This is a genomic window from Streptomyces sp. NPDC092045 (assembly GCF_044756005.1).
Taxonomy (GTDB): Bacteria; Actinomycetota; Actinomycetes; order Streptomycetales; family Streptomycetaceae; genus Streptomyces.
The window spans coordinates 658855-716525 of sequence record NZ_JBIVSC010000002.1 but is presented as its reverse complement, the minus strand read 5'-3'; the positions used below and the strand labels follow the sequence as shown (position 1 = coordinate 716525).

45 protein-coding genes (1 of these 45 running past the window's edge) are annotated in these 57671 nt (G+C 74.2%); 16 read left to right on the top strand and 29 right to left on the bottom strand.

Translation table 11 applies throughout. The features are described from left to right. The 15 genes from ACIQKA_RS09975 to ACIQKA_RS09905 form a co-directional block, all read right to left on the bottom strand. Positions 1-207 carry the 5' portion of a globin gene (locus ACIQKA_RS09975; protein ID WP_383149670.1) on the bottom strand. The gene continues 198 nt to the left of window position 1, outside the view, so the window shows 207 of its 405 coding nt (coding positions 1-207); its start codon is at positions 205-207; its stop codon lies off the left edge, out of view. Positions 208-281: 74 nt separating this feature from the next. Continuing rightward, positions 282-1625 carry an FHA domain-containing protein gene (locus ACIQKA_RS09970; RefSeq protein ID WP_402540581.1) on the bottom strand — a complete coding sequence of 448 codons (1344 nt, stop codon included), beginning with the start codon at positions 1623-1625 and terminating at the stop codon, positions 282-284. Positions 1626-1666: 41 nt separating this feature from the next. Next, a complete protein-coding gene (locus ACIQKA_RS09965; RefSeq protein WP_383149674.1) occupies positions 1667-2983 on the bottom strand; it encodes a VWA domain-containing protein in 1317 nt (438 codons plus the stop codon). Between the two features lie 55 nt (positions 2984-3038). Next, positions 3039-4382 (bottom strand): PP2C family serine/threonine-protein phosphatase, encoded by a 1344-nt coding sequence (locus tag ACIQKA_RS09960; RefSeq protein WP_402540579.1) that lies wholly within the window; start codon positions 4380-4382, stop codon positions 3039-3041. A gap of 2 nt (positions 4383-4384) precedes the next feature. Next, entirely contained in the window at positions 4385-6919 is a 2535-nt protein-coding gene (locus tag ACIQKA_RS09955; RefSeq protein ID WP_402540621.1) for a tetratricopeptide repeat protein, read from the bottom strand. Positions 6920-6978: 59 nt separating this feature from the next. Then, positions 6979-8274: a hypothetical protein gene (locus ACIQKA_RS09950; RefSeq protein WP_383440535.1), complete on the bottom strand. Its 1296-nt coding sequence runs from the start codon at positions 8272-8274 to the stop codon at positions 6979-6981. A 59-nt stretch (positions 8275-8333) separates the two neighbouring features. Further along, the gene (locus ACIQKA_RS09945; RefSeq protein ID WP_390105586.1) at positions 8334-9386 is read right to left on the bottom strand and encodes a glutamate ABC transporter substrate-binding protein; all 1053 of its coding nucleotides are present in this window, start codon (positions 9384-9386) and stop codon (positions 8334-8336) included. 11 nt (positions 9387-9397) lie between these two features. Further along, complete coding sequence (locus tag ACIQKA_RS09940) at positions 9398-10870, bottom strand: hypothetical protein (RefSeq protein ID WP_402540577.1); 1473 nt, start codon at positions 10868-10870, stop codon at positions 9398-9400. 396 nt (positions 10871-11266) lie between these two features. Next, entirely contained in the window at positions 11267-12277 is a 1011-nt protein-coding gene (locus ACIQKA_RS09935) for an N-acetylglucosamine kinase (protein ID WP_383149683.1), read from the bottom strand. Beyond that, entirely contained in the window at positions 12268-13533 is a 1266-nt protein-coding gene (locus ACIQKA_RS09930; RefSeq protein ID WP_383149684.1) for a 6-phospho-beta-glucosidase, read from the bottom strand. Before ACIQKA_RS09930 ends, ACIQKA_RS09935 begins: the two co-directional genes overlap by 10 nt. A gap of 7 nt (positions 13534-13540) precedes the next feature. After that, positions 13541-14413, bottom strand: coding sequence for a carbohydrate ABC transporter permease (locus ACIQKA_RS09925; protein ID WP_402540576.1), 873 nt, complete (start codon positions 14411-14413; stop codon positions 13541-13543). Positions 14414-14416: 3 nt separating this feature from the next. Continuing rightward, a complete protein-coding gene (locus tag ACIQKA_RS09920) occupies positions 14417-15415 on the bottom strand; it encodes a carbohydrate ABC transporter permease (protein WP_383149687.1) in 999 nt (332 codons plus the stop codon). Between the two features lie 16 nt (positions 15416-15431). Continuing rightward, entirely contained in the window at positions 15432-16778 is a 1347-nt protein-coding gene (locus ACIQKA_RS09915) for an ABC transporter substrate-binding protein (protein WP_383149689.1), read from the bottom strand. A 37-nt stretch (positions 16779-16815) separates the two neighbouring features. Beyond that, the gene (locus tag ACIQKA_RS09910) at positions 16816-18030 is read right to left on the bottom strand and encodes an ROK family transcriptional regulator (protein ID WP_383149690.1); all 1215 of its coding nucleotides are present in this window, start codon (positions 18028-18030) and stop codon (positions 16816-16818) included. 191 nt (positions 18031-18221) lie between these two features. Next, entirely contained in the window at positions 18222-19298 is a 1077-nt protein-coding gene (locus ACIQKA_RS09905) for a mechanosensitive ion channel family protein (RefSeq protein WP_383428810.1), read from the bottom strand. A gap of 244 nt (positions 19299-19542) precedes the next feature. Here ACIQKA_RS09905 and ACIQKA_RS09900 point away from each other — a divergent pair, with 244 nt between their 5' ends. After that, positions 19543-20106 carry an HNH endonuclease gene (locus ACIQKA_RS09900; protein WP_383149694.1) on the top strand — a complete coding sequence of 188 codons (564 nt, stop codon included), beginning with the start codon at positions 19543-19545 and terminating at the stop codon, positions 20104-20106. A 104-nt stretch (positions 20107-20210) separates the two neighbouring features. Here the strand turns inward: ACIQKA_RS09900 and ACIQKA_RS09895 are convergent, their stop codons facing one another. Next, positions 20211-23390, bottom strand: coding sequence for a beta-N-acetylglucosaminidase domain-containing protein (locus ACIQKA_RS09895; protein ID WP_402540575.1), 3180 nt, complete (start codon positions 23388-23390; stop codon positions 20211-20213). A gap of 234 nt (positions 23391-23624) precedes the next feature. Here ACIQKA_RS09895 and ACIQKA_RS09890 point away from each other — a divergent pair, with 234 nt between their 5' ends. Genes ACIQKA_RS09890 through ACIQKA_RS09880 form a run of 3 tightly spaced genes read left to right on the top strand, consistent with a single transcriptional unit; the run spans position 23625 to position 26273 of the window. After that, a complete protein-coding gene (locus ACIQKA_RS09890) occupies positions 23625-23822 on the top strand; it encodes a hypothetical protein (protein ID WP_383149698.1) in 198 nt (65 codons plus the stop codon). 1 nt (position 23823) lies between these two features. Beyond that, positions 23824-26025, top strand: a complete 2202-nt coding sequence (gene malQ / locus ACIQKA_RS09885) for a 4-alpha-glucanotransferase (protein ID WP_402540573.1) — start codon at positions 23824-23826, stop codon at positions 26023-26025. A gap of 20 nt (positions 26026-26045) precedes the next feature. Continuing rightward, the gene (locus ACIQKA_RS09880) at positions 26046-26273 is read left to right on the top strand and encodes a hypothetical protein (protein ID WP_383149701.1); all 228 of its coding nucleotides are present in this window, start codon (positions 26046-26048) and stop codon (positions 26271-26273) included. A 143-nt stretch (positions 26274-26416) separates the two neighbouring features. Here the strand turns inward: ACIQKA_RS09880 and ACIQKA_RS09875 are convergent, their stop codons facing one another. After that, positions 26417-26953 carry a MarR family winged helix-turn-helix transcriptional regulator gene (locus tag ACIQKA_RS09875; protein ID WP_383149703.1) on the bottom strand — a complete coding sequence of 179 codons (537 nt, stop codon included), beginning with the start codon at positions 26951-26953 and terminating at the stop codon, positions 26417-26419. A gap of 152 nt (positions 26954-27105) precedes the next feature. On the opposite strand from ACIQKA_RS09875, the gene ACIQKA_RS09870 reads away from it, so the two are divergent. From ACIQKA_RS09870 to alc, 3 genes are all read left to right on the top strand, one after another. Next, positions 27106-28212: an EamA family transporter gene (locus tag ACIQKA_RS09870; RefSeq protein WP_402540571.1), complete on the top strand. Its 1107-nt coding sequence runs from the start codon at positions 27106-27108 to the stop codon at positions 28210-28212. Positions 28213-28221: 9 nt separating this feature from the next. Next, positions 28222-29148 (top strand): LysR family transcriptional regulator, encoded by a 927-nt coding sequence (locus tag ACIQKA_RS09865; RefSeq protein ID WP_402540570.1) that lies wholly within the window; start codon positions 28222-28224, stop codon positions 29146-29148. Between the two features lie 188 nt (positions 29149-29336). Further along, entirely contained in the window at positions 29337-30461 is a 1125-nt protein-coding gene (gene alc / locus ACIQKA_RS09860) for an allantoicase (protein ID WP_383149708.1), read from the top strand. A 173-nt stretch (positions 30462-30634) separates the two neighbouring features. On the opposite strand, the gene pepN (ACIQKA_RS09855) is transcribed toward alc, so the two are convergent. From pepN (ACIQKA_RS09855) to ACIQKA_RS09835, 5 genes are all read right to left on the bottom strand, one after another. Further along, positions 30635-33211, bottom strand: coding sequence for an aminopeptidase N (gene pepN, locus ACIQKA_RS09855; RefSeq protein WP_383149710.1), 2577 nt, complete (start codon positions 33209-33211; stop codon positions 30635-30637). Positions 33212-33264: 53 nt separating this feature from the next. Next, positions 33265-34575: a TerD family protein gene (locus ACIQKA_RS09850; protein WP_391092757.1), complete on the bottom strand. Its 1311-nt coding sequence runs from the start codon at positions 34573-34575 to the stop codon at positions 33265-33267. Between the two features lie 85 nt (positions 34576-34660). Then, on the bottom strand, positions 34661-35677 hold the full coding sequence (locus ACIQKA_RS09845; RefSeq protein WP_383149714.1) for an aspartate-semialdehyde dehydrogenase: 1017 nt from the start codon (positions 35675-35677) through the stop codon (positions 34661-34663). A 195-nt stretch (positions 35678-35872) separates the two neighbouring features. Continuing rightward, on the bottom strand, positions 35873-39193 hold the full coding sequence (locus ACIQKA_RS09840) for a S8 family serine peptidase (protein WP_391092759.1): 3321 nt from the start codon (positions 39191-39193) through the stop codon (positions 35873-35875). A 174-nt stretch (positions 39194-39367) separates the two neighbouring features. After that, positions 39368-39910: a CGNR zinc finger domain-containing protein gene (locus ACIQKA_RS09835; RefSeq protein WP_390105604.1), complete on the bottom strand. Its 543-nt coding sequence runs from the start codon at positions 39908-39910 to the stop codon at positions 39368-39370. Positions 39911-40048: 138 nt separating this feature from the next. Between ACIQKA_RS09835 and ACIQKA_RS09830 the strand changes: the two genes are divergently transcribed. The 5 genes from ACIQKA_RS09830 (at position 40049) to ACIQKA_RS09810 (ending at position 43941) form a co-directional block, all read left to right on the top strand. Continuing rightward, complete coding sequence (locus ACIQKA_RS09830; RefSeq protein WP_391092761.1) at positions 40049-40504, top strand: VOC family protein; 456 nt, start codon at positions 40049-40051, stop codon at positions 40502-40504. A gap of 32 nt (positions 40505-40536) precedes the next feature. Further along, a complete protein-coding gene (locus ACIQKA_RS09825; RefSeq protein WP_402540569.1) occupies positions 40537-41418 on the top strand; it encodes a pyridoxamine 5'-phosphate oxidase family protein in 882 nt (293 codons plus the stop codon). Between the two features lie 208 nt (positions 41419-41626). Continuing rightward, positions 41627-42187, top strand: coding sequence for an HPP family protein (locus ACIQKA_RS09820; RefSeq protein ID WP_383440556.1), 561 nt, complete (start codon positions 41627-41629; stop codon positions 42185-42187). Positions 42188-42196: 9 nt separating this feature from the next. Next, positions 42197-42682 carry an NUDIX hydrolase gene (locus ACIQKA_RS09815; RefSeq protein ID WP_402540568.1) on the top strand — a complete coding sequence of 162 codons (486 nt, stop codon included), beginning with the start codon at positions 42197-42199 and terminating at the stop codon, positions 42680-42682. A gap of 104 nt (positions 42683-42786) precedes the next feature. After that, positions 42787-43941 carry a serine hydrolase domain-containing protein gene (locus ACIQKA_RS09810; RefSeq protein WP_383428796.1) on the top strand — a complete coding sequence of 385 codons (1155 nt, stop codon included), beginning with the start codon at positions 42787-42789 and terminating at the stop codon, positions 43939-43941. A gap of 1 nt (position 43942) precedes the next feature. Here the strand turns inward: ACIQKA_RS09810 and ACIQKA_RS09805 are convergent, their stop codons facing one another. Beyond that, the gene (locus tag ACIQKA_RS09805; protein ID WP_383428794.1) at positions 43943-44947 is read right to left on the bottom strand and encodes a hypothetical protein; all 1005 of its coding nucleotides are present in this window, start codon (positions 44945-44947) and stop codon (positions 43943-43945) included. Positions 44948-45120: 173 nt separating this feature from the next. Next, a complete protein-coding gene (gene pepN, locus ACIQKA_RS09800) occupies positions 45121-47670 on the bottom strand; it encodes an aminopeptidase N (protein ID WP_391092768.1) in 2550 nt (849 codons plus the stop codon). Between the two features lie 148 nt (positions 47671-47818). Here pepN (ACIQKA_RS09800) and ACIQKA_RS09795 point away from each other — a divergent pair, with 148 nt between their 5' ends. Continuing rightward, positions 47819-48454, top strand: coding sequence for a DsbA family protein (locus tag ACIQKA_RS09795; protein ID WP_383149733.1), 636 nt, complete (start codon positions 47819-47821; stop codon positions 48452-48454). A gap of 130 nt (positions 48455-48584) precedes the next feature. Here ACIQKA_RS09795 and ACIQKA_RS09790 read toward each other — a convergent pair whose 3' ends face one another. From ACIQKA_RS09790 to ACIQKA_RS09780, 3 genes are all read right to left on the bottom strand, one after another. Next, positions 48585-49229 (bottom strand): superoxide dismutase, encoded by a 645-nt coding sequence (locus tag ACIQKA_RS09790; protein ID WP_366374701.1) that lies wholly within the window; start codon positions 49227-49229, stop codon positions 48585-48587. A 169-nt stretch (positions 49230-49398) separates the two neighbouring features. Then, on the bottom strand, positions 49399-50811 hold the full coding sequence (locus tag ACIQKA_RS09785; RefSeq protein ID WP_383428788.1) for an amino acid permease: 1413 nt from the start codon (positions 50809-50811) through the stop codon (positions 49399-49401). A 270-nt stretch (positions 50812-51081) separates the two neighbouring features. Further along, positions 51082-52467, bottom strand: a complete 1386-nt coding sequence (locus ACIQKA_RS09780) for an amino acid permease (RefSeq protein WP_391092770.1) — start codon at positions 52465-52467, stop codon at positions 51082-51084. 261 nt (positions 52468-52728) lie between these two features. Here ACIQKA_RS09780 and ACIQKA_RS09775 point away from each other — a divergent pair, with 261 nt between their 5' ends. Beyond that, positions 52729-53319 carry a biotin transporter BioY gene (locus ACIQKA_RS09775; RefSeq protein WP_383149738.1) on the top strand — a complete coding sequence of 197 codons (591 nt, stop codon included), beginning with the start codon at positions 52729-52731 and terminating at the stop codon, positions 53317-53319. A 68-nt stretch (positions 53320-53387) separates the two neighbouring features. On the opposite strand, the gene ACIQKA_RS09770 is transcribed toward ACIQKA_RS09775, so the two are convergent. Beyond that, on the bottom strand, positions 53388-54824 hold the full coding sequence (locus tag ACIQKA_RS09770; protein WP_383149740.1) for an amino acid permease: 1437 nt from the start codon (positions 54822-54824) through the stop codon (positions 53388-53390). A gap of 196 nt (positions 54825-55020) precedes the next feature. Here ACIQKA_RS09770 and ACIQKA_RS09765 point away from each other — a divergent pair, with 196 nt between their 5' ends. Together ACIQKA_RS09765 and ACIQKA_RS09760 are read left to right on the top strand one after the other, a co-directional pair. Next, on the top strand, positions 55021-55515 hold the full coding sequence (locus ACIQKA_RS09765; protein WP_383149742.1) for a ribose-5-phosphate isomerase: 495 nt from the start codon (positions 55021-55023) through the stop codon (positions 55513-55515). Next, a complete protein-coding gene (locus ACIQKA_RS09760) occupies positions 55515-56324 on the top strand; it encodes an Fpg/Nei family DNA glycosylase (protein WP_383149744.1) in 810 nt (269 codons plus the stop codon). The genes ACIQKA_RS09765 and ACIQKA_RS09760 overlap by 1 nt, the downstream gene beginning before the upstream one ends. A gap of 91 nt (positions 56325-56415) precedes the next feature. On the opposite strand, the gene ACIQKA_RS09755 is transcribed toward ACIQKA_RS09760, so the two are convergent. Next, positions 56416-57645 (bottom strand): GNAT family N-acetyltransferase, encoded by a 1230-nt coding sequence (locus ACIQKA_RS09755; protein ID WP_402540565.1) that lies wholly within the window; start codon positions 57643-57645, stop codon positions 56416-56418. Positions 57646-57671: the final 26 nt, after the last annotated feature.

Below are 57671 nucleotides of genomic sequence, written 5' to 3'. Positions count from 1 at the left end.
GCGGGGCCCGCCCCAGTACTGGATCAGGAAGAGGGCGAAACGCTCCTCGGCGGGGCCGAGGTCCTCCTCGGGGTACATCGGGCGCAGCAGCGGGTCCTCCGCGACGCCCTCGTAGAAGCGGTGGACGAGACGGCGGAACGTCTCCTCGCCGCCGACCTGCTCGTAGAAGGTCTGCTCCTGTGCCGTTTCCCCGGGAATCTCGCTCACCGCTCCATCGTCTCAGATGCCCCGGCCGAGGACCGGAGGTCTAGGACCCCCGGCCCCCGGGCCCGGGCGGGATGTCAGCCCAGGCGGATCGTGATCGTGGTCCAGGCGCCGACGTGCACCCGGTCGCCGTCCTGGAGCTGCACGGGCACGTAGGGCTGGATCGGCTCCTCGCCGCCGTTGATCGTGGTGCCGTTGGTGGAGTTCTGGTCCACCACCGCCCACGAGCCGTCCGGCTGCTGCACCAGGACCGCGTGCTGGTGCGAGACGCCCGGGTCCTCCGGCGGCACCGACAGGTCGATGTCGGGGGACTCGCCGGTGGAGTGCCGGCGGCGGCCGATGGAGATCTGGTTGCCCTGGAGCGGCAGGTGCTTGTCCGGGGAGTACGCGGGCAGGTTCAGGCCCGTCGCCTCCGGGCCGCTGCGCTGCATCATCGCCATGAAGTACGCGCGGTCCGGACCGATGACCGCGCTCCAGCTCCGGTGCGCCTGCGGCTGCTGGAACTGCTGCGGCGGCCCCTGGTGCTGCTGCGGGGCCTGCTGCTGCGGGGGCCCCTGGTGCGCGGGGGGCTGCGGCGGGCCCTGGTGGTGCTGGGGCGGCGCGCCCTGGTGCTGCGGCGGCGCCTGGTGGGGCGGTGCCTGCTGCTGGTGCTGCTGCGGGGGCGCCTGCGGCGGCTGGTGCTGCGACGGCGGCGGCAGGAGCCAGTCGTCGTCCGCGCGCGGCTGCGGCGGCGCGGGCGGCGCCGGGGCCTGGGCGGGCGCCCGGAGGTACGGGGGCGGCTCCGGCTGCCGGTGCTGCGGGGGCGCCGGGGGCTGCTGCTGCGCCTGCGGGCGCTGCGGCGGGGCCTGGTGGTGGGTGGGCTCGGCGCCGAGCGGCTCCGCCGGCCGGTTCACCTGCGAGGGCCGCGAGCCCTGGTAGCCGAACGGGTCCTGCTGCTGCGGGGGCCCCGGCGGCGGGGTCCGGAAGCCCGGCGGCAGGTTCAGGCCGGGCGGCGGCCCGGGCTGGCGCGGCGGGATGTTGGAGGGGGCCACCGGCGTGTACGAGGTGGCCGTGTTCGTGAGGAAGTTCCAGCGGCACTCCTCGCAGAACGGCGCCATGTGCTCGCGCGGCGTCCGGCACTGCGGGCACAGCTCCGCCTGGGCCGTGGCGTTCGGGTCGCCGCCGGGGCCGAAGCCGCCGGGCGCGGCGGGCGGGGGACCCGCCGGGGGCCGGCCGGGACCGTGGTCACCGGGGCCGCCGGGGCCCGGACCGTGGTCGCCCGGACCGGGGCCGCCGGGGCCGGGGTATCCGTACGCGGGGGGCGGCGGCGGGGGAGGCGGCGGTACGGCACCCGTCGGCGCACCCGCCCCGGCCATGCGATGGCCGCAGACCTCGCACCAGTCGTCGGAGACCGACTGGTGTCCGTTCGGGCAGGTCGGCATGTCGGTGCTTCCCCCTCTCGTCGTCCGGCCCGGTGGCCGGGCTACCTCTTGACGCGAACGGTCTTCGTGGAGCGGGTCTCGAGTGTCATCTCGTCCGCTTCGGCGACCTTCGCCTTCAAACGCACAGTACCCGCCACCGCGTCGACCACGTCGACCACCTTCGAAAGCAGTTTCGCCGTATCCGCGTTGCCGGAGGCCGCCGCGAGCTGCACGGCACGGCCCAGTTTGGCCGTCGCACCGTCGTGATCGCCCGATTTGCGGGCATCCAGCCCCTGCTGGATGGCGTCCGCCAGCTCGGCCTGTCCCGTGTAGTGCGCCACCTGCGGGTTGATCGACGTGGACATGGCCAGGTCGTCCGTCCACACCGCCCGTACCAGTCCTTGAGACAGCGGGCGCGCGTCGCCGCCCGCCGGGTCCGGGGCGATCAGGGAGACCCGGGCCGCCAGCATCTCCTGGCCGACCGCGGCCCGCGGCACCCGCACGCTCACGTGGTAGTCGCGGGACTCGTCGCCCCACGAGCCCGTCGGGTAGTCCCCGGCGCGCGGCCCCGCCTCCGTGCGCCGCCCGGTGAGGTCCTCGACCGTCGGCGCCACCTGCTTCACGAACGCGATCTCCACCCCGACCGGGGTCCACAGGCGCAGCGCGACGTCCGCCACGCCCTTGCCCATCGCCTGCTCCATCATCGCCGTGAAGTCGGCCGCGAGACCGGCCGGGTCGGCGACGATGTCGGCGGTGCCGAGGAGCGCCGAGGCGATCCCGGTGACCTCCTTGACCTCCCAGTCGGTGCCGACCCCGCGCGCGTCGCAGGTGAACCGGCCCGCGCAGGCGTCCAGCGCGGCCCGCAGCTCCTCCGGGGACTCGTGCTCGTTGCGCCCGTCGGTGAGCAGGATGCCGTGCCGGATGGCGAGGTCGGCGGAGGAGAGCAGCCGGTCCGCGAGCCGCAGCCAGGTGCCGATCGCGGTGCCGCCGCTCGCGGCGAGCCGGCGCAGCGCCTCCTTGGCCTCGGCCCGGGTGCGGGCGTCGGCGACGGCGAGCCGTCCGTTCCCCGGGTAGACCTCCTTGGCCACGTGCGTGCCGGCGACGACGGCGAAGGAGGTGCCGTCGCGCAGGGTGTCGACGGCGGCGGCGGTCGCCTCCCGCGCCCCGCGCATCTTGGTGGCCGGGTAGTCCATCGAACCGGAGCAGTCGACCATGATCACGACTCCGGCCGAGCCGTGGGCGCCCGCGCCGACGGTGCCGCCGCCGGTCGAGGTGACCGTGACGATCGCGCTGACGTCCCTGCCGCCCTCCGGCAGGAACTCGTTCTGGTACACGTCCACCGAGAACTGGGGCACGGTCGACTTGGAGAAGTTCGCCATCTGTTCGGCTCCTCGGACAACGGCGGTGGGCTGGAAGGACGGGACCGGCGGCCGGTCAGGCGGGTCCCGCCCCCTGGGGAGGGGCGGCGAACGGGACGAGCGCGACCGTGATGTTGTCGTGGCCCCCGCCGTCCAGGGCGTGCCCGACCAGGACCCGGGCGCTGTGCAGCGGGCGGTCCGCCGCGTCGGCCGGGACGACCCGGGCCATGTCCTCGGGGCCCTCCGCGTAGTTCCACAGGCCGTCCGTGCAGACCACCACCACGCCGGAGCGGTCCGGCTTGAACGCGGCCGTGTGCGGGTCCAGCTCGTACGCGTCGGCGCCGAGCCAGCCGGTGATCGCGTGGGCGCGCTCGTCCGCGTACGCCTCGGCCTCGTTCATCAGGCCCGCCGCGACCATCTGCGCGGCCCACGAGTCGTCCTCGGTGAGCCGGGCGGCCGGGGCGGCGCGGTCGTCCGGCACCCAGTAGGCCCGGCTGTCGCCGACCCAGCCCACGACGAGCAGGCCGTCCGCGACGACGGAGCCGACGATGGTGCACGCGGGTGCGTTGCGGTGGGGTTCGCCGTCCGCCGCCTTCTCGGCGAGGGAGTCGACGGCCCGGGAGGCGGCGACGATCGCCTCGTGCATGGCCTGCTGCGGGTGCGTGCCCCGGGGCAGCGCGGCGAGCAGCGCGGCGCCGGCCGCCTCCGCGGCGGCGGCGGAGGCCTCGTCGGGCCGGGTCGCCGAGGAGACGCCGTCGCAGACGACGGCGAGGGTGGCGGGGGAGCCGTCGGGCAGGGTGGTCGAGGAGACGGCGAACGCGTCCTCGTTGCGGTGGTGGCGCAGCCCCCGGTCGCTGACGGCGGCCACGCCGCCGAGCTCCCGCTCCATGTGGTCGCGCTCGCGGGGCTGCGCGTGCCCGCAGTTCTCGCAGTACCCGTCGGTGTCCACCCGGCCGGCCCGGCAGGCCACGCAGAGCGCGGGACCGTGCGCCGCCCCCTCCGGCGCCGGCGGCTGCTGCACCGGGGCCGGTGCCTGCTGCACCGGGGCCGGTGCCCGCGCGGCGGCGGGGGCCGGCACCGGATCGTCGACGCGTACGGCCGCCCGGGGATCGGGCGCCGCCAGCTCGAAGTCCCCGGCGGGGGCGGCGGCCGGCAGGTCGTGGCCGCCGGAGTCGGTGCCCGGCAGGTCGCCGGGGTGCTGGGTCATGGTCGAGAGCGAACCGGGTTCGCGCGGCGGCGCGTCCGGCCAGCTCACGGGGGTGCCGATCGCCACGGTCGGGCGGTCGGGACCGTTCCCGGCGGCCGGGACGGCCGACAGGTCGTAACCGCACGCCCCGCAGAACCGGTCACCCGAGTCCAGCGGCTCCGCGCAGCCCGGGCAGGCGGCGAGTCCGTGCGACGGCTTCGGCTTCTGGGACATCCTCACACCCACGTCCGGGGGCGGAAGCGGTTGGCCCGCTCCACCAGTTCGATCCTCTCCCCGCCCTGCTGGGCGAGCCGGGCCAGCACCCGGTACGAGCGTTCGAGGCCGAAGCGCAGTCCGCGCTCGTCCAGTTCGCTCCCGAGCAGCAGCGCGCCGCCGCCCGGTGCCGCACCGGGACTCCCGGAGAGTACCCAGTCGAGGGCCGTTCCGAGGACCTCCGTCGACAACCGCTCCCGGCGCACCGCGTCCAGACCGAAGCCCCGGAGCGCCGAGACCTGCGCCGCGGCGGCCGTCAGGTCGGCGCCGAGCGGCTCGGACGGCGGGCGCCGCCGCAGCCGCGCCCGCACGGCCGCGACCCGGGCCGCCGTGTAGTGGATCGACGCCTCCGGCACGGACTCCAGGGTCCGCACGGCCCCGGCGCGGTCGCCCGCCGCGAGCCGCACCCGGGCGAGACCGAAGGCCGCGCTGACGAAACCGGGGTCGGTCGCCCACACCAGGCGGTAGTACTCGGCGGCGTTGTCGAGCTGGCCGAGGACCTCGGCGCAGATCCCCAGGGCCAGCTTCGGCGCCGGCTCGCCCGGGAAGGCGTCGTACACCGCGTCGAAGGCGAGCGCCGCGTGCTCGTGGTCCCCGGTCACCAGCGACGTGACGCCCCGGTACCAGACGACCCGCCAGTCGTCCGGGTCCCGCTCCTCCAGACCGGCGAGCGTCCGGGCGGCGGCCGGCAGGTCGCGCAGCTCCAGCTGGGCCCGCAGGGTGCGCAGCCGCAGCTCGACGGAGGGCGCGGGCGCGGCCTGGAGCGCCCCGAGCAGCTCGCCCGGCGCGGCGGCCGCCAGACCCGCGAGGAAACCGGCGTTGGGGTCGGCCGGCGAGACGTGCGGCACGGGCAGCGCGAGCGCGGTGGCGGGCGTGTCGAGCGGCGCGAGCAGCCCCCCGAGCCCGGCCCCCGGCGGAACCGCGCCACCGGCACCGGATCCTGGCGGAACCGCGCCACCGGCACCGGCCCTCGGCGCCACCACGCCACCGGCACCGGCGGCCCGCCCCGGGCGCGCCTTCCGGCCGCCCCGGACCCGCCGGGCCCCCAACAGGGAGACGTCCTCGGTCGACTCGGCGAACAGCTCCGTGTCCGTGACCCGCACCTCCGTGCCGAACAGCGTCGACAGCGCCGGACGGGGCCGCCCCGACTGGAGCGCCACCACCTCGCGCAGCACGCCCGTCAGCTGCTCGGCCATCTCCTGCGCGGAGGCGAACCGGCGCGCCGGGTCAGGGTCGGTGGCCCGGACCAGGAAGCGGTAGAACGACTCGTACGTCCGGAAGACCGCGATGTTCCCCGGGTCCGGCAGCGAGTCCACGAAGACGTTCGTGTAGCCCTGGAAGTCGAAGGTCATCACGGCGAGCGTGCGCGCCACCGTGTACAGGTCGCTCGCCACCGAGGGGCCGACCTCGGCCACCTCCGGCGCCTGGTAGCCGACGGTGCCGTAGATCGCCGACTCGTCGTCGTCCATCCGCCGGACCGCGCCCATGTCGATGAGCTTGAGCTGGTCCTCGGTCTGTATGGCGTTGTCGACCTTGAAGTCGCAGTACAGCAGGTTCCGGCTGTGCAGGTGCCCGAGCGCCTCCAGCGCCTCGATCCCGTACGCGCAGGCCTGCTCCACCGGCAGCGGGTCGCGCCGTCCGTCCGGCGTCCGGCGCCCGTTGGCGATCTCCTTGAGCGACTTGCCGCCGACGTACTCCATGACGATGTAGCCGTCCAGGGAGCCGGTCCGCTGGTCGAGGTGCTCGACGAAGTTGTAGATCCGGACGATGTTGGAGTGCTCGATCTCGGCGAGGAAGCGGCGCTCGGAGATCGCCGCCGCCATGGCGTCCTGGTCGCCGGTGTCGAGCAGGCCCTTGAGGACGACCCACCGGTCCGAGACGGCCCGGTCGACGGCCAGGTACACCCAGCCGAGACCACCGTGCGCGAGGCAGCCCGCCACCTCGTACTGGCCGTGCACGATGTCCCCGGAACGCAGCTTCGGCACGAAGGAGTACGGGTGCCCGCAGCTGGTGCAGAAGCCCTCCGTGCGGCCCGGCCGGTCGCCCCGCGCCCGGCCCACCGGGGCCCCGCAGTCGGAGCGGGAGCAGAACCGCTTCCGCTCGGGGACCTCCGGGTTCTCCATCACCGCGCCCCGCGGGTCGGGGCGCGGCACCTCCGGGATCGTCACCAGGCCCGCGCCGAGCCGGTTCCGGGCGGACTGCCCGGTCGACGCGCCGGAGCTGCGCACCGACACCGAACGGCCCGTGGAGCTCCCCGACAGCGAGCGCGACAGGCGCCCCGAGACCGACCGGCGCGAGGTCGAGGAGCGGGACGAGGCGCGCGAGGAGGCCCGCGAACCGCTCCGCGAGGAGGCGGAGTCCGGCCCGCCGGCCCCCGTCCCCGTGCGGGAGGACCGGCCCGGCACGGCCAACCCGGTCGGCGTCGAGCCGATCATCCCGCCGGGCGCCACGACCGGCGCGAGCCCGCAGGTGTCGCAGTACAGCTCGCCGCCGCCCATGTCCTCGTACGCGCCCTCGCACGAAGGGCGCTGGCAGCTCACCGCGCCCGTCTCCCCGCTCACCACTGTCGTCCTCCCGCGTCTTCCGCGTTCCCCGCGCCCTCGGGCCCGGACAGCACCTCCGCCACCGCCCGCTGGTAGCGCAGCACCGCCTGCTCCGCGACCCGCAGGTCGCAGGGCGCGCTCCACAGCATCCGCCGGGCCGCGTCGTACCGCTCGACCAGGAGCGGGTCCTCCACCGCGCCGAGCCGCGCCGCCTTCGCCTTGTACGCGTCGAGGCGGCCGCGCAGTTCCGCCCGGACCGCGAGCGGCGCGGTGACCGCCGTCAACGACTCGCGGGCCCGCAGCAGTTCCTCCTCCGCCTCCCGCTCCAGCGAGTCCAGGAGCGGGGACAGCCGGTGCCACCGGGCGTGCCGGCGGTACTCGGCGGCGGCCACCAGCCGCTCCTGGAGCGCCGTCGGCGGACCGCTGACGGCCGGCACCTCGGAGGCCGCGATCTTCGCGAGGACCTCGCCGCGCGCGGCCCGCGCCTCGGCGAGCGTCCGGTCCGCCCGCGACAGCACGTCCCGCAGCCGGAGCAGCCGGTCCTCGGAGTCCTGCCGGACCGCGAGGACGGCCTCGATCTCGCGCCGCACGTCCTCCAGGGCCAGGGCGGCCCGGTCGTACCGCGCGGTGTCGGGGCGGCCCCCGCCGGGCGCCGAACTCCCCGCGGCCGGGCGCCAGAAGGCCAGCGGGTCCGTGACCACCTGGGAGCGCAGCAGGCCCAGCTCGGCCGTGATCTCCTCCAGCTCGTCCCCGGCCGGGTGCTCGCCCGGCCGCACGCCCACCGAGTGCGCGAGGGACCGCGTCCGGCCCAGCTCGGCGGCGAGCAGGTCTATCCGGGCGGGCAGCGCCGACCAGACGGCGTCGGCGGTGACGACCAGGTCGAGCGAGGAGGCGTACAGCTCGTTCATCCGCCGCACCAGGCCCTCCAGGGTGAAGCGCTCGGACAGCAGCGCCTCCTCGCCCGCGCCGCCCGGGACGAGGACGCTCTCGCCGCGCAGCCGGTCGGTCAGCTCCACCAGCTCCTCCCGGCCGGGCCAGCGGCGCCGCGCGCGCACCTCACGGGCCTCCCGCAGGGCGTCGGTGTACACGTCGAAGCAGGTCCAGAGCAGGGTGATGGTCCGCTCGGCCGCCGCCCAGCGCTCCCGGGTCGTGCCGGTCAGCCCGGCTCCTTCGAGCAGCCTGCGGCCCGCGTGGTCCTGGAGCGCGAGCAGCGAGTCCTCGACCGCCTTGTGCTCGGCGCCGAACCGCGCCAGCGCACGGTCCACCTCGTCCCGGTCCATCACCGGCCCAGGGGGTTCCGCGACGCCCATCGGTCACCTCTTCCGCCATGTGTGCAAGGACTCTTGTGTGCAGGGGCCGTGCGCGGCGGCTACTTGTACAGGGGAGCGGGCGGCCCGGGTATCCCGGGCAGGTCCTTCTCCAGCCACTGTCTGTACGCCGCTTGCCAGGGGCCCTGCCGGTAGCCGACCAGGACGTGGTTGACCCGGCGCACCAGGTCGTCGTTGCCCAGCTTGGCCGCCACCCCGTAGTACTCCTTCGTGAACGGCTTCCCCTTCAGCTCGACCGCCGGGTCCTGGGCGGCCTGGCCGGCCGCGAGGGCGTTGTCGGTGACCACGGCGTCCACCTCGCCGAGCTGGAGCCTGGCCAGGCAGTCCAGCTGGTTGGGGACGGTCAGCAGGTCCGGGTCGTCCTTGGTGCCGTCGCCCTCGTCCTCGAAGACGGCGCCGAAGGAGTTCTCCTCCAGGGCCTCGTGGGCCGTGGAGCCCTCGGCGGTGCAGACCCGCTTGCCGCGCAGCGAGGAGTCGTAGCCGGTGATGTCGGAGCGCTTGGGCGCCAGGACCTGCTGCCCGGCCTGGAAGTAGGCGGTGGAGAAGGCGACCTGCTCGATCCGCTTGCAGTTGATCGTCATGGTGCGCACGACGAGGTCGACCTTGCCGCCGTCCAGGGCGGCGATCCGCTGGTTGGTGGGGATGGCGCGGAAGATGACGGCGTTCTCGTCGCCGAGGAGGTCCTTGGCCACGGCCCGGGCGAGGGCGATGTCGAACCCCTCCAGGACGCCCTTCTCCGGGTTGCGGTAGCCCCAGCGGTAGCTGGACTGGTCCACGCCGACGATCAGCTTCCCGCGCTCCTTGACCGCCCGGACCGACGGGCCGTCCTCCGTGGAGGGGGTGAGGGAGGCCTCCGGGTTCCGGCAGGTGTCCGCCCTGACCTGGACGCCGACCCCCGTGCCGCCGCCCGCACCGCCGTTCGCGCCGGCCGCCCGGTCCGTCCCGGGCGCCGCCGTGTCGCTCCCCTCACGGGCGAGCGGGAGCAGGGTGAGCGAGGCGGTGAGCCCGCAGGCCACGGCCATGGCAGCCACTCCGCCCCAGCCGCGCAGCCGCCGCGCGGCCCGCCGCACCAGCGGCTCCGTGTCCTCGGACATCCCTCCCCCTCTCACCGGTACTCCGACAGTCTGCGGTTGACGCCGAGCACGGCGCCCGCCGCCCCCAGGATCGCGAGGACCGCCGCGCCCGGGGGCAGCGCCGTCAGCGCGTCCCGGGCGTCCCCGGCGGAGCGGGTGAACTCGGCCTGCTCGTGCCCGAGGGCCCGCTCCAGGGCCGCGTCGACCTGGTCGAAGGACTGCCCGGTGGACTCCTTCGCGCCGACGATCCGGTCGAGGGCGCCCTCGTAGTCCCCGGCGTCGTCCTTCGCGCGCGCGTCCCCGTGGCGCCGCTGCCACTCGCCCGCGCGGGCGGCGGACTCGTCGACCGGGCCCCGGCCCGCCTCGTCGTCGGCGAGCCGCCGCGCCGAGGCGAGCGCCTTCGTCAGGGCCCGCATGCTCGCCGCGTACTCGGCCTCGTACTTGTCGTTCCTGCCGTCCTCGGTGAGGACGGCGCCCCGGGCGACCAGGGTCAGGTTCTCGTTGGCGCGGGCGGTGAGCGAGCTGATCCGGGCCGTGTTGAGGACCTGGAGGGACTCCTGCCCGTGCGCCCGCGCGTCCTCCAGGCCGGACCGGGCGACGGCGTGCGCGCTCAGGAGCCAGAGCAGGACGACGCCCGCGGCGGCGGTCGCGGCGAGCAGCCCGTGGTTGAAGACCCGGTGGGTGCGGACGTAGGTGCGGCGCTGGGCCCAGCCGAGGGCGGCGAGGGCGACCAGGCCGGCCGCGAGCGACAGGAGGGGCCAGGCGCGGGCCGAGTCGTCGTCCCGGCGGAGCCGCTCCGTCTCCGCCGCGTACAGCCGCTCGGCGGCGGGCAGCAGGACGGTGGTCATCTGCTGGTTGGCGTACCGCAGATAGGCGCCGCCCAGCGGCAGGCCCTGCCGGTTGGCGGCCCGGGCGCGCTCCACGAGGCCCGTGTAGCGCGGCAGTTGCTCGCCGAGCGTGGTGATCTCGCGGGCCGCCTCCGGCGAACCGTCTGTGTGCGCCGCCGCCTTGACGAGGAGGCGGGAGGCGGTGGCGATGTCCTTCGCGTACCGCTCGCGCGATCCGGCCGGCTCCAGGGTGCCCGCGAGGAAGCCGCTGGCGGCGGTGGTGTCGGCGTCGGCGAGGGAGCGGTAGAGGGCGGCGGCGTCGGCGCTGAGCGGCTGGCTGCGGCCCACGACGTCGTCGGCGGCGGAGGCCCGGCCGGTGACCTCCAGGGCGGTGACGGCCCCGAACGCGACGACGAGCAGCGCCAGTACGGCCCCGAGGATCCTGAGCCGGCCGGGCTCGGTCGTCGCGGCCGTCCGCAGCAGTTCCCGCCCCACGGCCCAGGCGCCGCGCTCCGCGGGCGGCGCGGCGGGAGCCTCCGACGGCGCGGGCGCGGACGGCGGCGTCGCGGACGGCGTCCGGGCGGGCGTCGCCTGCGCGGGCACGCCGGCCGGGCGCGCGGGCGCCGGGTCCGTGCTCCGCGCCGCCGGTCCGGCGGGCGGGTCCGGCGGTTGTGTCACGTGACCTCCCCCTCGGTCGCCGACGAGCCGGTCCGCCCCGGAGCGCCGGCTCCGGTGGAGGACCACCCGGCGAGCAGTATGGCCGCACGGGCCCTTCCGCACACCGGGAATGACTGGATCTTGTTCCTGCCGGCTCCCATCGTGCCCCATGCCTCCCGCGCGACCGCGGGAGAACCCCCTCCTCATGAATACGTGCCCCGCCCGGGATCGGTTCCGGAGCGGGCATCGCTCGAACAGGTGAACACGGGGGCGGGGCGCCCCGCCGAACCGGCGAGGACGCCCCGCGCCCGTGTTCCGCGTATCCCCTCACGCCCCGGGCCCGCGCCCGCATCCCCCTCGCGCCCGACGCCCGCGCTCCCGTGGCGCTCCTGCGTCCCCGTGGCGCTCCCGCGCCCCTCACACCCCGTAGTGCTCCCGCAGTCGCGCCGCGGCCGACGGGTCCGCCCCCCACGCGTCCAGGGCGAGGAGCCCCGCGCCGAGCACCGGCGGTGCCGTCACGAAACCGACCACCGCCTTCGGGGCCCGCTCCGCGAGGAGTTCGCGGATACGTTTCTCCAGCTGCGGGTGGCGGGCGGCGAGCACGCTGCCGCCCAGCAGCACCGGCGCCGGACCGTCGAGCAGCCCGAGCCGCCCGAGCGCCACCGACGACATCGCCACGACCTCCTCGGCCAGCCGGTGCACGAGCGACAGCGCGACCGGGTCGCCCGCCGCGCCCACCCGGAAGAGCACGGGCGCCAGTTCGTGCCGCCGTTCCATCGGGATCCGGCCCAGGTGCAGCGCCTCGATCAGCGCGTACATCGTCTCCAGACCGAAGTGCGCGGGCAGCGCCCGCGACAGCTCGGTCGGCTCGCCGCGCCCGTCCTCGCCGCGCGCCGCGCACCACAGCGCCTCCTCGGCCAGGCCGCCCCCGCCGCCCCAGTCCCCGGAGAGCTTCCCGATCGCCGGGAAGCGGGCGGTCCGCCCGTCCGGGGTCATCCCGACGCAGTTGATCCCGGCCCCGCACACCACCGCCACGCCCCGCGGCTCGTCGACCCCGGCCCGCAGGATGGCGAAGGTGTCGTTGTGCACGCGGACCGAGCCGCTCAGGCGCCGCGCGTGGAGGGCCCGTTCGAGCTCCAGCTCCTCCACGGGCAGGTCGGCGTTGGCGAGGCAGGCGGTGACGTGGGCGAAGGCCGGCGGGCGGTCCGCCGGGCCGCCGGCCGCCGCCCAGGCCCGTCCCACGATCTCCACGAGCCCGTCCACCGCCGTCGCCACCCCCACCAGCGGGGGCTGGAACCCGCCGCCGCGGGCCGCCCCGAGGACGGAGCCGTCCGGGGAGAGGACCGCGACGTCGGTCTTGCTGTTCCCCGCGTCGACCGCGAGGAGCGTGTCCGCCCCCGCCGCGGGGAAGGTCTCGTTCACGCCCACGCGAGGTGCTCCCGGTTGTGCGCGATCAGCCGGTCCGTGAGGCCGTCGGCGTACGCGTACTGCCCGATCAGCGGGTGCGCGAGCAGGGCCTTGAAGACCCGGTCCCGGCCGCCGCGCAGCGCCGCCTCCAGGGCCAGGTCCTCGTAGGCCGTCACGTTCGCGACCAGACCGGCGTACAGCGGGTCCACCGGCGCGACCGGCAGCGGCACCGCGCCCTTCGGGCCGACCGCCGCCTGCGTCTCGATCACGGCGTCGTCCGGCAGGAACGGCAGCGTGCCGTTGTTGTACGTGTTCACCACTTGGTGCGGCGAACCGCCGCCGCCCAGGAGGGCCGCCGCCAGGTCCACGGCCGCCTCCGAGTAGAAGGCGCCGCCGCGCTTGGCGAGCAGGGCCGGCTTCTCGTCGAGCGCCGGGTCCCCGTACATCTCCAGGAGCTCCCTCTCCATCGCGGCGACCTCGGCGGCCCGCGAGGGCTTCTCGCCCAGCTCCCGCACCACCTCGTCGTGCGCGTAGAAGTAGCGCAGGTAGTACGAGGGGACGACGCCGAGCCGGTCCAGGACCGGGCGCGGCAGCCGCAGGTCGGCGGCGATCGCGTCGCCGTGCCCGGCGAGCAGCCGGGGCAGCACGTCCTCGCCCCCGGGGCCCCCGATCCGCACCGCCCGCTCCCAGGTCAGGTGGTTGAGCCCGACGTGGTCCAGGTACACGTCGGAGGGGGCCACGTCCAGGAGCGCGGCGAACTTGCGCTGGAAGCCGATGGCCACGTTGCACAGGCCGACGGCCTTGTGCCCGGCCCGGAGCAGCGCCCGCGTCACGATGCCGACGGGGTTGGTGAAGTCGATGATCCAGGCGTCCGGGTTGGCGCGCCGGACCCGCTCCGCGATGTCCAGGACCACCGGGACCGTGCGCAGCGCCTTGGCGAGGCCGCCGGCGCCGGTGGTCTCCTGGCCGACGCAGCCGCACTCCAGCGGCCAGGTCTCGTCCTTCTGGCGGGCGGCCTGCCCGCCGACCCGGAGCTGGAGCAGGACGGCGTCGGCGCCCTCGACCCCGGCGTCCAGGTCGGAGGTGGTGGTGATCCGCCCCTCGTGCTCCTGCTTGGCGAAGATCCGCCGGGCGAGCCCGCCGACCAGGCCGAGCCGGTCGGCCGCCGGGTCGACGAGGACGAGTTCGGTGACGGGCAGGGTGTCGCGCAGCCGCGCGAACCCGTCGATGAGTTCGGGGGTGTAGGTGGAACCGCCCCCCACGACAGTGAGCTTCATGTGTGGTTCAGCCCTTCACTCCGGTCAGTGTGACTCCCTCGACGAACGCCTTCTGGGCGAAGAAGAAGACGAGGATCACGGGGGCCATGACCAGGACGGTCGCGGCCATGGTCAGATTCCAGTCGGTGTGGTGCGCGCCCTTGAAGGACTCCAGGCCGTAGCTCAGGGTCCAGGCGCCGGGGTTCTCGGACGCGTAGATCTGCGGTCCGAAGTAGTCGTTCCAGCAGAAGAAGAACTGGAAGAGGGCCACGGCGGCGATGCCGGGCCTGGCCATCGGGACCACGACCTTGAGCAGGGTGCGCAGTTCGCCGCACCCGTCGATCCGCGCGGCCTCCACGTACTCGTCGGGGATCGTGAGGAGGAACTGGCGCAGCAGGAAGACGGCGAAGGCGTCCCCGAACGCCAGCGGGACGATCAGCGGCCACAGGGTGCCGGAGAGGTCCAGCTGCTTCGCCCAGAACAGGTACATGGGGATGATCACGACCTGCGGCGGCAGCATCATCATCGAGATGACGAGCAGCATCGACAGGTGCCGTCCCCGGAAGCGGAACTTGGCGAGGGCGTACGCGACGGGGACCGAGGACACCACGACGAGGACGGTGCCGAGCCCGGCGTACAGCAGGGAGTTCCGCCACCAGGTGAGGAAGCCCTCGGTCTCGAAGACCCTGACGTAGTTGTCCCAGTGCCAGGAGTTCGGCGTCAGGTCCCGGGTGAGCGCCTGCTGGTCGCTCATCAGGGAGGTCAGGAACACGAAGACGAACGGCAGGACGAAGAACAGGGCGGCGGCGACGCCGAGCGCGTGCACGCCGATCCAGTGCAGCAGCGCCTTGCGGTGGGCCCGCTTCCCGGCGGGGGTCGGTGCGGTGGCCGTGAGGGTCATGGTTCAGTCACCCGAGCCGATCAGGCCGCCGCGCCGGCGCATCAGGAGCGCGGTGAAGGCCATGGAGAAGACGAAGAGCACCAGCGCCACCACGCAGGAGGCGCCGTAGTTGAACTGGCTGAAGCCGAGGCTGTAGACGAGCTGCGGCAGGGTGAGCGTGGAGTCTTCCGGGTAGCCGGGGACGAAGGTGACGCCGGAGCCGCCCATCACGCCCGAGGCGACCTTGGAGGCCACGATCGGCTGCGTGTAGTACTGCATCGCGCCGATGATCCCGGTGACCACGGCGAAGAGGACGATCGGCGCGATGGTGGGCAGCGTGATGTGGCGGAACCGCTGCCAGGGCGAGGCGCCGTCCAGCTCGGCGGCCTCGTACTGCTCCTTCGGCACGTCGAGCAGCGCGGCCATGAAGATGACCATGAGGTCGCCGACGCCCCACACGGCGAGGACCGTGAGGGCCGGTTTGGACCAGGCGGGGTCGGTGAACCAGGCGGGGGCCGGCAGGCCGGCCGCCTCCAGGAGCGAGTTGACCGGGCCGGTGCCGGGGTTGAGCAGGAAGACGAAGGCGAGCGTGGCGGCCACCGGCGGGGCCAGGTACGGCAGGTAGAAGAGGGTCCGGAAGATCCCGGTGCCCGTCTTGATCTTCGTGATCAGCAGGCCGACGCCGAGGCCGAAGACGACCCGGCAGGTCACCATGACCACGCAGAGCCAGAGCGTGTTGCGCAGGGCCGGCCAGAACTGCGGGAAGTCGCCGAAGACGTACGACCAGTTGTCGAGGCCCCGCCACTCGGGCGGGTTGAGGCCGTCGTAGCGCATGAAGGAGAAGTAGACGGTGGAGACGAGCGGATAGACGAAGAAGACGCCGAATCCGATCAGCCAGGGCGACAGGAACGCCAGGGTGCGCAGCGCGTCGCGGCGGCGCCGGGACCGCAGGGTGTTCCGTCCCCCGGGGGAGGGGGCGGCCGGGGCGGCCGTCCCCTTCGCGGGCAGGGTGTCCGTGCTCATGGGCGGTGTCCGGCCGTCACTTCGCCGCGGCGATGTCGCGGTCGATCTGGGCCGCGGTGTCGGCGAGCCCCTTCTTCAGGTCGGTGACCTGCCCCTTCTCGTACTGCTGGGAGAACTTCTGGAGGGTGTCCTGGTAGGCGGAGCCGTTGACCGCGGCGTCCGAGGTCGTGGAGGCGGGGTGCCGGGCGATGTCCAGGAAGGTCCTGAAGCGCGGGTCGAACTTCAGGGCGGGGGACTTCAGCGCCTCCAGGGTGGAGGGCACGTTGCCGATGTCGTTGGCGAAGGCGACCACGGCGTCGGTGTCCGTGGTCATGTACTTCACCAGCTCCCAGGCCGCGTTCTGCTTCCGGCTCTGCGGCGCGATGCCCATGATCGTGCCGGAGAGGTAGCCCTTGCCGTACTCGGCCACCTCGTCGTCCGCGACCGGCAGCGGCGCGACGCCGATCTCGAAGCCGGGCTTCGCCTCCTCGGCGAACCTCAGCCGCCACTCGCCGTCGAGCTGCATGGCGACCTGGCCGGTGTGGAAGGGGTGCTTCGGGCCCCACTCGTCACCGAACGTCGTGCGGTACCTGTCCAGCTTCCGGAACCCGCCGAGGGCGTCCACCAGCGACTTCTGGTACGTCATCATCTCGGCGAACGCCGGGTCCTTCGCGACGGTCGACTTCCCGTCCCGGTCGAAGTACCCGCCGTGCTTCCACTGCGACATGTAGTGCGAGACGACCGTCTCGTAGCCGAGGTAGGTCGGCATGAAGCCGAGCCGCTCGTACGAGTCGCCCCTGGGCTTCGTCAGCCGCTTGGCGACCTCGGTGAACTCGGACCAGGTCTTCGGCGGCGCCTCGGGGTCGAGTCCGGCCCGCCGGAAGGCGTCCTTGTTGTAGTAGAGCCCGTACGCGTCGGAGAGCAGCGGCAGGCTGCACCGCCGGCCCTCGAACTGCGTGTAGTCCTGGAGGACCTTCGGGAAGGTCTTGTCCAGGTCCAGCTTCGACTTCTCCACGAAGGGCTTCAGGTCCGCCAGGGCGCCCGAGGCGCAGAACTTGCCGACGTTGGACGTGGTGAACGAGGAGACGACGTCCGGGCCGTTCGAGCCGCCCGCGCGGAGGGCCTGGCCGAGCTTGTCGTCGTTGATGTTGCCGACGAGCTTCACCTTGATGTGCGGGTGGGCCTTCTCGAAGCGCGCCACGTTGGCCTCGATCGCCTTGACCTCGGCGGGGTCCGACCAGCCGTGCCAGAAGGTGATCGTCGTCTCCGCGTTCGGGTCGTCGGCGGCCGCGCCGCCCGCGGAGCCGGTACAGGCGGAGGCGAGGAGGGCTATCGAGGCGGTGGCGGCGAGCGCGACGGCGGCTCTGCGCGGGCGTACGGGCATGGCGGGTTCTCCCTGGGACGGGCGGAGGGGAAGCGGGTCAGCGGGACGTGTCGAAGACCTCGTCGCGGGTGGCGGCGAGGGCGCTTTCGAGGGCACCGCGCAGGACGGGGCGCCGGGGCACGGCGGCGAGGACCAGGCGCGGCCGGGAGGCGGCGAGGTCGGCGAGCGCGGACTGCACTCGGGCGCGCAGGGGTTCGCCGCCGGCGACGAGGACCTCGCCGGAGAGGACGATCAGCTCGGGGTCGAGGACGGCGACGAGGGAGGAGAGGCCGACGGCGACCCGCTCGGCGTACTGGTCGAGGAGGGCCGCGTACGCGGGGTTCCCGGTCTCCTCCTCGGCGGCGCGGGCGAGCAGTCCGGACGCCACCGGCACGTACGGCTGCTCGGGGGTGTCGATGCCGAGGGCGCGGGCGATCCGGGGCACGGACTGGACCCCGGCGAGCTCCTGGTAGCCGCCGGAGTTGGCCTGGGCGACCCGGCGCACGAGCGGGGTGCCGGGCACGGGCATGAACCCGACCTCGCCGGCGCCGCCGGTGAAGCCCCGGTGCAGCCGCCCGCCGAGGACGAGGGCGGCGCCGATGCCCTCCTCGTTCCAGAGCAGGGCGAAGTCGGAGTGGCCCCGGGCGGCGCCCAGGCGCTGTTCGGCCAGGGCGACGAGGTTGACGTCGTTCTCGTACTCGAACGGCATCGGCAGGGCGGCGGCCAGCTCCTCCAGGAGGGTGGGGGAGTGCCAGCCGGGCAGGTGGGAGGCGTACCGCAGGCGTCCGGTGGCCGGGTCGAAGGCGCCGGGGGTGCCGATGACCAGGCGCCGCACGTCCGCGCGGGCGATCCCGGCCGCCTTCACGGCCCCGTCGAGGACCTCGGTGACCTGGCCGACGACCCCGGCGGCGGAGCGGCCGGGGGTGGGCAGCTCGGACTCGCCGACGATCTCGCCGGTGACGTCGGCGACGGCGGCGCGGATGCGGCGGGCGGTGACGTCGAGCCCCGCGGCGTACGCGGCGCGCGCGTTCACCGAGTAGAGCTGGGCGTTCGGCCCGGGGCGGCCCTCGGTGGTGCCGGTGGCGACGACGAGCCCGGCCGCTTCGAGGCGGGCGAGGAGCTGGGAGGCGGTCGGCTTGGAGAGCCCGGTGAGCTTGCCGATGCGGGTCCGCGAGAGCGGGCCGTGCTCCAGGAGCAGGTCCAGGGCGGCGCGGTCGTTCATGGCCCGCAGCACGCGTGGCGTGCCGGGGGTTCCCGGGGTCGTACCGGCCATGGGGTCCGCACCTGCCCTTGCACTGTTAGGAAAGTTTCCTATTGAGTGAAAGGAAAATAATTCGCCCGTCACCGGCCCGTCAATACCCCGGAACGCGCGAAGCCCCCGAAGGCAACGAAAGCGTTACCCGCGGGGGCTTCGGAGGCTTGAGGCCCGGGGCGCAGGAGCCCGGAGACAGATACCGCCGGAACCTACTTGGAGAGGTCCTTCGGCAGCGGCGTCGTCGCCACCGACTGCGGCGAGGCCGCGTTGCCGAAGACCGAGGGGGCCGCCATGCCCGCCGTCGGGTCGGCCGCCGACTCCTCGGCCGGGGCCGGGAGCCCGCCCACGATCCGGATGCCCGCCTCGTCCAGGCCCCGCTTGATCCGCCAGCGCAGCTCGCGCTCCACGCCGAGCGCCTTGCCCGGCATCGTCTTCGCCGCGACCCGGACCGTCATGGAGTCGAGCAGCACTTCGTTCAGGCCGAGCACCTCCACCGGACCCCACAGGCGCTCGTTCCACGGCTCCTCCTTGGCCATGGCCTCCGCCGCCTCGGTGATCACCGACCGCACCCGGTCCAGGTCCTCCGTCGGCCGGACCGTCACGTCCACGGCCGCCGTCGCCCAGCCCTGGCTGAGGTTCCCTATCCGCTTGATCTCGCCGTTGCGCACGTACCAGATCTCGCCGTCCACCCCGCGCAGCTTGGTCACCCGCAGGCCCACCTCGACGACCTCGCCGGAGGCCACGCCCGCGTCGACCGAGTCGCCCACGCCGTACTGGTCCTCCAGGATCATGAAGACGCCGGACAGGAAGTCGGTCACCAGGTTCCGCGCGCCGAAGCCGATCGCCACGCCGGCCACACCGGCCGAGGCGAGCAGCGGCGCCAGGTCGATCTTGAAGGCGCCGAGGACCATCAGCCCGGCCGTGCCCAGGATCAGGAAGGACGCCACCGAGCGCAGCACCGAACCGATCGCCTCCGAGCGCTGCCGCCGCCGCTCGGTGTTGACGAGCAGCCCGCCCAGGGCCGTCCCCTCCACCGCCTGCGCCGAACGGTTCATCCGCTCGATCAGCTTCGTCAGGGCCCGGCGGACGGCCATCCGCAGGAGGAGCGCGACGACCAGGATGAGGAGGATGCGCAGACCGGTGTTCAGCCAGGTGGACCAGTTCTCCTCCACCCAGGTGGCGGCGTTCGTGGCCCGCTCCGCGGCCTCGTCCAGGGTCACCGGCATCGGTTCGGGTTCGGTGGCAGCCGCCAGGGCGGACCAGGACACGGGACAACCTCCAGGCATCGCGTACGCAGGCCATCCACAGTAACGGGGGGCCCGACGTGGTCCCGTGGTCCCGTCCGGGGGAGAGACGGACCTCACCAGGGAGGGAGGGGAGGGCACGCGTGCGGCCGGTGTGGTCGAGAACACTCCGGGCCCCGTCACCCCGATCGTGATACGTGGTGGCGCTCCGACCAGGCATGAGGAGAGACTGAGAGCAGTTCGTCCCGGCGCGAGCCACGCGCCGCCGGCGTCATAGGAGGCATCCGTGCCGCATGTCCTGGTCCTCAACGCGTCGTACGAGCCGCTCGGCGTCGTACCGCTCCGCCGCGCACTCGTCCTCGTCCTGGAGAACAAGGCTCTCTGCCTCGAGGAGTCCGGCGCCTTCCTGCACAGCGAGACCCAAGTCGTCCCCGCGCCCAGCGTGGTGCGACTGAAGCGCTTCGTGCGGGTCCCCTACCGGGGGCCCGTTCCCTTGACCCGCCGGGCCCTCTTCGCCCGCGACGGCGGGCGCTGCGCGTACTGCGGGGGCGTCGCGACCAGCGTCGACCACGTGATCCCGCGCAGTCGCGGGGGCACGCACGCCTGGGAGAACGTGGTGGCGGCCTGCCGCCGCTGCAACCACGTCAAGGCCGACCGGCACCTGCGCGAGCTCGGCTGGCGGCTGCGCCACCAACCGGCCCCGCCGACCGGCCTGGCCTGGCGGATCATCGGGACCGGCCACCGGGACCCCCGCTGGCTGCCGTACTTGCAGCCGTACGGCGCCGAGGCCGTGATGGCCCGGATCGACTCCGTCGCGGAGACCCCCGTGGGGGCGCTCACGACGGGTTGAGCCGGGCCTTTCGCGTACGCGGGGCCCGCGCACGGCCTGCGGCACGGAGCGGCGCGCCCCCGGGTGGGGCCCGGCGGGTCGGGGCGGGGACCGCCGGACACGCCCTAGGGAGCGGGCCGCTCCCCGGGCGTGCCCGGGAGCGCGGTCCCGGCGACTTCCGGGGCCTCCGGAGCCGTCACGGGCTTCTCCGGCTGTCCCCGCACGGGCTCTTCGGGGGCCTTCGGCTCCCCCGGGGCCTCCGGCTTCTCCGGCTTCTCCGGCTTCTCCGGCGGCGCCACTGCGTACGTCTCCACCGACCAGAGCGAGTAGCCGAAGCGGGTCGCCCGCTTCTCGCCCTGGACCCGCAGGAAGCGCGTGTCCGCCGCGTCCATCCGGACCGACTCCCGGCCGCCCCTGCCCTCCGCGACCGTCGCCGCCGTGCGCCACACCCGGCCGTCCGCCGAGACCTGGACGCGGTAGCGGGAGGCGTACGCGTCCTGCCAGTGCAGCACCACCTGCCCTATCCGGGCCGGCGCGGGCAGCTCCAGCTGCCACCAGGCGCCGTCCTCCGCCGGGGAGGACCAGCGGGTGGCCGGATCGCCGTCCGCCGCCGACGAGGCGGGGAAGTCCGCGGTCTCGTCGCCCGACGAGGAGGCCCGCGCCGTCCGCGCCAGGTCCGGGCCCGCCGTGCGGGGGAAGGCCCGGACGGTCAGGACCCGCTCCTCGCCCGCGAAGGACACCGGCACCCGGTACGAGCCGACCGGCACGTCCGCCGCCACCGACACCTCCAGGGGGACGCGGGTCCGGGCGCCGCGCTCCACCGCGACCTGCTGCGGCAGCCGGACCGCGATCCCCTTCGGGGCCCTCGCCGTCAGCGGCCCGCGCACGCCGCCCGCGCGCCGGCCCGTCAGCTCCACGTCCACCCGCTGCGCCGGGCCGCCGATCTCCGCGTCCGCCTCCGCGCGGGCGAGGGCGACGTCGGCGCGCGGCCCGTCCGCGAACCACGGCACCAGGGACCGCACCTCGGGCGCCGGTCCCCCCTCGCTCCACGCGACCCGCAGCGCCTCGGCCCGCAGCCCCTTCAGATCGGTCTGCGTCCACCCCGACGGCGACAGCGGGCCGAGCGGCCGCCAGCCCTCGCCGGGGACGTACGCCTCCACGCGCGCGTCCGTGCCCGCGCGCCCGCCCTCCGGACCCGGTGCGGCAAGCACCGTCAGGGCCTCCACGGGCCGCGCCCGGTCGAGCCGCACGGTGTACGAGCCGGTGGTGCGCTCGGCCGGCGCCGCCGGGGCCCGGTCGGCGCCCGTCCAGGCCGCCGTCTCCTTCAGCGCGCCCGTGAGGAACGGGTCGAGGACCCCCGCGCCGACGGTCACCGGGCTCGTGTCCAGGGCCTTCCGCAGCCCTTCGAGCCCCAGCTGCGCCCGCCAGGCCGCCGCGCCGTCGCCGCGCCCCTGGGCGAGCAGCATGTCGACCGCCGTCTCGCCCGCCAGGCCGTACCGGGAGAGCTGTTCCAGCCAGGGCCCCGTCTCGTCGCCGAGGGCGCCGCCCGCGGTGCCGGCCAGCCGCTCGGGGGCCCGCCGCATCACGGTGAACGCGTTCCGAAGCCCGCGCGCCGCCTCTTCGCGCGCGCGCGTGTCCGCGCCGCCGCGCGCCTCCCGGAAGGCGGCCAGGAGCGGCTTCAGATAGGCCGACTCGCCCGCCGGGGCGAGGATCGAGGAGGCGCCGTTCCCGGCGAGCGCCCGCAGCGCCTCGCGGGCGGCCGGGTCCGGGCCCGCGAGGTCGTCGACGGCGGCCCGCCAGGACTCCTCGGGCCGGTAGCCCTTCGGGTTCCAGGCGTAGTCGGCGGTGGTGAACAGCGGCACGCGCGAGGCGGTCGCCTGCTCCATGGCGTGGGCGAGGTAGGCGGCGGAACCGGCGGCCACGGCCGGGTCCCGGCCCGTCGCGGGGCCGAGGAACAGCCGGTCCTGCGCGTAGTCGTTGACCGGGTAGTTGTCCATGGTGACCAGCGGGTGGTCCAGCGCCTTCCGGGCGCCGGCCAGCTCGCCGCCGGTGATCGTGCGCGGCACGACGCCGACCCCGGTCCACGCCACCCGAACGCCCTCGTCCAGCGCCTCGGCGAACTTCGCCCGGTACGCGGTCGACCCGTCCTGGTAGTACTCCGTCGGCATCACCGTCAGCGGCTCGCCGTCCGGGTGCCGCTCGGCCAGGTGCCGGGCGACCGTGTTCGCCACGCGCGCGTGGGCGGCGGCGGCCGCCTCGGGACCGCGCCCGAAGGCGTCGGCGTCCCGCGAGCAGTGCCACTCGTCGTACGAGGCGTCCTGGAACTGGAGCTGGAAGGAGCGCACCCCGAGCGCCCACATGTCGTCGAGCTTCCGGGTCAGCGCCGCCACGTCGGCGGACGAGGCCAGGCACATGGACTGGGCGGGCGACACGGCCCAGCCGAGCGTCACGTGGTTGGCGCGGGCCCGCTCCGCGAGCGCGCGGAACTCCGCCCGCTGCGCGGCCGGGTAGGGCTCCCGCCACTGGAGCTGGCGGTACGGGTCGTCCCCGGGCGCGTACAGATAGCGGTTCTGCTTGGTCCGGCCCAGGAAGTCGAGCTGCCCGAGCCGCTGCTCCAGGGTCCACGGGCGCCCGTAGAAACCCTCGGTGACACCGCGTTCGGCCGTGCCGGGCCAGTCCCGGACGACGACCCCGGGCACCTCCCGGCCGGAGCCGAGGAGCTGACGCAGCGTCTGCACGGCGTGGAACAGGCCGTCCTCGCCGACCCCGTCCAGGACGACGGTGTCCCGTCCCCGGAACCGGCCCGTGGCGAGCCGGTAGCCGCCGCGCGGCAGGTCGAGGCGCTCGGGCGCGCCCAGGGCGGTCAGCGCCTCCTCCGCGCCCTCCCCGGCGGGTCCCGCGGCCCGGACCACCGGGCCCCGGCCCGGGAGCCCGGTGTGGACGGTCCGCACCCCGGCCGCCCGCAGCAGCCCGCGCAGCGCGTCCAGGGCGTACGGATCGGCGTCCGCGTCCGCGAGGAGCGTCACCTCGTCCCCGAGCCGTACGGAGGGCCCGGCGGCGGCCAGGGACTGCGGCCGGGGCCACACGGCGGGCACGCGCGCGGGGGCCTGCCGGACGGGGGCCCGGACGGCGTCCGCCGGGGAGGGCGAGGGCGATGCGGGGGTCCGTGCGGGCGTGGGGGCCGCCGGGGCCGCGGGCACCCTCGGGAGGGCCTGCGCCGCGCCGGGGACGGCGCCGCCGAGGAGGCCGCCGATGACCGCGGCGGCGACGGCCGTCGCCGTCCGCTTCCTGCGTCCGAGGTGCACGGGCGTCTCCCTTCGGCGGGGCCGGCCGCTCCGCCGGTTGGTCACGAGTGGGTCACGAGCCCACCACCCGTCGTACGCACGTGTCAACGCACATGGCCGATGTGTCGGCTTTGCCCGGTGTGCCGTCGGCGAGGTGACGCCACTCCACCGCCTCGCGCCGGTAAAACGAGGTGCGGTGGGTAGGTCTCATGCGTTGTCCAGGTCCCACCTGTCGAGACGAACCGGGAGACCCCCGTGACCACGACCGCCCGCCACGGACGGATACGGATTCCGCAGCAGACGGCGCCCGCCGGCGAACCGCTGACCAGCGAGCCGCCCCTGCCCGAAGCGTCCCCCCTCACCAGCGAGCCCCCGCTGACCGCGGAGGCCCACCTGACCAGCGAACCCACCGCCCCCGTCAACGCGGGCGGCCCGGAGTCCCCCGGAGTGTGAAGTGACCCTGGCCCGTCTCGCCGCCCGTCACGGCGTCGCCACCGTCCACAGCCCCGCCGACGGCGGTGACGTGCCCGTGCCGGAGGCCACCGTGGTGGCCGTCCTCGCCGCCCTGGGCGTGGACGCGTCCACGCCGGAGGCGGTCGCGTCCGCCCTCGCGGCGGCGGAACGAGCCGACCGGGAGAGCCTGTTGCCCCCGACCCTGGTCCACTGGCGGACCGGGGCCGGGAGCGGGGCCCCCGGAGCCGACCCGCTCGGGGGGACGGGCGGGGGAGCGGACGGGGAGGCGCGCGGGGAAGCCGGCGAAGGGACGGCCGCGGGCGCGGGCGCGGGAACGGGCGCGTACGGCGACCCCCTCCGCCCCCCGTCCCACCTCCCGCCCGGCACCCGGCTCCAGGTCACCACCGAGGACGGCGCCGTCGTCCTCGGCGACGACTGGTCGGGGCTGCCCCTCGGCGTCCACGCGGTCGAGGCCGAGGCCCCCGACGGGCGCACGGCCACCGCCACCCTGATCGTGAGCCCCGCGCGCGTGCCCGGGCCGGACCGGCGCGCCTACGGACTGCTCGTCCAGCTCTACTCGCTGCTCTCCGGCCGCTCCTGGGGCATGGGCGACCTCGGCGACCTGCGCGAGCTCGTCACCTGGGCGGGCCGGCGGCACGGCGCCGGGTTCGTCCAGGTCAACCCGCTCCACGCGGGCGTGCCCGGCGCCCCCACCGACCCCTCCCCGTACCGCCCCTCCTCGCGCCGCTTCCCGGACCCCGTCCACCTGCGGATCGAGGAGATCCCCGAGTACGCCCTGATCGGCCCCGAGCGCCGCGAGGAGCTGGACCGGATCCTCGCCGACGCGGCCGAGCTGCGCGAGCGGGTCCTCGGCAAGGGGGCCCTGATCGACCGGGACGCGGTCTGGGAGGTCAAGCGGCGGGCCCTGGAGCTGCTCCTCACGAGCGTGGAGCTCGGCCCCGGGAGGCGCGCCGACTTCCACGACTTCCTGGCCGGACGGGGCCGCGCCCTGGAGGACCACGCCACCTACCAGGCCCTCGCGGAGCGGCACGGCCACCACTGGCGCGCCTGGCCCGACGCCCTGCGCACCCCGCGCACGGCGGAGGCGGCCGTGCGCGCCGACCCGGCCCTGGCCGCCCGGGTCGACTTCCACTGCCGGCTCGCCTGGCTGACGGACCGGCAGCTCGCGGACGCGGCCGGGGCCGCCCGCGAGGCCGGGATGGCGGTCGGGATCGTCCACGACCTGGCCGTCGGCGTCCACCCGGAGGGCTCGGACGCCTGGGCCGGCCAGGAGGCCTTCGCCGCCGGCATGTCGGTCGGCGCCCCGCCCGACGCCTTCAACTCCCGCGGCCAGGACTGGGGCCTGCCGCCCTGGCGGCCCGACGCCCTCGCCGCCGCGGCCTACGCCCCGTACCGGGGCCTCCTGCGCGAACTCCTGCGTCACGCGGGCGCGCTGCGCATCGACCACGTGATGGGCCTCTTCCGGCTCTGGTGGGTGCCGGAGGGCCGCGAGCCCACCGAGGGCACGTACGTCCGGTACGACGCCGAGGCGATGCTCGCCGTCCTCGTCCTGGAGGCGCACCGCGCCGGGGCCCTGGTCATCGGCGAGGACCTCGGCACGGTCGAGCCGGGGGTCCGGGAGGAGCTGGCCCGGCGCGGGGTGTTCGGGACCTCCGTGCTCTGGTTCGAGCGGGACTGGGCGGACACCGGCCGTCCGCTGCCCCCGGAGGAGTGGCGCGCGGAGTGCGTGGCCACCGCCACCACCCACGACCTGCCCTCCACCGCCGCCCGGCTCTCCGGCGACCACGTCGTGCTGCGGCACCGGCTCGGGCTGCTCCCCGGCGACCTGGAGCGCGCGCGGGCGGCGGACCGGGCCGAGACCGCCGAGTGGCGCGGCCTGTTCGAGCGGCTCGGGCTGCTCCCGGAGGGCCCGGGCGAGGAGGCCGAGATCCGGGCCGTCCACCGGTACCTGCTGGCCACCCCGGCCCGGATGGTCGGGGTGTGGCTGCCGGACGCCGTGGGCGACCGCAGGCCGCAGAACCTGCCGGGGACCTGGGACGAGTACCCCAACTGGCGGCTGCCGATCGCGGGCCCCGACGGGCAGCCGCTCACCCTGGAGCGGCTGGCCGCCTCGCCCCGGGCGCACGCCCTCCTGAGCGAGCTGCACGCCCGTACGGCACCCCCGGGCGCGCGGCGCGTCTAGGCGTTCGCTACGTTTGCACCGTGGACAAGAAGAACGCCCTGCGCGCCGGCGCCGTCGCGGCCGGTACGACGCTGATGATGCTGCTCATGTCGTCCCCCGCGCTCGCGCTCACCCGCGACGACGGTGACGACCCGGCCCCCAAGCTGGAGGTCATCGAGACCCTCGGCCTGTTCGTGGCCGCCCCGCTGGTGCTGTTCCTGGTCATCACCGGCCTGGTGATGGTGCTCGACAAGTCCAAGAAGGTGTGACGCCGAGAAGGCGTGACGCCGAGAAGGTGTGACGCCGAGGGGGCGCGGCTCCGGGCGGGAGCGGCTCCTTCCCCGTCTTCGTCGAGGGCGCCGCACGGTACCGACGTACCGTGCGGCGCTTTCGCGCGCCCGCGCGCGGCCCGCTACGCCGTGGCCGCGAGCAGTTTGCGCAGCAGTCCGGCCAGTTGCTCCGCCTCCTCCGCGTCGAGCGCCGCCTCCAGGGCGGCCCGCTGCTCCGCGAGGCCGTCCGCGACCGCCAGGTCCACCAGCTCCCTGCCGCGCTCGCTGAGGGTGACCCGCAGCCCGCGCCGGTCGTTCGGGTCGGGGCTGCGGCTGAGCAGCCCGGCCTTCTCCAGGCGGTCGAGCCGGCCCGTCATGCCGCCCGTGGTGATCATCAGCGTGGCGGACAGCTCGCGCGGCGAGAGCGTGTACGGCGCTCCCGACCTGCGGAGGGTCGCGAGCACGTCGAACTCCCCGCGCGCCACGCCGTGGGGCGCGTACGCCCTGCCCACCCGGTCGCCCATGGCGTCGGACAGCCGGTAGATCCGGCCGAAGACGGCCATCGGGACCGTGTCGAGGTCGGGCCGGACTGCCGCCCACTGGTCGGTGATGGCGTCGACGGCGTCGTGGGCGGGGCCGGGGCCGCCGGCTCGACCGGGGCCGGGGTTCTTCGTGTCCATGCGCCCAGTCTCCCCTTCCGTCCGGTCCCCGTACGAGGCGGCCGGACGGAGAACCTTGCGAGTGAATAGCTTAGTGCTAAGTTAATTAGCGCCAAGCGAATTCGGGGTCTCCGCACCCGCCGCACCGGCACTCGCACTCAGGGGGAACCCGCATGTCCCGCCCGACCCCAACGTCCCACCGGACCGCCACGTCCCACTCGACCGCCACGTCCCACTCCACCGCCGCACCCCATCCGACCGCCGCGTCCCACTCGACCACCGCACCCCATCCGACCACCGCACCCCACCCGACCGCCGCGTCCCCCGGGCCGGGCGCGTCCCGCAAGGCCGCCTTCGTCGCGCTGACCGCGCTCGCCCCGATCTCCTGGGGCTCCACCTACTACGTCACCACCGAGTTCCTGCCGCCCGACCGGCCCCTCTTCACCGGCCTGATGCGCGCCCTGCCCGCCGGACTCCTGCTCCTGGCGCTCACCCGCACGCTCCCGAAGGGCGCCTGGTGGGGGAAGGCCGCCGTCCTCGGCGCCCTCAACATCGGCGCCTTCTTCCCGCTGCTCTTCCTCGCCGCCTACCGCCTCCCCGGCGGGGTCGCCGCCGTCGTCGGCTCCGTCGGCCCGCTCTTCGTCGTCGGCCTCGCCGCCCTCCTCCTCGGCGACCGGCCCACCGTCGGGTCCCTGGCCGCCGCCGTCGCCGCGGCCTTCGGCGTCAGCCTCGTGGTCCTCAGGGCCGGAGCCGCGCTCGACCTCGTCGGCGTGGTCGCCGGACTGCTCTCCGCCCTCTCCATGTCGGCGGGCGTCGTCCTCACCAAGCGCTGGGGCCGCCCCGAGGGCGTCGGCGCCCTCGCCGCCACCGGCTGGCAGCTCACCGCGGGCGGCCTCGTCATCCTGCCGGTCGCCCTCCTGGTGGAGGGCGCCCCGCCGGCCCTGACCGGCGCGAACCTGGCCGGCTACGCCTACCTGGCACTCGGCAACACCGCCGTCTCGTACGTCCTCTGGTTCCGCGGCATCGAGCGGCTGGGCGCCTCCTCGGTCACCCTCCTCGGCCCCCTCTCGCCGGTCACCGCCGCGATCATCGGCTGGGCGGCGCTCGGCCAGGTCCTCGGCCCGGTCCAGCTGCTCGGCGTGGCGATCGCCCTCGGCGCCACCCTGGCGGGCCAGCTCGCCCCCCGTGCGCCCGAGATCCCGGCCGACGCCCTCGGTGCGGGCGAACGGGGGAAGCCGCGGGCGCCGGCCGAACCGGAGGCCCGCGAGGCGCCCCGATAGGTTGCGCCCATGACCGAGTGGGACATCAAGAAGCTCCGGATCCTCCGCACCCTCCGCGACCGCGGCACCGTCACCGCGACCGCGGAGACCCTGCTCATGACCCCCTCGGCCGTCTCGCAGCAGCTCGCCAACCTCGCCAAGCAGCTCGGGGTGACGCTCCTGGAGGCCCAGGGCCGCCGGGTCCGGCTCACCGACGCCGCCCATCTGGTGCTGCGCCACGCGGAGGCGGTCTTCGCGCAGTTGGAGCGCGCCGACGCCGAACTCGACGCCCACCTGCGGGGCGAGGCCGGACGGGTGCGGGTGGCGGCCTTCCCCACCTCCGTGCCCGCGCTCGTCGTCCCCGCCGTACGGCACCTGCGGACCGCCCACCCCCGGCTCGACGTCCGGGTCCGGGAGGCCGAGGCGGCGGAGGCGTACGAACTGCTCACGGCCGGCGAGGTCGACCTCGCCCTCTCGCTCGCCGCCCACGCGCCCTCCGCCCGCGACCCCAAGTTCGGCCGGACGCCGCTGCTCGCCGATCCGCTCGACGTGGCCCTGCCCGCCGGGCACCCGCTCGCCGACGCGCCCGGCCTGCGGCTCGCGGACCTCGCCGCCGAACCCTGGATCTACGGCGGTTCCGGCCCCTGGTCCGAGATCACCACCGCCGCCTGCGAGGCCGCCGGCTTCACGCCCGAGCAGGCCCACAGCGCCTCGGGGTGGACCGCGATCCTCGCCATGGTCGAGGCCGGGATGGGCGTCGCGCTCGTGCCCCGCATGGCCTCCGCCGAACGCCGGGGCGGCACCGGGGTCGTCATGCGCGTCCTCTCCGCCGACCAGCCGCGCCGCCACGTCGTCGCGGCGGTGCGGAGCGGGGCAGAGGAGGGCCCGGCGGTGGCCCGGGTCCTCGCCGCGCTCCGGCGGGCGGCGGCGGAACGCGAAACCGTCCAGCGCGGCTGACCGCGGGCGGCGGCGGAACGCGAAACCGCTCGGCACGACCGACCGACCGACTGTCGGGCGGCGGACCGCGAAACCGTCCAGCGCGGCTGACCGCGGGCGGCGGAGCGGAAAAACGTTCAGTTCAGCTGAAAAGAACCGTCGAAAACATTCGATGGACCTGGAAGGGCCGGGCGCGGGAAGGTCGGTCCATGAGCAGCTTCGACGAGAACCAGGACCCGCACGCCAACGACGCCGCCCCCTACTCCGGCGGGGACCCCTACGCCGACTACCGCACCGGGGACTTCCCCTTCACCGACCTCGTCGACCTCGCCGACCGCCGCCTCGGCGCCGGGGTCGTCGCCGCCAACGACGAGTTCTTCGCCGAGCGGGAGAACCTCCTCGTCCGCGAGCGCGCCGTCTTCGACCCCGAGCGCTTCGGCCACAAGGGCAAGATCATGGACGGCTGGGAGACCCGCCGCCGCCGGGGCGCCGACGCCGGGAACGTCTTCCCCGCCCCCGACGACCACGACTGGGCGATCGTCCGCCTCGGCGCCCCCGGCGTCGTCCGGGGGATCGTCGTCGACACCGCCCACTTCCGGGGCAACTACCCGCAGAAGGTGTCGGTCCAGGCCACCGCCGTCGAGGGCAGCCCGAGCCCGGCCGAACTCCTCGACGCGAAGTGGGAGGAGCTCGTCCCGCCCACCCCCGTCCGCGGCCACGCCGCCAACGGCTTCGCGATCGACGCCGAGCGCCGCTTCACCCACGTCCGCCTCCGCCAGCACCCCGACGGCGGCGTCGCCCGCCTCCGCGTCCACGGCGAGGTCGTGCCCGACCCCGAGTGGCTGGAGCTCCTCGGCACCCTCGACCTGGTCTCCGTGCTGAACGGCGGCACGTACGAGGACGCCTCGGACCGGTTCTACTCCTCGCCCACCCAGATCATCCTGCCCGGCACCTCCCGCAAGATGGACGACGGGTGGGAGAACCGCCGCCGCCGGGTCCGCGACACCCACGACTGGGTGCGCTTCCGGCTCGCCGCCCAGGGCGCCGTCCGCGCCGTCGAGATCGACACCGCCTACCTCAAGGGCAACTCGGCCGGCTGGATCGCGCTCCAGGGGCGCGACGGCGAGACGGGCGAGTGGTTCGAGATCATCCCCAGGACCCGGCTCCAGCCCGACACCCTCCACCGCTTCAAGCTGCCCGCGCGGGCCGTGGTCACCCATGTGCGCCTGGACGCCTTCCCGGACGGCGGCGTCGCCCGGATGCGCCTCCACGGCACGCTGACGGAACAGGGTGCGGCCGATCTGCGCGCCCGCTTCACGGCGCTCGGCGGCTGACCGCCGGGACGAGGAGAAGGGGCGCCCCGCCGGGCCGCCGGGACGGGGAGAAGGGGCGCCCCGCCGGGCCGCCGGAACGGGGAGAAGGAGCGCCCCGCCGGGCCGCCGGAACGGGGAGAAGGGGCGCCCCGCCGGGGAGGGCGCCCCTTCTCACCCACGGCTCACCGGCGGTCTCAGACCGCCGCCGCCGCGTCCGCCGCCTGCGCCTTCAGGGCGCGCTCGACGCCCGCGCGGCACTCCGTCACCAGGCGCCGCAGCGCCGGGGCCGGCCGGTGCTCCTCCAGCCACGCGTCCGTCGCGTCCAGCGTCTCCTGCGAGACCTGGAGCCTCGGGTAGAGGCCGACCACGATCTGCTGCACGATCTCGTGGCTGCGGGTCTCCGCGACGCCCTTGATCGCGCCGAAGTACCGCGCGGTGTACGGGGCGAGCAGCTCGCGCTGGTCGGACTGGACGAAGCCGCCGATCACGGCCTCCTGCACGGCGTTCGCCAGCTTGTCGTCCTCGACGACCGACGCCCAGGCCTCGGCCTTGGCCTCCTCCGACGGACGGGCCGCCCGCGCGGTCGCCGCGTGCCGCTCGCCCGCCGCCGTGCGGTCGCGCTCCAGCTCGCCGGCGATCTCCGCCTCGTCGTAGCCCCCGGTCGCCGCGAGCCGCTGCACGAACGCCCAGCGCAGCTCGGTGTCCACCGCCAGGCCCTCGATCGTCTCGCGGCCCTCCAAGAGCGCCGCGAGCAGGTCGAGCTGCTGCGGGGTGCGGGCGGTCGCCGCGAAGGCGCGCGCCCACGCGAGCTGGTGGTCGCTCGCCGGCTCGGCCGCGCGCAGGTGCGCGAGCGTCGCCTCGGTCCAGCGGGAGAGCCCGGCCTCGCGCCACTCCGGCGCCGCGTACAGGTCGAGGGCCGCCTTGACCTGGCCCTGGAGCGACTGCACCACGCCGATGTCGGACTCCTTGGCGATGCCCGAGAGCACCAGCTCCAGGTAGTCGCGGGTGGCCAGCTCGCCGTCGCGGGTCATGTCCCAGGCCGAGGCCCAGCACAGCGCGCGCGGCAGCGACTCGGCGAAGTCGCCCAGGTGCTCGGTGACGTTGGCCAGCGACACGTCGTCCAGGCGCACCTTGGCGTACGACAGGTCGTCGTCGTTGAGGAGGACGACCGCCGGGCGGCCCTTGCCGACCAGCTGCGGCACCTCGGTCCGCCCGGCCGCCGCGATGTCCAGCTCCAGGCGGTCGGTGCGCACGAGCCGGCCGGTCTCGTCGAGCTCGTAGAAGCCGATCGCGATCCGGTGCGGGCGCAGGACGGCCTCGCCCTTGGCGCCGGCGGGCAGCGCCGGGGCCTCCTGGAGGACCGCGAAGGCGGTGATGGCGCCGTCCGCGCCGGTCTCGATCTCCGGGCGCAGGACGTTGATGCCGGCCGTCTCCAGCCACGCCTTCGACCAGGCGGTCAGGTCGCGGCCCGAGGTCTTCTCCAGGGCGCCGAGCAGGTCCGACAGGCGCGTGTTGCCGAAGGCGTGCGCCTTGAAGTACGCCTGTACGCCCTTGAAGAACTCGTCCTGGCCGACGTAGGCGACGAGCTGCTTGAGGACCGAGGCGCCCTTGGCGTACGTGATGCCGTCGAAGTTGACGAGCACGTCCTCCAGGTCGTTGATCTCGGCCATGATCGGGTGCGTCGACGGCAGCTGGTCCTGGCGGTAGGCCCAGGTCTTCTCCGCGTTGGCGAAGGTGGTCCAGGCGTTCGGCCAGCGGGTGCCGGGCACGGAGGCCTGGCAGGCGACCGAGGTGTAGGTGGCGAACGACTCGTTCAGCCACAGGTCGTTCCACCACTCCATGGTGACGAGGTCGCCGAACCACATGTGGGCGAGCTCGTGCAGGATGGTCTCGGCCCGCCGCTCGTACGCCGCGTCCGTCACCTTCGAGCGGAAGACGTACTGGTCGCGGATGGTGACCGCGCCCGCGTTCTCCATCGCGCCCGCGTTGAACTCCGGCACGAAGAGCTGGTCGTACTTGGCGAACGGGTAGTCGTACGCGAACTTCTCCTGGAACCAGTCGAAGCCCTGGCGCGTGACGTCGAAGATGTGGTCCGCGTCGAGGAACTCGGCGAGCGACGGACGGCAGTAGATGCCGAGCGGGACGGTCTGCCCGTCCTTCTCGTACGCCGAGTGCACCGAGTGGTACGGGCCGACGATCAGGGCCGTGATGTACGTGGAGATGCGCGGGGTCGGCTCGAAGACCCAGACGTCGTCCTCGGGCTCCGGCGTCGGCGAGTTCGAGATGACCTTCCAGCCGGCCGGGGCCTTCACGGTGAACTGGAAGGTCGCCTTGAGGTCGGGCTGCTCGAAGGAGGCGAACACGCGCCGCGCGTCCGGCACCTCGAACTGGGTGTACAGATAGGCCTGGTCGTCGACCGGGTCGACGAAGCGGTGCAGGCCCTCACCGGTGTTGGTGTACGCGCAGTCCGCGACGACCTTGAGCTCGTTGCGGCCCTCCCGCAGGTGCCGCAGGGCGATCCGCGAGTCCCGGAAGACGGCGGCGACGTCCAGCGCGTGTCCGTTCAGGACGGCCTCGTGGACGGCGGGGGCGACGAGATCGATGAAGGTCTCGGCGCCCGCCTCGGCGGAATCGAAGCGGACGGTGGTGACGGACCGGTAGGTGCCGCCCTCCTGCGCACCGGTGAGGTCGAGTTCGACCTCGTACGCGTCCACGGTCAGCAGCGCCGCCCGCTGCCGGGCCTCTTCACGGGTCAGGTTCGTACCAGGCACCCGGTCAACTCCTCTGTTTCATGACGATTGGCCCCATCCTTCCACGGGGCGGCTCAGCGACGCACGGCACATTTCCACGGCCCGTCGCCGCTGATCCTGAGCAGCCCGGGACCCGCCACGGGGGCGCTCGCCCGGACCTCGCCGATCTCGTCCACCAGCAGGATCCGCTCCTCGTCGTCGTGGAGCGGGTCCTCCGGCGCGGCGTGCCGGTGCACGGAGAAGCGGCCCTCCCCGTGGTGCAGGAAGTCGAGGACCCCGGGCGGTCCGTCGTAGACCACGAGGTCGTGCGCGATCCCCTCGACGTGGCTGTCGAAGCGGCGCGCGTGGGAGAGCGGGAGGACCCGCAGCGTCCAGGGGGCGTCGGCGTCCACCCGTAACGCCAGCGGGCGGGAGCGCGGCACCAGGGCGACGGTCCGGGCCCGGACGTCGTCCTCGTACGCCATGAGCAGGGAGTCCTCGGCCCGTCCGTACGCGTCGCAGGACTCCACCGAGGTGAGGAGCGAGTGGTACGACTCCACCTCCAGGAGCACCCAGCCGCCCGCCGGAAGCCCCGGGCCGCAGTGCACGGTCTCCTTGCCGCGCCCCCGGTGGACGGCGGGCCGGAAGTCGGGGCCGGACGGGACGGGCGGGGGCGGGGGCGCCGGGCGCTCGTACTCCGGGTACTCCGGGTACCTCCGGTACTCGGGGTACCCCTGGTACTCCCGGACCGGGGCGCCCGGGACCGCCGGGACCGCGTACGCGGGAGGCGCGTACCCCGGTGCCGCCGGCGCCGCGTACGCCGGGGGAGCCGCCGGGGGCACGTACCCCGGCCCCGGGATCGGGGGCGGCGGGGGCTCCACCACGATGCCGAAGTCCGTCGCGAGCCCGGCGAGCCCGGAGCCGTACCCCCGGCCGCCCGCGTGGAACCGCCAGCCGCCGTCCCGCCGGTGGAACGCGCCGAAGACGAAGGCGGTCTCCGACGTCGCGTCCCCGACCACCCGGTACGCGACGGGCGCCCCTGCCGCGTCCGTGACCCGCACGTCGAGGCCGGGCACCCGCCCGAAGGCGCTCCCGTCGACGGAGGCGGCGACCACCAGCCGCCCCACGTCCGGCTCCACGCGCGCGAGGTCCAGCCACAGCCAGTCGGCGGCCCGGCTGCCGGGCGCGCCGGGCGCCGACCTGCCCAGGTGCCGCACGGCCCCCGAGGGGTGCCCGGCGTGGTTGTAGAAGACCAGGTCGGCGTCGCCCCGCACCCGCCCGGCGGGGCCCAGGAGCAGCGCCGACACGTCCACGTCGGGCACCCCGTGCCCGGTCCGCCAGCCGACCGCCACGTGGAGGGCCTGCGGGGGCACCGGCACGCCGTCCCCCTCGGGTATCCGGTTCATGGGGGAACTCTGGCACGGCCGGACGCGCCGGAGGGGCGGCTCCCGCAACGGGAGACCGCCCCTCCGGTACGCGTGCCGCGGGGTCTCAGCCCTCCAGCTCGGCCGCGACCAGCTCCGCGATCTGCACGGCGTTCAGCGCCGCGCCCTTGCGCAGGTTGTCGTTGGAGAGGAAGAACGCGAGGCCGTTGTCGACGGTCTCGTCCACGCGGATGCGGCCGACGTACGAGGCGTCCTTGCCGGCGGCCTGGAGCGGGGTCGGGATGTCGGAGAGCTCGACGCCCTCCGCGCCCTTCAGCAGCTCGTGGGCGCGCTCGACGCCGATCGGGCGCTCGAAGCGGGCGTTGACCTGGAGGGAGTGGCCGGAGAAGACCGGGACGCGCACGCAGGTGCCGGAGACCTTGAGCTCCGGGATCTCCAGGATCTTGCGGGACTCGTTGCGGAGCTTCTGCTCCTCGTCGGTCTCGAAGCTGCCGTCGTCGACGATGGACCCGGCGAGCGGCAGCACGTTGAAGGCGATCGGGCGCTTGTAGACGCCGGGCTCCGGGAAGTCGACGGCCGCGCCGTCGTGGGTGAGCGCGGCGGCGTCCTCGGCGACGGCCTTGACCTGGCCGTCCAGCTCGGCCACGCCGGCCACGCCCGAGCCGGAGACGGCCTGGTAGGTGGTGGCGACGAGGGCGAGGAGGCCGGCCTCCTCGTGGAGCGGCTTGAGGACCGGCATCGCGGCCATCGTGGTGCAGTTCGGGTTGGCGATGATGCCCTTGGGGCGGTCCTTGACCGCGTGCGGGTTCACCTCGGACACGACGAGGGGGACCTCGGGGTCGCGGCGCCAGGCGGAGGAGTTGTCGATCACGACGGCGCCCTGGGAGGCGACCTTCTCGGCGAGGGCCTTGGAGGTGGCGCCGCCGGCGGAGAAGAGCACGATGTCCAGGCCGGTGTAGTCGGCGGTGGAGGCGTCCTCGACCGTGATGCCGTCCACGACGGTGCCGGCGGAGCGGGCGGAGGCGAAGAGCCGCAGCTCGTCGAGCGGGAACTCGCGCTCGGCCAGGATGGTGCGCATGACTGTGCCGACCTGACCGGTGGCTCCGACGATTCCGACCTTCACGGGGACTCCTCCGTGCTCATGGGGACGTATGGGCGGGGGTGCTGCTCGTCCATCATGCGGGCGACCACGGTCGCCTTGTCCAATCCATTGTCCAAGGTCCGGGACGGAGACGGGGAGGAGGGGGCGGGAACGCGGGGAGGGGGCGGGCCCCGTCTCCGGCGCCCGCCCCCTCCCGTCACGCGGTGTCGCGGGGTGTTACGGGGTGACCGCGCCGATCACGACGCTGCCGGTGCCCGCGACGGTGCCGCGGGCGTTGACGAGCTGCACCTCGCCGAAGAACCGGCGTCCCTCGGGGGCGGCACCGGCGACGACGACCTCGGCCGTCACCGTGGCGGACCCGCCGTTGGGCAGGGCGGCCGGCTTCGAGCCGGCGACCTTCACGGTGCCGAGCGCGGACGAGTAGTACACGTCCTTGTAGTCGTAGGTGGTGCCGCCCTCGGCCTGGACCGAGTAGGCGTCGACCACGACGGTGTACGTGCCCGCGGCCGGCTTCACCAGGGAGACGGCCTCCTCCGAGTCGCCGTCGGCGGCCTGCGCGACCTGCTTGCCGTTGAGCAGCACGGTCAGGTCGAGGTCGGCGGCCCGGTCGGAGGTGTTGCCGATGCCGATGTCGAGCCGCTCGACGCCCTCGCCGATGGTGACGGTCCGGGTGTGCGTCTCGTGGTGCCGGATGGTCGGCGTCTCGGTCTTCTGCGAGCCGAGGGAGCCGCCCTTGAGGGTGCCCTCGATGCCCGCGAAGCGGTTGGTGACCTTCCACTGGACGGGGGCCGGGGTGCCGACCTTCGCCTCGGGGACGTTCTGGACGGCCGGGTCGAAGTCGACGCCGAGCGCGGAGACGTCCAGGGTGTACGGGTTGTCCAGGTCCGGCGACGTGCGGCGGGCCTCGACCTCGATCTCCCAGACGCCCGGGGTCGGGTTCGGGTAGGAGCGCAGGTCGGGGCGGCAGGTGTTCGCCGGGTTGTAGTGCGGGTAGCAGCCCGTGGTCGCGGTCGGGTCGACCGGGACGCCGACCGGGTGGATCGCGATGAAGCGGGTCTGGCTCTTCGCCTTCAGACCGGACAGCGCGACCTCCAGCGTCTTGGCGCCCTGCGGCACGGTGACGAAGTACGAGGTGGTGCTGTTGCGCTGCACGGAGCCCTTGGCGGTGAGGCCGTAGCCCGGCGCGACCAGGTCGTGCGCGACGACCGAGGTGGCGAGGATCTGCTTGTCGACGCCCTCGGTGCGCTCGTCGTCGGCCTCCAGGATGACGCTGTGCACGCCCGCGGAGGACGCCTTGGCCTGGAGCTTGACCGTGACCGGCTTGTTCAGCGGCAGCTGGATCCGGTCGTCACCGACGATGCGGAAGGTGCCGTCGTTGTACTTGAGGTCCAGGTCGTGCCGGACCGGGCGGTCCGGGCCGCTGGTGCGCGTGATGGTGACGTCGTAGACCCGCTTCTGGCCGACCTTGAGGTCGCCCTCGCGGTCGTACACGCCGGTGCCGGTGCGCGGGGCCGGGAAGATCAGGGTGTCGACCGGAGCCTGCACCGTGTAGTCGTGCGCCGTGGCGCCGTCCTTGATGGACTCCCAGGCCTCTTCGATGTCGATGCGGCCGGCGCCCTGCTCGTGCGCGGCGACCCCCGGGATCCGCTGGGCGGTGGAGGTCAGCGCGGTGCGCAGGGTGAGCGGGGAGAGCGCGATGCCCTTCTGCTTGGCGGCCGAGAGCAGCAGCGCGCTCGCGCCCGCCGCCTGCGGCGAGGACATCGAGGTGCCGTTGAGCATGCCGTAGCCGGCGGGCAGCGCGTAGCCCGACTCGGCGAGGCCGGCGCCCGGCAGCCAGGTCGGGATGGTGTTCACGGCCGAGCCGGGGGCGGTGATCGTCGGGGTGAAGCCGCCGTCCTCGCGCGGGCCGCGCGAGGAGAAGGGGAACATGGCGTACTTCTTGTCGACGGCCGAGCCGTAGTTGGCGGCCCAGGTGTCCTTGGAGACGGCCGCGCCGACCGAGAGGACCTTGTCGGCCAGGCCGGGGTCGCCGATCGTGTTGATGCCGGGGCCCGAGTTGCCGGCCGAGATGACCAGCTGGACGCCGTACTGGTCGATCAGGCGGGTGTAGAGGCGGGCGCGGACGTTGTCGCCGTCGTTCTGCTGCGGCAGGCCGCCGATCGACATGTTGACGATGTCGACGCCGCGGTTGACGACGAGGTCCGTCATGCCCTCGGTGAGGGCGGTGTTGGTGCAGCCGCCGGTCCAGGTGCACGCGCGCGAGGAGACGATCTTCGCGCCGGGGGCGGCGCCGTTCATCCTGCCGCCGAAGAGCCCGTGGGCGGCGGTGATGCCGGCGACGTGGGTGCCGTGCGAGGACTCGACGAGGCCGATGTTGACGAAGTCGGCCTTCTTGCCGACCCAGGTGCCGCCGGCCGGGTCCATCGGGACGTCCTTGCGGATCTCCACGACGAACGGGGTCTTCTCGACGACCTCGGTGGCCGGGTCGTCGGTACCGAAGTAGCCGATCTGGAACCCGTCCTTGTACGGCTTCATCGGCGCGTTGTCCGTGAAGTCGTTGTTCTGGTCGGTGTCCACCCGGACGGTTCCGGCGACCGGGTCGTACAGCAGGCCGAAGACGTCGGTGGTGTCGCCGTCCCGGTTGATGTCGCCGGCCGGGTCGCCGCCCGCCGTGATCGACTCGGTGAAGCGGCTGAACTGGTACGAGCCCGCCGGTGCCTTCCAGCTCTGCGCGGAGGAGGTGAAGACGGGGCCGGAGACCGGGGTGATCTGGGGGCGCCAGGTGGCGTCGCCCTCGGTCAGCGGGTCGGTGGCGGTGACCCAGTCGACGATCTTGCGCTCGCCGGTGGTGGTCTTCTGCAGGGCCGGGTGGCCGAGGTCGACGCCGGAGTCCAGGACGCCGATGGTCACGCCGCGGCCGTCGGCCTTGGGGTGGCTCTCGACGAAGTCGACCGCGCCCGTCTCGTGCGAGGGGTTGTACGGGTTCCTCGCCGGGGTCTTCCTGCTCGGGGCCGGGTAGGTCTTCTTGACCGTGGTGCCCTCGACGGGGCCCGTCGCGCCGCCCGTGTCCGGACGCGGGTCGTCGAGCGGGATCTCGGCCTGGAGGTCGACGGCCTGGACCGAGGAGAGCGCGGTGGCGGCGCGGATGGCGGCCTCGGCCTTGGCGGTCGGCAGGGTGGCGCGGACGTAGCCGAGCGCGTCCTGCCGCTTGCCGATCGAGGCGCCGGCGACGGCGTCCAGCTGGGCGGCGACCTGCTCGGTGGCGCCGGGGGCGGTGGCGACGAGGACGGTGACGTTCTTCTCGCCGCTCTCCTGCGCCTCGACGAGGCGCTGGGCGTCGACGGCGCCGAGCTTGTCGGCGGAGTCCGAGGACTTGACCGGGGGAGTGGTGCCCGGGTCGTCGGAGGCGAACGCGGGCACGGTGCCGGCCGCGACGAGCGCGGCGACGAGACCGGTGGCGGCCGCGATGCGCGCGGCGCGTCTCTGTCCGGGCGCCGGGCGCCGGGCTATGACGCCCGGAGTCTGGGGGGTGGCCATGTACATCCCTGTCTGTGAAGGAGAGGGTCCGGATACCGGTTCCGGATGACCGCTCAGCCTTTCGCAAATGACAGGGTTTTGGGGAGAGTTGCCAGGGAGAAGGTGTGCGTCATGGCGTGAACCCGCCAGCGCGCCCGATGCGCCATCGTGGTCAAAGCGGTACCGACCGGGGCGTCACGCCTCCTTGGCGCGGGCGTGGTGCCGGGAGGCCTTGGCCCGGTTGCCGCAGACCGCCATCGAGCACCAGCGGCGGGTGCCGTTCCGCGAGGTGTCGAAGAAGTGCAGGATGCACGCCTCGTGGGCGCAGGCCCGGATCCGGTCGGGCGCGGCGCGCAGCAGGTCGAGGTAGTCGCGGGCGGCGGTCCAGCCCGGCCCCCACGCCGGATCGGCGAACTCGGGCTCCTCGCCGGGGCCGTCGGCGGTGAGGGTGGCCCGGATGCGGCCGTGGCCGAGGACGGCGTCGACGCGGGCGGTGGCGGCGGGGTCGCCGGGACGGTCGACGAGCGCGGCGAGCGCGTCCCGGGCGGCGAGGGTGTGGCGCAGGGTGGTCGCGTCGGCGGCGAACCGCCCCTCCAGGCCGTTGGCGGCGAGCCAGACGGCGAGCCCCTCGACGCCGGTGAGCAGGTCCCGGCGGGCGCCCTCCTCGATCCAGCGGGTGTTGAGCAGGTCGAGGGAGACGGGCTCGCCGGTGAGCGGCCGGGGGTCGACGGCGGTCATGGGCGGGCGCCCTCCTCGTTCTCCTCGCGCGCTAACCCCTCAAGAGTACGTGAACGGTTGACGCCCACTTCGACTAACCCTTAAAGTCGAATTAGAGGGTTAGCCCGCACGGGGCGGCCCGTACGGGAGGGAACCGTCATGTCCGCGATCGGCACGCTCACCACCCACCACGTCGGCATCAACGTCACGGACCTGGAGCGCTCGCTCGCCTTCTACGCCGACGTGCTCGGCTTCGAGGTCCTCGGGAAGGGCGCGGAGGGGGAGAGCGGCTACGCCTTCCTCGGCAGGGACGGCCGTCTGGTGATCGCCCTCTGGCAGCAGGCCGAGGGCGCCTACGACTCCGGCCGCCCCGGCCTCCACCACCTCGCCTTCGAGGCCGAGTCCGTCGACCACGTCCGCGCCGCCGAGGCCGCGCTCACCGCACGCGGCACCACCTTCGCGTACGAGGGCCTCGTCGCCCACCAGGAGGGCGCCGCCGCCGGCGGCATCTTCTTCCACGACCCCGACGGCACCCGCCTGGAGATCTCCGTCCCGAAGGGCGCCGAAACGGCCCCGGCCCCGTCGGGCACGGCCCCCGCCTGCGGCTTCTTCTAGACGGAACCCCGCTCACACCCCGGAGGAACCCCATGGGCGCCTACCACCCCGGATCGCTCGCCGTGCAGGAGCGCGTCGGCGTCCGCGACCTCGCCGAGCACGTGGGCCGCTCCATCGGCGCCGGCATCCGCCCGGTCGCCGCCGCCTTCCTGGAGGCCCAGCCGATGCTGGTGGTCGGCGCGGCGGACGCCGGCGGGCACGTCTGGGCGAGCCTGCTCACCGGCCCGCCCGGCTTCGCCCGCGCCACCGGCCCGCACACCGTCTCCGTCGCCGGCGGCGTCCCCGCCCACGACCCGCTCGACGGCGCGATCACCGAGGCCGGCACCCCCGTCGGCACCCTCGCCCTCGACCCCCGCACCCGCCGCCGCATGCGCCTCAACGGCACCGCCCGCCCCAGCCGCCGCGGCTTCACCGTCGAAGCGGAACAGGTCTTCTCCAACTGCCCCAAGTACCTCCAGAAGAGGGAGTGGTACGGCTCCGAGCCCGCGGGCCCCGGAACCGGCGCCCCGCACCGCGGCGCGACGCTCACCCCCGCCCAGGCGGACCGCGTCCGGGCGGCGGACACCTTTTTCGTGGCCACCGCCGCCCCCGACGGGGCCGACGCGAGCCACCGGGGCGGCAACCCCGGCTTCGTCCGGGTCGACGGGCCCCGGGAGCTGAGCTGGCGGGACTACCCGGGCAACGCGATGTTCCTGACCCTGGGCAACCTGGAGTCGGACGGCCGCACCGGCCTGCTCTTCCTGGACTGGGAGACCGGGACGACCCTCCAGCTCGGCGGCCTCGCGCGCACCGAGTACGGCTCCGGGGAGCGGGTGGTCCGCTTCCGCGTCGACCGCGTGGTGGAGACGCCGGGGGCCAGCCCGCTGCGCTGGTCGCCCCCGGAGTACTCCCCGGCGAACCCGGCGACGCCCTGACGGCGGGGCTCCACGCGCACGCCCCGCCGCGGACACCACCGCCCCCGTGACCGACGACCCCACCGCCACCCCGACACTCCGCCGCCTTCACGCGCCCCTGCGCCTCCACGCGCCGCCGCCTTCACGCCCCCTGCGCCTTCACACGCCCCTGCCCCCTCGCCCCCTCGCACTCCGCCGCCCGCCCGCCCAGACGACCCCCGAGGACCCCGTGCCCGCCGCCCCCGCCGCAGAGGCCCCCGAAGCATCCGGACTCCCCGAGACCCCCCGGCCCCTCGAACCCCCCCGACCGCCCCGTCCCCGGCCGCCCGCCCGGCCCCGCCCCCGCGTCCTCCTCGGCGCCACCGCCGCCGCGGTCGCCGTGCTGCTCCTGCTGGTCGCGGTGGGCACGCTCCTCCGTCAGCCCCTGCTGATCCCGCCGCTCGCCGCGAGCGCGGCGCTCGTGGCGGGCGCCCCCGAGCTGCCGCTCTCCCAGCCCCGCTCGGTGGTCGGCGGCCAGCTCCTCTCCGCGCTGACCGGGTTCGCGGTCCTGGCCCTGGCCGGGCCGGGGCCGTGGGGCGCCGCCGTCGCGGGCGGCCTCGCCCTCGGCGTGATGGCGCTCGCCCGCGCCCCGCACTCGCCCGCCGCCGCCACGGCCGTCGTCGTGGCCCTCCAGGCCACGCCCTTCTGGTCGTTTCTCGGCCTTCTCGCCCTCGCCTGCCTCCTCCTGGTCGCCGCCGGCCTCGCGGCCGCTCCCGCGACGGGCCGGACGTATCCCGCGTACTGGATCTAACCTCTTCGCATGAAGCGGGAGTTGAGGGTGGCGGCCTACGCCGTGTGCGTCCGGGACGAGGAGATCCTGCTCGCCCGCTGGGTGGCGGGCGACGGCAGCGGGCTGTGGACCCTGCCGGGCGGCGGCATGGACCACGGCGAGGAGCCCGCCCGGACCATGGTCCGGGAAGTGGAGGAGGAGACCGGACACACCGCCGAACCCGTCGCCCTCCTCGGCATCGACTCCGTCCGGCGCTCCTGGCCGCGCCGCTTCGCCGGCCCCGGCCACTTCCAGGGCCTCCGGATCGTCTACGAGGCCCGGATCACCGGCGGCGAACTGCGCCACGAGACCGGCGGCTCCACCGACCTGGCCGCCTGGCACCCGCTCTCCGCCGTCCCCGGCCTGCCCCGCGTCGAACTCGTCGACATCGGCCTCGACCTGTGGCGCGAGCGGCCCCCGACCGGCCGTTCCCGGCTGAGCGTGCCGCGCGACCCCGCCCTTCCGCCGAACGGCTGAAAACGGCTCAACCACCCCCGGTCCGCTCAACCCTCCCGGCACCCCGGCGAGTCCTGCCCGCCGACCGAGGCACACGCCGCGCAGAGCCCCAGGGGAGAGCCCACATGCCAGCCGTACGCACCACCCGTACCCTCCGCACCACCGTCGCCGCCGTCCTCGCGGCGGGCCTCACCGCCACCGCCCTCGCCACCCCCGCCCTCGCGGCCTCCGAACCCCGGCAGCGGGGCCACGCGGCCACCCAGCGCGCGCTCCAGGCGCAGGTCGACGCGGGTGTGCCCGGCGCCGTCGCGCAGGCCCGCGACGGACGGGGGAACTGGACCGGCACCGCAGGCGAGCGCGGGGGCGACGACCGCTACCGCGTCGGCTCCCTCACCAAGACCTTCGTCTCCACCGTCCTCCTCCAGCTCCAGGCCGAGCGCCGGATCGACCTCGACGACCCGGTCGAGAAGTGGCTGCCCGGCGTCGTCCGGGGCAACGGCCACGACGGCCGGCGGATCACCGTCCGCCAGCTCCTCAACCACACCAGCGGCGTCTTCGACGTCACCTCCGACCCCGGCTTCCAGGAGAAGGTCTTCGGCCCCGGCTTCCTGGAGCACCGCTACGACACCTGGACCCCGCAGCAGCTCGTCGACGTCGCCCTGGCCCACCCCGCCGACTTCGAGCCCGGCACGAGCTGGAGCTACTCCAACACCAACTACGTCCTCGCCGGCATGATCATCGAGAAGGTCACCGGCCGCCCCTACGGGAAGGCCGTCGAGAACCGGATCATCAAGCCCCTGAAGCTGCGCGCCACCAGCGTCCCCGGCACCCGCGCGTCGATGCCGAGGCCCAGCAGCCCGGCCTGGTCCACGCTCTCCCGGGACCCGGGCGCGCCCGTCCACGACGTCTCCCGGCTCAACCCGTCCATCGCCGGAGCGGCGGGCGAGATCATCTCCGACTCGAACGACCTCCAGACCTTCTACCGGGCCCTCCTCAAGGGCCGGCTGCTGCCGAAGGCGGAGATGCGGGAGCTGACCGCCACCGTCCGGATCTCCCCGGAGGTCCCGCAGATCCGGTACGGGCTCGGGATCATGTGGGAGAAGCTGAGCTGCGGCAAGGAGATCTGGGGCCACGGCGGCGGCATCCACGGCTCCTCCACCGAGAGCCGCGTCACCCGCGACGGCGAGCACTCCCTCGCCCTGAACCTCAACGCCGACTGGACGGGCGACGGCGCCGCCGTCCTGGAGGCCGAGTTCTGCGGCGCCTCCCCCCGGGGCTAGCTCACCGGGGCAGGACGACGACGTACGCGGCGGGGTGCCGGTCCGGCGCGGCCATCAGGGCCGTGCGGACCACGGCGGCCTGCTGGTCCATCGCCTCGCGCAGTTTGCGCGGGGTGAGGTGGACGACCGTGATGCCGAGCCGCTCCAGGTGCTCCCGCTTGCGGGCGTGCTCGGACCACAGCTCGTCGTCGTCCTGCCGGGGCGCCCGGGTGTCCAGTTCGACGGCCACCGCCTGGTCGGGCCAGTAGGCGTCCACCCCGCCCAGGTGCGGGCCGCCCGGCAGCCGCAGGTCCACGTTCCACAGCGGGTCCGGAAGCCCGAACTCCCGCACCAGCGCGTACAGCCGCTCCTCGGAGCGCGCGCGCCCCTCGGAGAGCAGCGCGTCCACCGCGTCCACCACGTGCGGCCGGGAGAGCAGCCGGGCCCGGCTCAACTCCCGCACGATCACACCCGGTTCGCAGTGTCCGCCGCGCACCGCCTCGGTGAGCAGCGCGCGGACCGCCTCCGCCTCCGAGAGGCCCGCCACCGCGTCGGCGACGGCGCGGGCGACCGGGGCGACGGGGACGCCCGTGAGCAGCACCGGCTCCGGCGCCTCCGGGGCGCGCACCACCCGCACCCAGCCGGTGGAGCGCAGCCGCCGGGTGCGCGGCACCAGGACGTCGATCCGCTCCAGGGCGGTGAGCGGGGGAGCGGAGGAGAAGCGGTGCAGGGTCAGGGCCGCGAGGCCGGTGATCATCGCCTCCCGCTCCTGGCGCGGCAGGGTCCCGGGCCTGCGGGCGTAGAGCAGGGCGGCGTGCAGCCGGTCCTCGCCGGTGGGCGGTCCGGGCTGGAGCAGGAAGACGCCGGGCAGCACCTGCTGCCAGCCGCCGGGCCGGCACCGCGCGGCGACGTCGGCGGCGGGGACGCCCTGCGCCCTCAACTGGTCGGAACTGGCGAGGCGCCGGGGCCGACCGGTGCGGGAGGAGAGGGGGAGGGGGCGGGGGGTGAGGGGGGCGTTGTGGTTCATGCCGGGGGTCTTCCGCTTCCGAAGGCTCCCCTAACCCCTGTTACACGCTCGTCGACAATTGGGGACGAGCTCGCCCTAAAGTACGCGCGTTCGAATGCCGATGAGGTGCCGCGCCGGCACGGCGGCGGGGGCCCGGGCCGAAGCCCGTGACCCCCGCCGCGTTCAGCCGTCCGTCACTCCGCCGCGCGGTCGCACTCCTGCGCGCGCAGGGCCCGGGCCAGGTCGTCGCGGGACTCCAGGACCAGGCGCCGCAGGGCCGGCGCGGCCGACTCGTGGGACGACAGCCAGGCGTCCGTGGCGGCCAGGGTCGCCGGGTCGTCCTGGAGCCCCGGGAACAGGCCCCGGACCACGTCCATGCCGATCTGGATCGACCGCTCGGCCCACAGGCGCTCGATCGCCGCGAAGTACTTCTCCGCGTACGGGGCGATCAGCTCGCGCTGCGAGGGCTGGACGAAGCCCGCGATCGTCGCCTCGACCAGCGCGTTCGACAGGGCGTCCGACTCCACGACCTGCGCCCAGGCCTGCGCCTTGACCGCCGCCGAGGGGCGCGAGGCGAGCAGCCGCACCTGGTGGCGCTTGCCCGTCGCCGTGTCGTCCCGGGCCAGCTCCTCGCCGATCCGGGCCTCGTCCGCGCGCCCGTGCGCGGCGAGCGGCGAGAGCAGCGCCCAGCGCAGCTCCTGGTCGATGTCCAGGCCGTCGATCCGCGCCGTACCGTCGAGCAGCCCCTCCAGGAGCTGGAGATCGGCGTCCGAGGAGGCCGCCGCCGCGAAGAACCGCGCCCAGGTCAGCTGGTGCTCGCTGCCCGGCTCCGCCGCCCGCAGCTCGCGCAGCCCGCCCTCGGCGAGCAGCCGGCCGCCCTCCTCGCGCCACTCCGGGTCCGCGTACAGGGTGACGGCCGACTTCGTCCAGGCGTGCACCATCTGGAGGACGCCGATCTCCGTCTCGCGGCCCGCGAAGGCGAGCACGACGGCGACGAAGTCCCGGGCGGGCATCAGGCCGTCGCGGGTCAGGTTCCACAGCGCCGACCAGCACAGCGCGCGGGCCAGCGGGTCGGTGACGTCGCCGAGGTGCTCCCGCAGGGTGGCGAGGGAGCCCTCGTCGAAGCGCATCTTGCAGTAGGTGAGGTCGTCGTCGTTGACGAGCACCAGGTCGGGCCGTTCCTCGCCCGCGAGCCCGGCCACGACCGTGCGGGCGCCGGTGACGTCCGCCTCGGCCCGCGCGTACCGGGTGAGCGAGCCGTCCGCGTCCAGCCGGTAGAGGCCCACGGCCGTCCGGTGCGGACGGAGCTCGTCGCCCTCCTGGAGGACGGCGAGCTCGGTGATCCGGCCCTCGGCGTCGTAGGTGACGTCCGGCGCGAGGACGTTCACGCCCGAGGTCTGGAGCCAGGACTTCGCCCAGCCCTTCATGTCGCGCCCGGAGGTCTCCTCCAGGATCGCGAGCAGGTCGCCCAGGCGCGTGTTCCCGTACGCGTGGCGCTTGAAGTAGCGGCGCGCGCCCTCCAGGAACGCGTCCCGCCCGGCGTACGCCACGAGCTGCTTGAGCACCGAGGCGCCCTTGGCGTACGTGATGCCGTCGAAGTTCAGCTTGGCGTCCTCCAGGTCACGGATGTCGGCCGTGATCGGGTGGGTGGACGGGAGCTGGTCGGCGCGGTACGCCCAGGACTTGCGGTTGTTGGCGAAGGTCACCCAGCTGTTCGTGAAGCGGGTCGCCTCGGCGTTCACGAAGGAGCCCATGAAGTCCGCGAAGGACTCCTTCAGCCACAGGTCGTCCCACCACACCATGGTGACCAGGTCGCCGAACCACATGTGCGCCATCTCGTGCAGGACGACGTTGGCCCGCGCCTCGTACGAGGCCTGCGTGACCTTGCCCCGGAAGACGTACTCCTCGCGGAAGGTCACCATGCCCGGGTTCTCCATCGCGCCGAGGTTGTACTCGGGGACGAAGGCCTGGTCGTACTTCCCGAAGGGGTACGGGTAGTCGAAGTTGTCGTGGAAGAAGTCGAAGCCCTGCTTGGTGATCAGGAAGACGTCGTCCGCGTCGAAGTGCTTCGCGAGCCCCTTGCGGCACATCGCCCCGAGCGGGATCTCCAGGTCCCCGCGCCGGTAGGTGTCGGTCACGTAGTGGTACGGACCGGCGACCACGCAGGTGATGTACGTGGAGATCGGCGCCGTCTCCGCGAACCGCCACACCCCCTCGGCGTCCCGCTCCCCGGCGCCGTTCGACCAGACCGTCCACTCTTCCGGCGCGGTCACCGAGAAGCGGTACGGCGCCTTCAGGTCGGGCTGCTCGAAGTTGGCGTACACCCGGCGGGCGTCGGCCGGCTCGTACTGCGTGTAGAGGTAGACCTCGCCGTCCTCCGGGTCGACGAAGCGGTGCATGCCCTCGCCGGTCCGGCTGTAGGCGCACCGCGCGTCCACGACGAGCGTGTTCTCGTCCTCCAGGCCGTCGAGCGCGATCCGCGCCCCGTCGAAGACCTCCGCCGGGTCCAGCGACCGCCCGTTCAGGGTCACCGCGTTCACGGACGGGGCGATCAGGTCCGCGAAGGTGCTCGTGCCCGTCCCCGTGCGGCGGAAGCGGATCGTCGTCACCGAGCGGAAGGTGCGCACCGCCTCGTCGGACTCGCCGACCGCCGAGCGCAGGTCGAGGGCGACCTCGTACCCGTCGACGGACAGCAGCGCCGCCCGCTCGTGGGCCTCGTCGCGGGACAGATTCTCACCGGGCACGGTCACTCCTTCGTGGCACGTTCGAAACAGCACCGATCCTCCCATGTGCCCCTGTCGCCCGGTACACGGGAATGCCCGTCCGGGTCCGTGGCGTTCTTCCCCTTCGGCGCACCGCCTCCTTCCTTCCGCGGCCGTACCGAGGAGTGACATGTCCGAGAGCAGGACCACCGCAGACTTCTACTTCGACCCGCTGTGCCCCTGGGCCTGGATGACCTCCCGCTGGATGCTGGAGGTGGAGAAGGTGCGCCCGGTCGACGTGCGCTGGAAGGTGATGAGCCTGGCCGTGCTCAACGAGGACCGGCTCGACGAGCTCCCGGAGGAGTACCGGGAGATGCTGGAGACCAAGGCCTGGGGCCCGGTCCGCGTGGTGATCGCCGCCCGCGAGCTGCACGGCGACGAGGTCGTCGGAAGGCTCTACACCGCGCTCGGCACCCGTTTCCACGACAAGGGCGAGGGCCCGACCCGCGAGGCGGTCGTCGGCGCCCTGAAGGACGTCGGCCTGCCCGAGGACCTGGTGGAGTACGCCGACAGGGACACGTACGACACCGAGCTGCGCGCCTCCCACAAGGAGGGCATCGACAAGGTCGGCCAGGACGTCGGCACCCCGGTGATCGCGGTGCCCGGCCCGGACGGCGAGGAGGTCGCCTTCTTCGGCCCGGTCGTCACCCCGGCCCCGCGCGGCGAGGCGGCGGCCCGGCTGTGGGACGGCACGCTGCTCGTGGCGGCGACGCCGGGCTTCTACGAGATCAAGCGCACCCGGACGGCGGCGCCGAGCTTCGAGTAGCCACCGCCCGCAGGCACAGAAGAACCCCCGCGACTCACGTCATCGCGGGGGTTCTTCCTCCTTCCGCCCGCACGTGAAGGTTGAGAAGACGATCACGAGCAGGACGACGGGGCCGCCGGCCGGCGGGAGGTCAGAAGGAGATCAGCGGGACCGAGGCCTTGGCGGCGTGGTAGCGCTTGTTCACGTCCTGCCAGTTGACGACCTGCCACATGGCCTCGATGAAGTCGACCTTCTGGTTCTTGTACTGGAGGTAGAAGGCGTGCTCCCAGGCGTCGAAGACCAGGATCGGGACCGAGCCCTGGCCGACGTTGCCCTGGTGGTCGTAGACCTGCTCGACGATGAGGCGGCCGCTGATCGGCTCGTAGGCGAGGACGCCCCAGCCGGAGCCCTGGGTGGTCGCGGAGGCCTTGGTCAGCTGGGCCTTGAACTTCGCGAAGGAGCCGAAGGACTCGGTGATCGCGTCCGCGAGGTCGCCGACGCCGTCGGCGGCCAGCGGCTCGCCGCCGCCGCCCTCCTTCGGGCTGTTCATGTTGTTCCAGTAGATGGAGTGGAGGATGTGGCCCGAGAGGTGGAACGCGAGGTTCTTCTCCAGCCCGTTGATCGACCCCCACTGGTCCTTGTCGCGGGCTTCCTCCAGCTGCTCCAGGGTGTCGTTCGCGCCCTTGACGTAAGCCGCGTGGTGCTTGTCGTGGTGCAGCTCGATGATCTGCGGATTGATCACCGGCTCCAGCGCCGCGTAGTCGTACGGCAGCTCGGGAAGTGTGTAGATCGGCATGTGCCCGGCCCTTCGACTGCTCCTGCTTATTGCAACCTGTATGCAGGTGCAGGCTAACAGTAGGTGCGCACGGAAGTTGATCAGCCCTTCGTCCTAGGTCCCGTGTCCGGGCATGGAGAGACCCCCGGACCGGGTGTGGTCCGGGGGTCTCCCGTCGGTGCGGGCGGGGTCAGGAGGCGCGGTTCCGCGCCGCCCGCTGCCGCACGAGGCCGACGGCGGCGAGCAGCAGGGTCAGGCCGCCCGTCGAGTACAGCTGCACCCGGGTGCCCTCCTCGCGGGCCATCAGGACGAAGACCGCCGCCATGCCGGCCAGCGCCACCCACGTCAGGTACGGGAAGGCCCACATCCGCACGACCAGCTTCCCGGGCGCCTCGCGCTCGGTGCGGCGGCGCAGCACCAGCTGGGAGGCGGCGATGAAGAACCAGACGACCAGGATGATCGCGCCGATGGTGTTCAGCAGCCAGACGAAGACGTCGTCCGGCCGCCAGTAGCTCAGCAGCACGCAGCCGAAGCCGAAGACGGAGGAGGCGAGCACGGCCGGACGGGGGACGCCGCCGGAGGTGCGGCCGAGCGCCTTCGGGCCCTGGCCGCGCGCGACCAGCGAGCCGGCCATGCGGGAGGCGCCGTAGACGTTGGCGTTCATCGCCGAGAGCAGGGCGACGAGCACGACCACGTTCATGATCTGGCCGGCGCCCGGGATGCCCAGGTGGTCGAGGGTGGCGACGTACGGGCCCTTCTCGACGACCGCCGCGTCGTCCCACGGCACCAGGGTGACGATGACCGCCATGGAGCCGATGTAGAAGAGCGCGATCCGCCACATCGCCGTGCGGACGGCCTTGGCGACGCCCTGCACCGGGTGCTCCGACTCGGCCGCCGCGATGGTGACGGTCTCCAGGCCGCCGTAGGCGAAGACCGAGGCGAGCAGACCCACGATCAGGCCCTCGGAGCCGTGCGGGAAGAAGCCGCCGTCGCCGGTGAGGTTGGCGGTGCCGGGGGCGTCCGCGCCGGGCAGCAGACCGGTGATCGCGAGGACGCCGACGCCCAGGAAGAGGACGATCGCGCCGACCTTGAGGGCGGCGAACCAGAACTCGAACTCGCCGAAGTTCTTCACCGCCGCCAGGTTGGTGACGCAGAAGACCAGCATGAAGAGCGCGACCCAGGCCCACTCGGGGCTGCCGGGGAACCAGCCGGTCATGATCTTCGCCGCGCCGATGCCCTCCAGGCCGACGGCGACGCAGAGCAGGAACCAGAAGGCCCAGCCCGAGGTGAAGCCCGCCCAGGAGCCGAAGGCGCGCTCGGCGTGGACGGAGAAGGAGCCCGAGGCCGGGTTCGCGGCGGACATCTCGCCGAGCATCCGCATCACCAGCATCACGAGGACGCCGGAGAGGGCGTAGGCGATGACGATGGAGGGGCCGGCGGCGGCGATGCCGGCGCCGGAGCCGACGAAGAGGCCGGCGCCGATGACGCCGCCGAGGGCGATCATCGAGAGGTGGCGCTGCTTGAGGCCGTGGGAGAGCCCCTCGGCGGGGGCCGCGCCGTCGTCCTCGCGGTCGACGGGCGCGGGCGCGGTGGTCCGGGACATGGGCCGCCCTGTTCACTGGCTGGGACGGGGGAACGGGCCACAGTCTGGGCGGGCCCACCGCTGAGGGGGAACCGGTGTCCGCTATACGGGCACGGGCTTCACACAAGGTGAAGATTCGGTTCCGTTTCGTGCGGGGCCCTCACGTGCCACGCGACCCGGCCCGTACGTGTCCCCGATCCGGCCGTACGCGCTCCCGCCCCGCCCGGGTCCGCTCCCCGCCCGGGTCCGCTCCCCGCCCGGGCCCGGTCCGCGTTCAGCCCCGGTCCGCGTTCAGTCCCGTCCCGCCCGCAGCTCCCGCACCCACGCCACGAGCAGCACCGCGCCGGTCGCCGCCGCCGACCACAGCACCTGCGGCCGCGCGCCGTCGTCGTACAGCATCAGGACGAGCACCGCGCCCATCGCCGCGAGCGCCACCCACGTCAGCCAGGGGAAGCCCCACATGCGCAGCGTCAGCGTCTCCGGCGCCTCCCGCTCGATCCGGCGCCGCAGCCGCAGCTCCGAGACCGCGATCAGGCCCCACACGAAGAGCAGCACCGCGCCGACCGCGTTGAGCATGTAGAGGAAGACGGAGTCCGGCCACTTCAGATTGAGCAGCACGGAGACGAAGCCGAAGGCCACCGAGGCGAGCACCGCCCGGCGCGGCACCCCTCCGCCCGAGACCTTCAGGAGCCCCCGCGGCGCCTCCCCGCGCTCGGCGAGCGAGAACACCATCCGCGAGGAGCCGTACAGGTTGGCGTTGAGCGCCGAGAGCAGCGCCACGAACACCACCACGTTCATGATCTGGCCCGCCGCCGGGACCCCGATCGCGTCCAGGACCGCCACGTACGGCGACTCGCCCGGCTCCATCGACGTCCACGGCAACAGGGTCACGATCACCAGCATCGAGCCCACGTAGAAGAGCAGGATCCGCCACACGGCGCTGCGCACCGCCCGCGCCACGTTCCGCGCCGGGTCGTCCGACTCGGCCGCCGCGATCGTGACGACCTCCAGGCCGCCGAAGGCGAAGACGACGGCGAGCACCCCCGACACCACCCCCGACCAGCCGTTGGGCAGGAAGCCGCCCTGCCCGGTGAGGTTCGCGAGCCCGACCGGATCGGTGTCCGGGAGCCATCCCGCGATCGCGAGGACGCCCAGGACCAGGAAGAGGACGATCGCGCCGACCTTGAGTGCGGCGAACCAGAACTCGAACTCGCCGAAGTTCTTCACCGCCGCCAGGTTGGCGAGGGTGAACACGACCATGAAGACGAGCACCCAGCCCCACTGCGGGACCCCCGGCACCCAGCCGTGCGCGATCCGGGCCGCGCCCGTCGCCTCCACGGCGAGGACCACGACCAGCAGGAACCAGTACAGCCAGCCCACCGAGAAGCCCGCCCAGCGGCCGAGCGCCCGCTCCGCGTGCACCGAGAAGGCGCCCGACGCGGGCATCGCCGCCGACATCTCGCCCAGCATCCGCATCACCAGCATCGCGAGCGCGCCCGCGATCAGGTACGAGAGCACGATGGCCGGCCCGGCGACGGCGATCCCGGCGCCCGACCCCACGAAGAGCCCCGCGCCGATCACCCCGCCGAGCCCCAGCATCGTCAGGTGACGCTGTTTCAGACCGTGGGAGAGGGGCTCCGGTTCGGTGGGCGGAGAGGGCGGCGGGGCGTCGGGCATGATGAGGGGCTCGTGCTCTCGGGAGGTGGTGCTTTATGGAGACTCCACAGTCTCTCCGTTGACCTCCCTCCGGCGCAAAAGGGGCGTCTCCCAGCGAGTTGCCAGTGACAAGGGTCACGTGGCGCCCGGTGTGAAAACCGTCCTTTGTCGGAACTCCATGAAGCGGCTGGCTCCGGCTTTGTCGGCTGCTGACGGTGATCGGGCGTTCACCCCTGGCATAGCGTCGACCTGTCCCTCCACCCTCACCCCCGCGGAGTACCGATGAGCATCGCCGCCCCCGCCCGCTCCCTCCGGCCGGGCATCGTCCTCGCCGACCTGGTCCCGGCCAGTCGCGCCCGCGACATCGCCCTCGTCGTCGGCGGCGCCGCCCTCACCGGCCTCGCCGCGCAGCTCTCGGTCCCGGTCCCCGGCTCCCCGGTCCCGGTCTCCGGCCAGACCTTCGCCGCCCTGCTCGTCGGCACCGCCCTCGGCGCCCGCCGCGGCTTCCTCGCCCTCGCCCTGTACGCGGTGGCGGGCGCGGCTGGCGTGCCCTGGTTCGCCCAGGCCACCTCCGGCTACGGGATGCCGTCCTTCGGCTACGTCCTGGGGATGCTCCTGGCCGCCACCGTCGTCGGCGCCCTCGCCCGCCGCGGCGCCGACCGCTCGGTGCTCCGCACGGCCGGCGCGATGGCGCTCGGCTCCGTGATCATCTACGCCGTCGGCGTGCCCTACCTGGCCCTCGCCACCGGCATGACCTTCGGCCAGGCCGTCGCCGCCGGCCTCACTCCGTTCCTCGTCGGCGACGCCCTCAAGGCCGCCCTCGCGATGGGCGTCCTCCCGGCCGCCTGGAAGCTCGCCGGCCGCAAGGGCTGAGCCCGCACGGCACGCGGAAGGGCCCCGGCGGAGTGCGCCGGGGCCCTTTCACGTGTGCGCGGAAGCGGTCAGGACTTCGCGGAGGACTTGCCGATCCGCTCGCGGACCAGCGCGACCGCGACCACCAGCGCGGCCACCAGGAGCGAGAGCACGACCTGCTCCCGGGCGCCGCCGCCGTCGTAGATCATGTAGCCGAGGACGAAGACGATCATGCCGATCGTCGCCCAGGTCAGGTATGGGAAGAGCCACATCCGCACGACCAGCTTCTCCGGGGACTCGCGCAGGATGATGCCGCGCATCCGCAGCTGGGTCACGCAGATGACCAGCCAGACGAAGAGTGCCACCGCGCCGGAGGAGTTCAGCAGGAAGGCGAAGACGGTGTCCGGCCACTTGTAGTTGAAGAAGACCGCGACGAAGCCGAAGACGACCGAGCCGAGGATCGCCGCCCGCGGCACGCCCCGCGCGGTGGTGCGGGCGAAGGCCTTCGGCGCGTCACCGCGCTGCCCGAGCGAGAAGGCCATCCGGGAGGCGGTGTAGAGGCCCGAGTTCAGGCAGGACAGGACGGCCGTCAGGACGATCACGTTCATGACCTGACCGGCGTGCGGGATGCCGATGGAGTCGAGGGCGGCGACGTACGAGCCCTTCTCGACGATCGACCCGTCGTTCCACGGCAGCAGGGTCAGGACTACGAAGATCGAGCCCAGGTAGAAGACGCCGATCCGCCAGATCACGCTGTTGGTGGCCTTGGTGACCGCGCGCTGCGGGTCCTCCGACTCGCCGGCGGCCAGGGTGACGATCTCGCTGCCCATGAAGGAGAAGACGACCATCAGCACACCGGTGAGGATCGCGCCCGCGCCCATCGGGAAGAAGCCGCCCGCGTCGGTGAGGTGCGCGAACCCGGCGCCCGGGTTGTCCGAGCCGGGCAGCACGCCGAAGACCGCGAGCAGGCCGATGACGACGAAGGCGCCGATGGCGACGACCTTGATGCCGGCGAACCAGAACTCGAACTCGCCGTAGGAGGCGACCGAGGCGAGGTTGGTGGCGGTGAGCACCACCATCACGATGAGCGCCCAGGCCCACTGCGGGACGGCCGGGACCCAGCTCTCCAGGATCACCGCGCCCGCGGTCGCCTCGACGGCGAGCACGACGACCCAGAAGAACCAGTACAGCCAGCCGATGCTGAAGCCGGCCCAGCGGCCGAGGGCCTGGTCCGCGTAGGCCGAGAAGGAGCCGGAGGACGGCCGGGCGGCGGCCATCTCGCCCAGCATCCGCATCACGAAGACGACCATGGTGCCGACGAGCGCGTACGAGAGCAGGATCGCGGGGCCGGCGGCGGCGATGCCGGAGCCGGAGCCGACGAAGAGGCCGGCGCCGATGACGCCGCCGATCGCGATCATCGAGAGGTGGCGGTTCTTGAGACCGGCCTTGAGACCGTCGGAGGATGCGGGCGTCCCGGTGGTGCCGGTCGGGCCGTCGTCCTTCGTCAGGGTCGGTTGCGTGTTCATGGACGCTTCCTCGTGTGTGGGGGTCGCTCGGGTCGCGAGCCCGGGCATTCAACCCCGCCGAAGGGGCTGATCGGAAGCCCCTATTCCGGATCGTTGCACGGACGGCCGCGCGAGAGGCGAAGGTCCGTACCAGGCCGGGCGAAGGTCCCGACCCCGCTGCCCACTACCCCGGTCCGGACGTGCCACACTCGGCACCATGCGCGTCTACATCGGTTCCGACCACGCCGGCTACGAACTCAAGAACCACCTCGTCGAGTGGCTGAAGGCCCACGGCCACGAGCCCGTCGACTGCGGCCCCCACGTCTACGACGCCCTCGACGACTACCCGCCGTTCTGCCTGCGCGCCGCCGAGAGGACGGCCGCGGACCCGGACGGCCTCGGCATCGTCATCGGCGGCTCCGGCAACGGCGAGCAGATCGCCGCGAACAAGGTGAAGGGGGTGCGCGCCGCCCTCGCCTGGAGCGAGCAGACCGCCGCCCTCGGCCGCGAGCACAACAACGCCAACGTGATCTCCGTCGGCGGCCGGATGCACACCCGGGAAGAGGCGACCAAGTTCGTCGAGATCTTCCTCAGCACCCCGTACTCCGGTGACGAGCGCCACACCCGCCGGATCGACATGCTCACCGCCTACGAGAACACCGGCGAGCTCCCCCCGATCCCGGCCCACCACCCGCAGGAGCCGACCGCCTGATGCCCGAGGGGCACACCGTCCACCGGCTGGCCGCCGACCACCGCGAGCGGTTCGGCGGCCGGCCCGTGCGCGTCTCCAGCCCGCAGGGCAGGTTCGCCGACTCGGCCGCCCTGCTCGACGGCGCCGTCCTGGAGACCGCCGAGGCCCACGGCAAGCACCTCTTCCTGGGCTTCGGCGGCCGGGGCCGGGTCCACATCCACCTCGGCCTCTTCGGCAAGGTGGCCTTCGGCGACGCCCCCGCCCCGCCGCCCGCCGACACGGTGCGGCTGCGGCTCGCGAACCCCGAGTCGTACGTCGACCTGCGCGGCCCCACCACCTGCGCCCTGATCACCGACGCCGAGGAGCGGGCGATCCACGACCGGCTCGGCCCCGACCCGCTCCGCGACGGCGACGACCCGGACAGGGCCTGGCGCCGGATCTCCACGTCCCGCACCACCGTCGCCGCCCTCCTCATGGACCAGAAGGTCGTCGCCGGCGTCGGCAACGTCTACCGCGCCGAGGTCCTCTTCCGGCACGGCATCGACCCGTACCGGGCCGGCAAGGACCTCACGAAGCGGGAGTGGGACGCGATCTGGGCCGACCTCGCGGTCCTGATGCGCGAGGGCGTGCGGCTCAACCGCATCGACACCGTACGGCCCGAGCACACCCCCGAGGCGATGGGCCGCCCGCCGCGCGTCGACGACCACGGCGGCGAGGTGTACGTCTACCGGCGCGCCCGGATGTCATGCCACGTCTGCGGCACCGACATCCGCACGGCGGACCTGGCCGCCCGCAACCTCTTCTGGTGCCCGGGCTGCCAGACCCGCTAGGGCCCCCTCCCGGGGCGGCGCGGTCGGCGGATCGGGGCCGGACGGCCCCCAGGGGTGTCTCGCCGATCCGGCCCGATCGACGAGACACCCCCTAGAACCCGTGCGGCAGCCACGGCGCGACCGGCGAGCCGAACGCCACCGACGCCTCCACCAGCGCGCCCTCCCGCAGCTCCCGCACCCGCCCGGCCGCCGCCAGGGACGTCAGCGCGACACCGCCCAGGTACGCCGCCCCCAGCTCCCGCACCGAGAGCGACAGGTCCGCCGGGTCCGAGGTCCGCACGCAGACCGCGCCCTTCGCGTCCCCGGTCAGCCGCCAACGCCCCTCGTTCCACGGACAGAACGCGTCCTCCACCTCGAACACCACGTCCACCGGCGCCTGGTACGTCCGCGCCTCCAGGGCCGGACCCACCTCCACCAGGCGCACGTGCAGCGCGTCCCGCAGCGTCGGCGCGCACCGCCGCACGTCGCTCACCAGGTGCTGCCAGCCGTCGTCCACCGGCCGCCCCTGGAGCCGTACCGACGCCGTCAGGTCCACCGACCACAGGAAGCGCCACAGCGCCGCCTCCGCCACCGGGTCGAGCCCCATCAGCTCGTGCACGTGCACCGAGCCGTCGGCCCCCGCGGGCGACCAGTCCGGCTTGACCGCGTAGTGCGCGAACCCCACGACCTCCCCGCCCCGCTCCGCGAGCACGCACAGCCGCGGCGAGGCCCCGCCCCGCTCGGCCGGGGGATCGATCAGCGGCAGCCGCTCCCAGCCCGGCCGCCGGGCGAGCATCCCCGGCCGCGCGGACACCCGGCGCGCGTACACCGCCTCGCACGCCGCCGAGGACTCCACGAGGTCCGCCTGCCGCAGCGCCACCCCGTCCGCGCCCTCCGGCACCGCGAGCCGCACCCGGCTCGTGTCGATCGAGGCCCGCAGCGAGTACGACGCGATCCCGTAGCCGAACCGCCCGTAGATCCCCGGCTCCGACGCCGTGAGCACCGCGAGGGACTCGCCCGCCGCCCGCAGGTCGTCCAGCTGCCGACGCATCATCGAGGTCAGGATCCCGCGCCGCCGGTGCGTCCCCGCCACGCTCACCATCGTCACCCCGGCCGCCGGCACCGACGCCCCGCCCGGCACCGTCAGCCGGAAGGAGAACGACCCCGCCGTCCCCACGCACAGCTCGCCGTCCCAGGCGCCCAGGGAGCGGTCGAACTCGGTCAGGTCCCGCCACAGCCGTCGCTCCTCGGGCGCCTCGGCCACCCCTCCGAAGGCGAGTTCGAGGACCCCGTACCAGCGGTCCCATTCGGTCGGGTCGAGAACCCGCAATTCCGTAGTCATATGCCATCGATATCAGCGGCACCCGT

What these genes read in the sequence shown, in the direction of transcription:
- ACIQKA_RS09850 (WP_391092757.1), bottom strand. Translation starts at nt 34,575, where the DNA reads ATGAACCGGATACCCGAGGGGGACGGCGTGCCGGTGCCCCCGCAGGCC.
- ACIQKA_RS09765 (WP_383149742.1), top strand. Translation starts at nt 55,021, where the DNA reads ATGCGCGTCTACATCGGTTCCGACCACGCCGGCTACGAACTCAAGAAC.
- ACIQKA_RS09840 (WP_391092759.1), bottom strand. Translation starts at nt 39,193, where the DNA reads ATGGCCACCCCCCAGACTCCGGGCGTCATAGCCCGGCGCCCGGCGCCC.
- ACIQKA_RS09805 (WP_383428794.1), bottom strand. Translation starts at nt 44,947, where the DNA reads ATGAACCACAACGCCCCCCTCACCCCCCGCCCCCTCCCCCTCTCCTCC.
- ACIQKA_RS09965 (WP_383149674.1), bottom strand. Translation starts at nt 2,983, where the DNA reads ATGGCGAACTTCTCCAAGTCGACCGTGCCCCAGTTCTCGGTGGACGTG.
- ACIQKA_RS09835 (WP_390105604.1), bottom strand. Translation starts at nt 39,910, where the DNA reads ATGACCGCCGTCGACCCCCGGCCGCTCACCGGCGAGCCCGTCTCCCTC.
- ACIQKA_RS09755 (WP_402540565.1), bottom strand. Translation starts at nt 57,645, where the DNA reads ATGACTACGGAATTGCGGGTTCTCGACCCGACCGAATGGGACCGCTGG.
- ACIQKA_RS09955 (WP_402540621.1), bottom strand. Translation starts at nt 6,919, where the DNA reads ATGGGCGGCGGCGAGCTGTACTGCGACACCTGCGGGCTCGCGCCGGTC.
- alc (WP_383149708.1), top strand. Translation starts at nt 29,337, where the DNA reads ATGAGCAGCTTCGACGAGAACCAGGACCCGCACGCCAACGACGCCGCC.
- ACIQKA_RS09790 (WP_366374701.1), bottom strand. Translation starts at nt 49,229, where the DNA reads ATGCCGATCTACACACTTCCCGAGCTGCCGTACGACTACGCGGCGCTG.
- ACIQKA_RS09775 (WP_383149738.1), top strand. Translation starts at nt 52,729, where the DNA reads ATGAGCATCGCCGCCCCCGCCCGCTCCCTCCGGCCGGGCATCGTCCTC.
- ACIQKA_RS09920 (WP_383149687.1), bottom strand. Translation starts at nt 15,415, where the DNA reads ATGAGCACGGACACCCTGCCCGCGAAGGGGACGGCCGCCCCGGCCGCC.
- ACIQKA_RS09815 (WP_402540568.1), top strand. Translation starts at nt 42,197, where the DNA reads ATGAAGCGGGAGTTGAGGGTGGCGGCCTACGCCGTGTGCGTCCGGGAC.
- ACIQKA_RS09795 (WP_383149733.1), top strand. Translation starts at nt 47,819, where the DNA reads ATGTCCGAGAGCAGGACCACCGCAGACTTCTACTTCGACCCGCTGTGC.
- ACIQKA_RS09825 (WP_402540569.1), top strand. Translation starts at nt 40,537, where the DNA reads ATGGGCGCCTACCACCCCGGATCGCTCGCCGTGCAGGAGCGCGTCGGC.
- ACIQKA_RS09785 (WP_383428788.1), bottom strand. Translation starts at nt 50,811, where the DNA reads ATGTCCCGGACCACCGCGCCCGCGCCCGTCGACCGCGAGGACGACGGC.
- ACIQKA_RS09760 (WP_383149744.1), top strand. Translation starts at nt 55,515, where the DNA reads ATGCCCGAGGGGCACACCGTCCACCGGCTGGCCGCCGACCACCGCGAG.
- ACIQKA_RS09915 (WP_383149689.1), bottom strand. Translation starts at nt 16,778, where the DNA reads ATGCCCGTACGCCCGCGCAGAGCCGCCGTCGCGCTCGCCGCCACCGCC.
- ACIQKA_RS09870 (WP_402540571.1), top strand. Translation starts at nt 27,106, where the DNA reads ATGTCCCGCCCGACCCCAACGTCCCACCGGACCGCCACGTCCCACTCG.
- ACIQKA_RS09945 (WP_390105586.1), bottom strand. Translation starts at nt 9,386, where the DNA reads ATGTCCGAGGACACGGAGCCGCTGGTGCGGCGGGCCGCGCGGCGGCTG.
- ACIQKA_RS09810 (WP_383428796.1), top strand. Translation starts at nt 42,787, where the DNA reads ATGCCAGCCGTACGCACCACCCGTACCCTCCGCACCACCGTCGCCGCC.
- ACIQKA_RS09770 (WP_383149740.1), bottom strand. Translation starts at nt 54,824, where the DNA reads ATGAACACGCAACCGACCCTGACGAAGGACGACGGCCCGACCGGCACC.
- ACIQKA_RS09960 (WP_402540579.1), bottom strand. Translation starts at nt 4,382, where the DNA reads ATGTCCCAGAAGCCGAAGCCGTCGCACGGACTCGCCGCCTGCCCGGGC.
- ACIQKA_RS09930 (WP_383149684.1), bottom strand. Translation starts at nt 13,533, where the DNA reads ATGAAGCTCACTGTCGTGGGGGGCGGTTCCACCTACACCCCCGAACTC.
- ACIQKA_RS09905 (WP_383428810.1), bottom strand. Translation starts at nt 19,298, where the DNA reads ATGCCTGGAGGTTGTCCCGTGTCCTGGTCCGCCCTGGCGGCTGCCACC.
- ACIQKA_RS09910 (WP_383149690.1), bottom strand. Translation starts at nt 18,030, where the DNA reads ATGGCCGGTACGACCCCGGGAACCCCCGGCACGCCACGCGTGCTGCGG.
- ACIQKA_RS09780 (WP_391092770.1), bottom strand. Translation starts at nt 52,467, where the DNA reads ATGCCCGACGCCCCGCCGCCCTCTCCGCCCACCGAACCGGAGCCCCTC.
- ACIQKA_RS09865 (WP_402540570.1), top strand. Translation starts at nt 28,222, where the DNA reads ATGACCGAGTGGGACATCAAGAAGCTCCGGATCCTCCGCACCCTCCGC.
- ACIQKA_RS09925 (WP_402540576.1), bottom strand. Translation starts at nt 14,413, where the DNA reads ATGACCCTCACGGCCACCGCACCGACCCCCGCCGGGAAGCGGGCCCAC.
- ACIQKA_RS09970 (WP_402540581.1), bottom strand. Translation starts at nt 1,625, where the DNA reads ATGCCGACCTGCCCGAACGGACACCAGTCGGTCTCCGACGACTGGTGC.
- ACIQKA_RS09830 (WP_391092761.1), top strand. Translation starts at nt 40,049, where the DNA reads ATGTCCGCGATCGGCACGCTCACCACCCACCACGTCGGCATCAACGTC.
- ACIQKA_RS09950 (WP_383440535.1), bottom strand. Translation starts at nt 8,274, where the DNA reads ATGGGCGTCGCGGAACCCCCTGGGCCGGTGATGGACCGGGACGAGGTG.
- ACIQKA_RS09875 (WP_383149703.1), bottom strand. Translation starts at nt 26,953, where the DNA reads ATGGACACGAAGAACCCCGGCCCCGGTCGAGCCGGCGGCCCCGGCCCC.